Raw genomic sequence first — 57,671 nt, forward strand, 5'->3', positions numbered from 1 at the left:
CGAGGCCGAGCTGGTAGCGATCGATGGCATCTACAAAATGGCAGACGACATGACCCCCGACCTTCGAGGGCAAGCCGTCCAGCTATGGCTCGAAGACGACGCGATCATGGCAGAGAAACTTATCTAGGCCGCAAGCCGGCTAGGGCATAGGAGAGCAAGATGGGGAAAGTCATCGTAGTCACGTCAGGCAAGGGCGGCGTCGGGAAGACGACCTCGACTGCCGCACTTGGGGCAGCCCTGGCGCAGCGAAACGAAAAGGTCGTCGTCGTCGACTTTGACGTCGGCCTGCGTAATCTCGACCTGGTAATGGGTGCCGAGCGAAGGGTTGTCTACGACCTGATCAACGTCATACAGGGAGACGCGAAGCTTGCCCAGGCACTTATCCGCGATAAGCGGCTGGAAACGCTCTTCCTGCTGCCGGCCTCGCAAACGCGGGACAAGGACAATTTGACGGCAGAAGGCGTCGAGCGGGTCATAGCCGATTTGAAGCGACATTTCGACTGGATCATCTGCGATAGCCCGGCAGGTATCGAGCGCGGTGCCACCCTGGCAATGCGGCACGCCGATATTGCTGTTGTCGTGACCAACCCCGAGGTATCGTCGGTTCGCGATTCAGACCGTATCATCGGCCTGCTGGATGCAAAGACAGCAAAGGCGGAACGTGGCGAGCGTATGGAAAAGCACCTGTTGCTGACGCGCTATGACGCGAACCGCGCCGAGCGTGGCGATATGCTCAAGGTCGACGACGTTCTCGATATCCTGTCCATTCCGCTTCTCGGCATTATTCCGGAAAGCATGGATGTCTTGCGTGCATCCAATATCGGCGCGCCCGTCACGTTGGCCGATAGCCGCAGCGCTCCTGCAATGGCTTATTTCGATGCGGCTCGTAGGCTAGCCGGCGAGACGTTGCCAATCACAATTCCTGGAGAAAAGCGGGGCATTTTCGGCAAGATATTCGGACGGAGGGCCGCATGAACATTTTCCAGTTTTTTAGCAAACAGAGAACCGCTCCGGCGGCACGCGAGCGTCTGCAGGTGCTCCTGGCTCATGAACGCTCGTCGGCAGGCTCGGATCTTATCTCCATTTTGCGCGAGGAAATCCTTGCGGTGATCGCCAGGCATGTGCAGGTCGATAGTGACAGAGTCCACGTGAAGATGGATCGGGACGAGCACATGTCGATCCTGGAAATTGATGTCGAGATACCGCTTAATGCGGCCGTTCGAGCAGCCTAAGTCGGGGATCGTGCCAGGTTCCGAAGCTGATGGCTATGTCGCCCTTGGTCAGCCGGATCAGGCTCGCCCCTCAGAGGATGCTCCATCGTGAGACAAATATGGCGGTTCCCGCGATAGTCAGTATCGGGGAACCTTCGCCTTGCGGAGTAGCCACTGCAGGACGGTGCCGGGCTGTAATCGCGGCGGCCCGGGTTGCCGCCGCCGCGACCTTGAGCGTGAACCACATCTGCTTCCGGATCGTCTTCTCCGCAAAGTCATCAGCTCTGCCATGTACTTCGAGCAGATCGCCACCGGACCAGCTGTCCTCGAAAAGCTTGGCTTGAACGACCACGCTGCGCGAGGGACAGTTGTCTACCATACCGAAGCGCTTTGATCGACAAGGCACAGTCCTCGCTCGACGAAGTACTGGATACTAAGCGGTTCAGGAGATGAGGTCCGTGCTTTCAGTGCGCCCCTGCGCTACCGCCGGCATCCGACTTCCTGGTCAGGAGAAGAGCTAGCGCGGCAATGGCAAGCACAACGCCGATAACCGCAAAGGTATCGCTGAAGGCCATGATCAATGCCTGGCGTTTTACCACCCGACCTAATGCGACGACGGCCTGGCTGGCAGCCTTCGCGTGATCCGAAACGCCGTGAGCCATGAAGTATCCAGTTAGCTGGTTGAGGCGTTCGCTGACCTCGTCGCGGCTCGCGGTTACCGACTGACCGATGATGTTTGAGTGGAATTGCTCACGTTTTGTCAGAACGGTCCCGAGCGTTGCCGTTCCGACTGCGCCTCCGAGGTTGCGGAGCATGTTCGTGAGGCCGGAGGCCGCAGCGGCGTCGGAGGGAGCGATGCCACCGGTCGTGATGGCAGTGATCGGGGTGAGAACCAGTGCCTGACCGATGGCACGGATGATATTCGGAATCCAGAACTGGTCGCCCGCATTGTCGGCGGAAAGCATGACGTTCATGAAGCAGCTGATGGCAAAGATACTGATGCCGAGGAACCCGATGTAGCGGGCGTCGAACCGCTTCATCATCATTGGAACTAGAGGGATCAGCAGAAGCTGCGGCAGACCGGTCCATGCCAGCACGTTGCCGATCTGCTCGGCATTATAGCGCTGCACCTGGCCGAGATACTGCGGCAGGATATAAACGGTTCCGAAAAGCGCGACGCCGACGAGGACGTTGACCAGGACGCCGATGCCGAAATTGCGCTGGGTGAGAAGACGGAGCTTGACGAGGGGCTTGGCGACCTTGAGTTCGATCCAGATGAATGCGCCAAGGAAAAGGACCGCGACAATACTCAGCTTGACGATGAACGGCGACGAGAACCAGTCGTCCTTGTTTCCTTCTTCCAGCACGGTCTGGAGCGCCGAAAGACCGATGGCCATCGTGAAGATGCCGGCCCAGTCGCCCTCGCGCAGAAGGCCGAGCCGCATGGGCTGCTTGTCGAGCGTCGCGGCAAGCGCTACCGCCATGATGGCGCTCGGGATCGTGTTGATGAAGAAGATCGTCTGCCAGCCGTAGTTTTCCGTCAGGTATCCACCGATCGTGGGGCCGATGGCCGGAGCGAAGGTGACCGACAGTGCGAAGATCGCAAGGCCGATAGGCTGCTGGGATTTGGGCAGCTTCGTCAGCACCATCGTGAAGGCCATCGGGATCAAAATACCGCCAGCGAACCCTTGCAGGCCACGCAACACGATCATCGTGTTGAGATCGTGTGCGAACGCACAGGCCATCGAAAATAGCGGGAAGAGGATCGTGTTGACGATGATGTATTTCCGGAACGAAAAGACGTTGCTGAAGTATGCAGTCAGCGGGATGACGATGATTTCGCCGATCAGGTAGGAGGTCGAGATCCAGGCGCCGTTGTCGACGCCTGTCCCGATACCGCCCTCGATCTCCAGGAGCGAAGCGTTGGTGATCTGGATATTCAAGATTGCCATGAACGCGCCGATCATCCCGGCGAGAACCGCGATCCATTCCTTGGTTCCAGCATTTTGTGAGGAAGCAGCCGGCAGTATCGCTGTCGGTGTCGAAGCAACTGTAGACATGACCTGGCCCTCCTGGCCGTCGCGATCAGAGATCGCGGTCTTCCTTCGAACCCTTGGTATCGATGCTCGGCTGTACGGACATTCCGGGCCTTAGGTCACCGGACGCGGCACTGTGGGCGTCGAGGACGATCCGGACGGGAATCCTCTGCACCACCTTGGTGAAGTTCCCCGTCGCATTGTCCGGAGGAAGCAGCGCGAATTCCTGACCGCTTGCTGGGGCGATGCTTTCGACGCGGCCGTGATAAACCTGGCCAGGGAACGTGTCGACGTCGATGTCGACGGGCTGTCCGGCGTGGACGTCGGTGAGCTGCGTTTCCTTGAAGTTGGCGACGATGTACGCCGCGCTGGTCGGGACGACGGTCATCAACTGCGTTCCGGCCTGAACGTACTGGCCGACGCGCAACGTCCTGTTGCCGACGACGCCGTCGATCGGAGCGACGATTCTTGCGTATGAGAGATTGAGTTCAGCCTGCCGCTGGACAGCAAGATCTCGGGAAAGCATGGCCTTGGCCTGTGCAAGTTCGGCCTTCAGGATGTCGACGTGTCTGATTGCGCCCTCGAGGGCAGCGGTATCGCGGGCGGTCGTGGCACGGTTTGCGGTGATCTGCGCTGCGGCCTGTTGAGCGGATTGTACGGGGGCGTAGCCGCTAACGGCCAGACGCGAATAGCGCTTGTCGTTCTGCTCGGCGAAGGCTTCGTTGGCCTCGTCTATATCGATCGATGCCTGTGCCGCTGCGATCACTGACTTCTGCGTCTCAAGGGCGGCCTGTTTTCCGTCGACTGTGGCCTTCGCGGCCTCGACGTCGGCGCGGGCCTGATCGAGCAGCGTTGCATAGTCCCGGTCATCGATGGTGGCGAGCACCTGCCCTGCCTTCACCGGCTGGTTGTCGCCGACGAGCACCTTTGCCAAGTACCCAGAAACCTTCGGGGCGATGGCGCTGCTGTCGGCCTTGATGTAGGCGTCGTCAGTCGACACCTGGAACCGGCCGACTGTCCAGTAATGATGGCCGTAGTAAACGCCGCCTGCGACGAGCGCTATCGCCGCAGCGGCCATAAGTCCCTTCTTGAAAACCGACGTTCTGCCGGTAGGCACCTGCACTGGCGGTTGGACCGGCGCCGCGATCTCCTTGGGGAGGGTTTCAGCGGGCCTGTGATCTGCCTTCGGCAGGTTGATGATGTTCTCGTCCATGTTTGTTGCTCCGGACATCTCGTCGACGACGGATGCGTTTTAGGAAACGTAACGTTTTCCAAAATACGCTCGTTGTAATCGATGTCAACGACATTTTGGAAAATTCACATGTTCCTATTGTCAACGTATCGAAACATGGGATTGGATTGCGGCGCAAACGGCTGCGGAATGCAGCAGGCCATATTTTGGAAACTTGCTATTTTCCAAAGACTGCTTTAGTTTTGCTGGAAAGAGAAAATGGGGTGTCTGATTTGATGCAGGAGATTTGTGCGGAGAAACGTGGCCGCGGGCGTCCACAGGTTCGGTGCGACGACGATACGAAAGCCATCATCATCCAAGCGGCAAACGACCAGTTCAAAAAGGCCGGATATGCGTCGGCGAGTATCAGCACGATTGCCCAGACTGCGGGCATCTCGACCAAAACACTATATCGCCTCTTCCCGGCCAAGGCAGATCTGTTTTCCGAACTCATATCGGCCAAGATCGGCCAATATTTTCTCGGACTGGACGAGAACAGTTTGAGAGATATGGGCGTGCGCGAGGGACTGGAACGGCTCCTGCTCGCCTATGGTCGCCTCACTTTGTCCACCGACACAATTGCAATCACTCGCTTGGTGCTAAGCGAATCCGACCGGTTTCCCGAGATCGCAAGGGTTTTCTACGAACAGGCCATAACGCGCACGAGCGTGGCTATGGAGAAGTGGCTGTCGCTGCAAACCGAACGCGGTTTGATCACACTGCATGATCCCGCAATGGCAACGGGAATGCTGCGTGGAATGATGGTCATGGAACCTCAGCGTGCCGTCATGCTAGGACAGCTCTCCGGTGTTTCGGACGAGCGAATCTTAGAGCGATCGCAGATCTGCGCCTCGCTCTTTCTGAACGGCTGCATGACCGCACCGATGAACATGGGTGGCTAGAGCTGAGAAAAGTTGCAAGCGCCGACGGAATTGATCTCCGCCGCATGGTTCCTGTAGCTGTTAGTCGGCGGGTTCATCTCAGCCGGAACCATTGTAATTCGGCGCGAGTTTTAAATTCCGGACCCGTCGAGATGCTGGTTGTCGTCGCCTTCCCAGGGTGAGGGCATCGAGGCGCGACTGAGGTTGGCCGCGGGCATTGGCATCCAACACTTTAATTCCGGTTCGGCGTATTCGATGATCTGCCCGGGCGAGGAATCAGACGCGCGCCAGCCTTCTCCCCCAAACTGATCGCCATTCGACCAGTAAGCAAGATCAACTTCTGCCGAGCCCTGTTCGGACGGGCGGATCGTGACCAGGATCCGACTACCGTCTTTCGGCGCGTTTGCCATATGGCGCCAACGGTCTGGTTCTTCCATCGCTTTTCCTCCTGCTTTGCTACAGGTGCGAATGTCGCCTCGCCATCGAAGGCGGTCAACTCAAACTTTGCACATGACGCATTCCGGGATCGGTACAGGTCATGCTCCCGGCGGTCTACGGACTGGCCAAGGGATGGCGATTGCCAGCCGCGTCGGAAGGCGAAGCTGGTGAAAACGACAAGCAACCGCGCGGAGTGCAGGCAGCCGAATAGTTCAGGAGGACGGGCCTGCAAAAAGCCCGTTCTCCAAATCGGAAGAAGGAGAAAACAGATGAACAGGCAAGCTTTTCCAAGCGGCGCAGTCACATGGGCCGCAGTCATAGTGAGCGGGACGGCGAAAGCGGCTGGCGGGATCGCCGTCTACAAGGATCCGAATTGCGGATGCTGCCATGCCTGGGCCGATGTCCTAGCAAAGGCCGGCTTCTCAGTCGTCTTCGAGGACGTCACCGATCTCCCCGCGATCAAGGTGAGGTATAACGTGCCGGACGCCATGGTGAGCTCTCATACCGGCGTCGTTGAGGGGAAATACCTCGAAGCACATGTTCCGCTGGAGGCGCTGTAACGGATGCTCCGCGAGAAACCCGATATCGACGGCTTGGCGGTACCCGGCATGCCCTCCGGATCGCTCGGCACGGGCGATCATCCGGGAGCATCGTATGACGTGTTCGCAATTCCGAGGCGTGCCGGAACAACCCTTCGTCTATCAGTCGGTCCGCCCGATGAAGACGTAGCGGATTTTTCCTCCGGGCGAATCTCTGGCGCAGCACGCATTTTTGTGCTGCCGGCTTCGGTGCTGACGCATTTCTGCGGTGGCAGGTCGCCGACGATGCTGCGCCTTTGCTATTCACTTTGACGAAAGTTGCGGATCCTGTCGAACAGGACGGCGAGCACGATAGCGCCGCCGATGAATGTGCCTTGCCAGAAGGCATTGATGCCCAGCAGGCCGAGGCTGTTGCGGATCACCTCGATCAATGCCGCTCCGATTAACGCGCCGAAGGCCGTGCCGACCCCGCCGGCCAGATTGGCACCGCCGATGACGGCAGCAGCGATGACCTGAAGCTCCATTCCGGCCCCGATGTTGGTGGTCACGGCGCCAAGCCAGCCGGTCTGAATGATCCCGGCAATCCCCGCCGACAGGGCGGAAATCATGTAAACTGCGACTTTGATCCTTCGTACCGGGACGCCAGTGAGCGTCGCAGCGTGTTCATTGCCGCCGATGGCAAAGACATAGCGACCGAATCTGGTCCAGCGCAGCACGAAGCCGGTGACAATCGCCAGGGCGATCATGTAGAGCACCGGGTTCGCAATGCCGAAAAACCAGGCGCCACCGCCCAGCGCCAGCAATTTGTCGTGATCCGGCCCGAACTGGAAGACGACCGTGTTGTTGGAGGCCACCATCGCCAGGCTGCGAGCGATCGAGAGCATGCCGAGCGTGACGACAAAGGGTGGAAAACCCAGATATGCGATCAACACCCCGTTGAACGCCCCGATCACCAGAGCAGTGCTCACCGAGGCGACGATGCCGACTTCTATGCTGTAGCCGGCATGCATGACGACCGCGAGCACCATGCTGCACAGGCAAAGCACCGAGCCGACCGACAGGTCGATCCCCCCGGTGATGATGACGAGCGTCATCCCGAGCGCAATGATTGCGACGAAAGTAACGTTTCGGGTGATGTTGTAGAGGTTTTTCGCCGTCGCGAAGGAGTCGGTGGCAAAAGAGAGGAAAATGCAGGCCAGGATGACGGAGCACAGGACCCAGAACGTTTGACTGCCAAGGATTGCGGCAAACCAGCGTTGCTGCTTCTGCCTGATCGTCTGGTCAAGGGTAATCGTCATTGTCGACCTTCTCTTACATTCGATATCGGCCCTGCAATCATACCTGTTCGATCGCGCCGGTAATGAGCCCCGTCACTTCTTCGGGCGAACTCGACGCTATTGGCTTGTCCGCGACTTTTCTGCCTCGCCGCATCACAATGACCCGGTCTGCAACAGAAAACACATCTGGCATCCGGTGGCTGATGAGCACGACTGCAATGCCGCGATCGCGCAAGTGACAGATGAGGTTGAGAACTTCCGCTACCTGCCGCACCGATATGGCTGCTGTCGGCTCGTCCATCAGCACGATCTTTGCCTCAGACAGCATGGTTCGGGCGATCGCCACCGCCTGCCGCTGGCCGCCCGACATCTGCTTGACCAGACCCCGAGGACGGGTCTCTGATTTCAGTTCCTTGAAGATCTCCCCCGCGCGCCGGTACATCGCCCCGTAGTCTAGCACCTGCAGAGGGCCGAAGCCGCGGCGTAATTCGCGACCGAGAAATACGTTCGCAGCTGCTGTGAGATTGTCGCAAAGCGCAAGATCCTGGTGAACGATCTCGATACCGTGCTGACGGGCTTCAATAGGACGGTGAAGGACAAGTTCAGCACCGTTCATGCGCATGGTGCCGTGGCTCGGCCGAAAGTTGCCAGCGATTATCTTGACCAAGGTCGACTTGCCGGCGCCGTTGTCGCCCATCAGTCCGACCACCTGCCCCGCCTCGAGGGCAAACGAAACGTCATTGACCGCCTGGATGGCGCCGAAATGTTTGAAGATGTTGGTGAGTTCGAGAACTGACACCAGCCTTCTGACCTCCCAAGATCGCTCTTTCTCCCGACTTCCTCCGACGGAGAGCGATACGTCGCATTTATGCAAAGCTACGTGACAGCGTCAATCAATTGTACGAGCAACCTGATGTCAACTACTCATAAATATCCGTTGACGCGCCGAGCGCGCGGATATTAGCTGTTTGCTGGGAGGAGAGCATGCTTACCCTTGTCACCGGTGCTACGGGCAAGGTCGGGCGGCACTTCATTGCTGGGCTGCTTGACGATCCGCGATTTTCGAATGCGCGCATACGTGCCCTTTGTCATAACCGGCTGTTCGATGAGACAGACCGGGTCGAAGTGGTGCGGGGTTCGCTCGCCGATCGCGCCGTCGCGACCGCAGCCCTCGTCGATGTTACCCATGTTGTACACCTTGCCACGTGCAAGGAAACGCCCGCCGACGTCATGGACGTAACAGTCAAAGGACTGTTCTGGCTGCTGGAGGCGTTCCGGGCAAGCACGACCGGGCAACAGTTCATCCTCATTGGCGGCGATGCCGGGGTCGGTCATTTCTTCTATCGCCATGCGGGGCCGATCACCGAGCATACGCCGCACTCCGCCTATCCTGGAAGCTACGCTCTGTCCAAGGTGCTGGAAGAGGTGATGCTGGAGCAGTTCGGCATACAGTACGACATCAACACGTGCTGCCTGCGTGCACCCTGGATCATGGAAAAAGACGACTTCAAGCATACGCTGTCTTTCGGTGACGATGTGTTCGGTGGTCCCGATTGGAAAACGCTCGTCCCCCAAGCCGACGCGAAGGCCTATGCCAGAGACGGCACCGTACCGCTGCTGCGCGACGCCGACGGGCGCCCGCTGAAGCGCAATTTCGTGCACATCGATGATCTGGTCAGCGCCATCCTGGCGGCGATCGACAATCCGCGCGCGAAGCGGGAACTCTTCAACATTTGCATGGATAGGCCGGTCGACTATGGCGAAGTCGCCGGCTATCTCGCGCGAACCCGCGGCCTCGATTCAGTCGACATACCGAGCCGGTTCCATTCGAACTGGATGGACAACAGCAAGGCCAAGTACCTGCTGGATTGGCGACCCGACTACGATCTGGAATTGCTTATCGACTCGGCCTGGACCTACGAGCGTTCACAAGATGATCCTCGTATCGTCTGGTACCCGGGTTGATGTGTGGCGGACACGCCCGTGTCCGTCCGTTTCAAGGGAGGAAGCAATGAAGAAGATACTACTGGTGGGCGTGGCGCTTTTGGCTCTTACTGCTGGACAGGCTCTGGCAAAAAAACAGCTCGTCATCGTCGTGAAGGGCCTCGACAATCCATTCTTCGAAGCGATCAACCAGGGTTGCCAGAAATGGAACAAGGAAAATCCGGACTCGGAGTATGAATGCTTCTACACCGGTCCTGCATCGACCTCCGATGAGGCCGGTGAAGCGCAGATCGTACAGGACATGCTGGGCAAGGCCGACACCGCGGCGATCGCGATTTCGCCCTCAAACGCCAAGCTGATCGCCCAGACCCTGAAGACGGCCAATCCCACAGTTCCGGTGATGACACTGGATGCGGATCTTGCGGCCGAGGACGCGGCGCTGCGCAAGACTTATCTCGGCACTGACAACTACCTCATGGGAGCGCGCATCGGCGAGTATATCAAAAAAGCTATGCCGAAGGGCGGCAAGATCTGTACAATCGAAGGCAATCCTGGGGCTGACAACATTCTGCGCCGCGCTCAAGGGATGCGCGACACTCTTACCGGCCAGAAGGGCATTGCCGAGCTGAAGGGCGAGGGCGGATGGACGGAAGTCGCCGGATGCCCGGTGTTCACCAATGACGACGGTGCCAAGGGCGTGCAGGCGATGACAGACATCCTTGCGGCCAATCCTGACCTGGCTGCGTTCGGCATCATGGGCGGTTGGCCGCTGTTCGGTGCACCGCAGCCTTACCGCGACCTGTTCAAGCCGATGGCAGACAAGATAGCCAACAACACCTTCGTCATCGGCGCCGCCGACACGATCGGTGACGAAGTGGCGATTGCGCGCGAGGGTCTGGTCACAGCGCTTGTGGGCCAGAGGCCCTTCGAGATGGGCTACAAGGCGCCATCTGTTATGATGGATCTGATCGCCGGAAAGCCGGTAGAGGATCCGGTCTTCACAGGTCTCGATGAATGCACAAAGGACACCGTTGATACCTGCATTCAGAAGTAGTCACGCACATAAGAGCACGGTTGTTGTAACCGTCATAACGAAGCACGAAGCGAGCACTGCTGTCTTTCTAGTCTAGGGCAGCGGGCCGGTTATGGAGTGCTCGGCAAAGGTTGGGGTCGGGATGCAGATCATGCCGACCCTGTTTTCTTCTCATCTGTGAACCATTTCGCGCTGGCCAGACAGTCATGCCAGCGCCGCAGCCTTGTTTTTCGCAGTGCGGCAATTATCATATTTAATAGGAAGCTAAATATATATAAAAAGCAGTTGCTTGGACCGATTTTCGAGGCTATTTTCGGTCGAGATGAATTTGAGGTCGACGTCATCGGTTGTCCCAATTTGATCAGCCAGAGGGAACGGTCGCAAGGTTTGTCCAACTTCTTTCTTCCGCGAACGATGACGAAACTTCGAGCTGCGATTCGTAGGATCGTGAACCTAGCGCGTCGCAAATCGTTCATTCCAATTTGCTAATTATGATCCTGCATATGTGCGGGCGGAGTTTGTTATGCAAAGACAGGCTATTGTATTCAATGGGCAAGAGGTTGGAATTGTCGTTCCCGAAGAGAACCGCCTCAGGTTTATCGCTGTCCGGTTCCACGTTATTGACCTCGACAACAGGGTATTCGACACATTGACTGACATCCGCAGGGCAATTAGCGAACATCTTGCTGGTGGGGACCGACACATGCTCCTAACGCACTAGCACGAAGCTGGTCACCTTGAAGGATCGCACATCATCCGCTCAACGAACTTCGCCATGTGTGACCACACTGCGGTCCCGGCAGACGTTCGTCCGTCAGCCTTCTGTGTGGTCTTCAGCGCTGTCCAATCGAATGAGCCCGCACCAATCTATCGTAGGCCGATATTTCACATAGTTTGTTTCACCATATAGCCTAAAATTGGAAACCCCTGCCTCCCATGGATTGAAATCTATCGATTTGATAGACAACAGGCAATTCGGGAGCAGACACATGACGCGGACGATCAAACTTGGCGCATTTCTTCCTGGCGGAGGGCAGCATATCGCTGCCTGGCGACATCCCGGTTCTCCAGCGGATGGAGCAACGAACTTCGAGTTTCACAAACAGCTGGCGCTAACCGCCGAACGTGGGCTGTTTGATGCCTTCTTTCTCGCCGACAACTTGTCGGTCGGGTTGGGAGGACGGGAAGGCGGCAACGCAAAGATCGCGGGCTTCGAACCTGTCACGCTTTTCTCTGCTCTTGCACCGCTGACACAAAATATCGGCTTCATTGCAACGTCGTCGACCACCTACGAGGAGCCATACACCGTCGCTCGCAAGTTCGCGTCTCTCGACCTGTTGTCGAACGGCCGCGCCGGATGGAACGTCGTAACCTCAGCCGGCGACGAAACTGCCCGCAATTTCAATCTGGATGTGCAACCAGCTCATGCCGATCGGTACAGCCGAGCCCAGGAACACGTCGATGTCGTCAAGGCCTTGTGGGACAGCTGGGAGGACGACGCGTTTCTCAGGGACAAGGAAACCGGCAGATTTTACGATCCTTCGAAGCTCCACGATGCTGATTATCGCGGCAAGCATTTCAGCGTGAAGGGACCTTTGAATGCGCCCCGTTCGCTTCAGGGGCATCCCGTCATCGTCCAGGCTGGACAGTCCGAGGATGGACGAAAGCTCGCCACGACCTCGGCTGAAGTCATCTTTACGGCGCATCAGACCCTTGCGTCGGCGCAGGAATTCTACCGGGATATCAAGTCTCGCGTCAGGGCGGCAGGACGGTTGCCGGAACATGTCCTCATTATGCCGGGGGTCGCGCCCTTCGTGGGGCGCACGGAACAGGAAGCTCGAGAGAAGTACGATTACCTCAACAGCCTTATCCTCCCCGAGGACGGCGTCGCGTTGTTGAATGGCCTGACAGGAGGCACATTGGATCTCAGCGGCTATCCGCTCGACGGACCGTTGCCTCACAGTGACGAAACAGAGGGGCTGAAGAGCCGACAGACACTTATCCGCCAGATCGCCGACGAGCATGGATTTACAATTCGCCAACTCTATCAGTGGGTCGCGACAGCTCGCGGACACTATACAATCGTTGGCAGCGCCGAACAGATCGCCGATCAGCTTCAATCCTGGTTCGAAAACGAGGCCGCCGACGGATTTAACATCCTTCCGCCTTGGCTTCCCGGCGCTCTGGACGACTTCGTCGACCTTGTGATCCCGGAACTGCAAAAGCGCGGTCTGTTCAGAACGCGGTATGAGGGGCGAACCCTGAGAGAAAACCTGGGTTTGCCGCGTCCGGTCAACACCTGGACGACCCGGGCGCGCGTCATCGCCGACGCAGCCGAGTAGCCAATCAACCGGGAGACAACTCACATGACTCTTCAGGATGTCGAACGTCCGGCTGCAATCGAGCACCAAACAACTGCCGAAACCCGCTGGGCGAGTCCCCGTTTGCTGATCCGCGCGATATGTAGTTCCGCGTCAAGGCTCGTCGCCCAGTACGGGGCACTGGTTGTCTTTCTGGCCCTCTGGCAGATCTCCAGCCGCGCGGGCTGGATCAGCGCATCCCTGCTGCCGTCGCTGGACATGATCGCAGTGGCACTCTGGAAAGGTATAGCGGGTGGTGCGCTCATCGACGACATTGCCATAAGCCTTCAGCGCGCCGGCCTCGCCTTCGTGGCTTCCGTGGTCGTCGCGATACCGCTGGGGCTCGTCATGGGGCAGGTTCGCCCCATCGAGCGCGCACTTGATCCTATTCTTCAACTCTTCCGACAGACTTCGGCACTGGCCCTCTATCCCGTCTTCATCCTGTTTCTCGGACTCGGCGAGGCCTCCAAGGTATTCGTGATTTTCTGGGCGACACTCTTTCCTCTCCTGCTGAACACGATCAGCGGCGTGAAGGAAGTCGATCCGAAGCTGATCGAGATGGCGCGGGTCTATGGAGCCAAGGGCCCCACGATCTTTAAGCGCGTCATCCTGCCGGGCGCGGTCCCGTCGATCTTTGTAGGCCTTCGCCTCAGCGCTACCACCGCACTCCTTTTGCTCATTGCCGCGGAGATGATCGGAGCCAACAAGGGCGTGGGATTCCAGGTGCTCAATGCGCAGTACAACTTCCAGATTCCGCTGATGTTTGCCGCGATAACTATCCTGGCACTGCTTGGCCTCTCAACCAACTACGCCCTGGTGTTTCTGCAGCGCCGGCTTTGCCGCTGGAATGAGAAATTCCTCTGACTGCCTTCCAACGACCCATTGCAAAGGAACCATCCCATGGCATCTTCTTTCCACCTTCGCGCAGCCGCAGCGTTGCTTATCGGGGCCTCCTTGACTGCAGTTGCAGGTCCTGCACTTGCCCAAGAACCTGTGACACTGCGCTACCTTGCAAGCCGAGGCAGCATCAGCCCACACGAGCTTGCCGACGAACTCGGCTATTACAAGGATTTCGGTATCAAGCTCGAAGATGTCGGCTACGCAGCCGGGGGACCAGAATCCCTCTTCGCTTTGGCGTCCGGAAGCGTCGATATCGGATCTGCCGCAACCGCTGCTGTCATCAATTCAATTGCCGGCGGCAATGACTTCGTGGCCGCCTACCCATCAAATGGCATCAACGACGAGGTCAAGAGCACGTTCTATGTCCTTGACGGCAGCCCCATTCACTCTGTTGCCGATATTCAAGGCAAGACGATCGCCGTCAACACCCTCGGCGCGCACCTTGACTACGCGATCCGTGAGGCCTTGCATAAGGCCGGCCTCCCTCAGAATGCTGCCAACCTGGTGGTCGTACCCGGCCCGCAACTGGAGCCGACATTGCGATCGGGGCAGGTCGATATCGCGGCTCTGGGCTATTGGCAGGCCACCTTCGAAGGCATGCTGGTCAAAAACGGCGGCGTCAAGCCGGTCTTCAACGACACGGACGTGCTGGGCGATATCGCCGGCGGCTATACGGTCGTTCGACGAGATTTCGTCAACAGCCACCCCGATGCCGCCGCCAACTTCGTGAAGCAGGCAGCGCGAGCGGCTGACTGGTCACGCGAACATCCCGATGACGCGCGCAAGGTTCTTGCAGGCATCCTTGAGAAACGCGGCGAGAACCCAGAACTCGCCCAATTCTGGAAAGGCTTCGGCTTGCGCCCTGGCGCCGTATCCAATGAAAACGACCTGGGATTCTGGATCGGCGTGCTCGAGCGGGAAGGAAGTCTTCCGAAAGACAAACTGAAGCCGGCCGATATCCTTTTCCAAGCCTCAGCCAAAGTGAATTGAGCATGACAATGAGTGAGACGAACACCATCGGTGCGCAAGGCGGGGTATCGATCCGCGATCTCTCTAAGTCCTTCAGTATCAACGGTCGATCCGTCGATGTCCTGCGGGGCGTCAATTTCGACGTCCGCTCAGGCGAATGCCTGGCGATCGTTGGGGCTAGCGGTTCGGGGAAGACGACCCTCCTTCGGGTTCTCGCCGGCCTGGAGGCGGCGGACCGCGGGAGCGTCTTGGTCGACGGTCGCCCAATCGCCGGTGTGGGGCCGGAGAGGGCGGTCATCTTTCAGGAGCCACGGCTTCTCCCCTGGCTGAGTGTTCTGGAAAATGTCGCCTTCGGACTGGAGGTTCGCGGTATCGCGCGCAAAAAGGCCCAGGAGAGAGCCGCGCGATACGTTGCGCTCGTTGGTCTCAAGGACTTTACCGACGCCTATCCGAAGCAACTCTCCGGGGGGATGGCTCAGCGGGTCGGAATTGCCCGGGCGCTGACAATCCAACCGGAGATCCTGCTGCTGGACGAACCGTTTGGTGCGCTCGATGCCATGACCAAAATCACCATGCAGGAGGAGCTGACCCGTATCTGGCACGAGGAGAACGTGACGATGGTTGTCGTTACGCATGACCTCGAGGAAGCGATCTATCTTGCCGATCGGGTATTGATATTGCCGGTGAGCCGGACGGACAGGATGCGCACGATCGACATCGACCTTCCTCGGCCTCGCGACAGAAGCGAAGAACGCTTCGTGCGGTATCGGCAAGAGCTGCTTCGTGAGTTTGGGCTCCACTGAGAGCGGTTCCCGCTCTTCTTGGCTCACATCAGTATTCATCCGCTTCGCGACCGCTGTTCTCCTGGCTTTAAATTGGCGCTCCCTTCTCAATCCGGGCTCTTTCAAATAACGTGACAGCACCGTATAGTGACTTCGCTGCAGTTATTCTTTCTTGCTCGCAAGGAGAGGCGACAATGGCAAAATCCAACTATGACTTGCTCAAAGACGCGCAGATATTCGATGACGGCGCAGGGCTGACGGACGAGCAAAAGAAACAAGTCGAAGACCTGACCAAGGAAGAGGTTCAGGCCCTGATCGATATCAAGAAAAAGCTCACGAAATTCACCTGGCCTATTCAAACAGTCATCCTTCCGCGGATGTTATAGGCGGCACGTCGGCCGCAACCAACAGCATGATCGAAGAAAATGGGAGCTCTGCCTCGCAGATTTGACCATTCCGCGCCCCAGTGGGCCACCCTTATGTTCACGGACATAGAGGGGTCGACCTTGCTTGTGCAAAATCATACGGATGTATTCTTCGCGGTTGTGGACCGTCACTTTGAGATTCTCCGGCAAGAAACGCTGGCCAACGGAGGAGCCGTGGTCGTCGCGCATTCCGACGCACTCTTCGCCTCCTTCGACAAAGCCGGAGACGCCTTTCGCGCCGCTGTTGCCGTTCAGCGGTCGCTCGCCCAGGAAAAATGGCCGGATGACATCGTCCTGAAGGTCAGGATTGGCCTGCATACGGGCGAGGTGTATCCGGTTGCCGATGCAGGCATCGGATATGTTGGCATAGACGTGCATCGCGCTGCCCGCATCTCGGAAGCCGCCAATGGAGGCCAGATCCTGATCTCCAGCGCAACGATGGCAGAGCTGGACAAGGACAAAGTTGACGCCGGCACGAACTTTCGTTTCCTGGGCAGTCATCGGCTGAAGGATCTTTCGTTTCCGGAGCACCTCTACGAAGTCCGCGTGTCAGGTCTCGATCGAGATTTTCCACCGATAAAATCGATAGACAACCACCCCACCAATCTGCCGAAGGCGACCAACGCCTTCGTGGGCCGACAGAGTGACTTGTCCGCGATCTCGGAACTGTTGATGCGCGATAATAAACGGCTGGTAACGCTGGCAGGGCCTGGCGGCGCCGGCAAGACGCGGCTGGCAATCGAGGCGGCGCGAGCGCTGGTTCCCTTCTACGGTGACGGTGTCTTCCTCGTGGCCCTCGGCGCGGTTGCCAAACCAAATCTCGTCCTTCCGGTAATCGCGCAGACACTCGGCGTGCCGGAATACAGGGGACGTACGGTTCTGGAAGGACTGACGCATTTCATGGCCACGCGGCAGCTTCTGCTTGTCGTCGACAACTTCGAGCACCTCATCGAGGCGGCGCTCGATGTACAGATGTTGCAGGAGCGCTGTCCCAAACTGGCTCTGCTGGTCACCACGCGCGAGCCGCTTCGACTACCCGAAGAGGTTGTCTACTCCGTTGGGCCCCTTGATCTGCCAGAATCGCCACTGGAGGCTGTCCAGTGTGATTCCGTGCGATTGTTCGCGGACAGAGCGAGAATAGTTACCCGCGATTTTGTTCTCGACGAACGAACGACCGCCCTGGTCACCAACATCTGCAGGCGGCTGGACGGGCTGCCTCTGGCAATTGAACTGGCTGCTTCCAGGCTGCGAATACTGAGCCTGCCGGAGCTGTCAGATCGGCTCGAGGAGAGCCTGTCGATGATTGGAAAGGCCCGCTACGGCACTGACCTCAGATATTCCACATTGGATGAAGCTATCTCCTGGAGCTATCGGCTGCTGAATTCAGAAGAGCAGGATTGCCTCGCGAGAATGTCGGTCTTCAGGGGTGGTTTCAATCTGTCGGCAATCGAATGCCTGTGTGGCGCGCGGATGCCGTCTGGGGTGCCGTTGGTCGAAATTCTGATGTCGCTCTGCGAGAAGAGCCTGCTCATGACAAATACCGCAGGCGGAAGCTCCAGATTTACGATGCTTGAGACAATCCGTCAGTTCAGCATGGCCAAGCTTGAGGCTTCCGGAGATGCCCATGCATGCAAGGCCCTCCATGCCGACTACTATTTGCAGTTGGTGGAGAACCTGTCTCCGGGATTGGTGGGATCCGGTCAGCGGCGGCAGGTCAGTGAACTGCAGACCGAAATGGATAACGTCAGGGCGGCGCTAGGCTGGAGCATGGAGCAAGCGGACTTCGACCGCATCAGTCGCTATTTGCAAGCGTTGCTATGGTACCTGATCCCCAGGGCGCAATTCACCGAGGGGCTGCTGTGGACGGACCGAGCATTGACGATCGCCTCGGAGGTCAAGGCAACCCGAGAGGTCGCCGTGCTGAACGACGTCACTGGATGGCTGAAACTGATTTCCGGCGACTACGCCGGGGGACTGCCGCATTTCAAGGCTGCGCACGACATTTTCAAGGCATTGGGTTGCGGCCGGGAGGTGGCGGCGACGATGATTACCTTGGGTGCGACAACCGCAGCGACGATAGAAGGGGACGAAGGACCGAACCTGGTCATCACAGCCCTGGAGTTGTGCCGCGAGCAGAACGACCCGCATTCTGCCGGTATTGCTTTGATCGCCCTGGGTGAGGGCGCTCGCGGTGGCGGCGATATGGAGGCGGCAGCGCAATGCTATAGGGAGGCGCTGGTTCTGATGCGGCAATGCGACGACCAGTATTGGATGGGCGCATTGCTTCTGAACATGTGCCACGTTTCGCTTCGCAGCGACGACCTTGAAACCGCGCAGACATACCTGCGGGAGGCAATCCGGTTGGCGAACGAATATGACTACACGATGATGATCAACCTCTATGTTGCGCTCGCAGGCGAACTGGCGTTGAAAAAGTCGAACGCTGAAGATGCGGCAAGATTGTTCGGAGCCGCGACATCGATGCTGCGCGAAGTCGGTGTTTCCTTCGAGCCGGCGGATCAGGCAGAATTCGACAATGCGATTGCGTCGGCAAGATCGCAGCTCGGCGGCGCGCGGTATGGGGAGCTTGCCGCAGAGGGGATGTCCTGGGACAAAAACAGGGTTTTGGCCTTTGTGGCCGATGCGGCAGGATAAGGCTGACGCGCCCTGTACGCCTCTGAGGCGTCGCCTGCCCCTGCCATGGCGACCGCCGGCGTAGGCCAATTTTCCTGTTTAAATCCACAAATTAGATAAGGATTGTCTCCTGTTTTGTGGGCGCTCTGCTAGATTCCCGTCGTTGATGAGGAAATCAAACGCATGCTCGACAAGACTTCGCAGGTCGCCTTGACCGTTGTGCCGGCACGCCCGACAGAATGGCCAACCGTTATTCTTGCCCTGGTCATCCATGGCGGATTCCTGGCTCTTACCTGGTGGTGGCAATCATTGCCACTGTTCGTCCTTTGCATTCTGGGCGGGTGGCTGATCGCGTGGCATGGATCTCTCCAGCACGAAGTGATGCACAATCACCCGACCGGCAATCGGCGCATCAACGACGCCTTCGGATCCATTCCGCTGTCGCTCTGGTTGCCCTATCAGATCTACAAGACAAGCCATCTTGAACATCATCGTGACGAATTCCTCACGGATCCGATCGAGGATCCGGAATCCTCGTACTTCACCAAGGCTGCCTGGGAACGGCTCGGCGGTTTCGGTCGCCTTCTGGCGCGATGGAATTCGACGCTGCTTGGCCGCCTCATCATCGGTCCCGCGGTGATGATTTTCAGCTTTCTGGCGCAGGAGCGCCGAATGCTCGCGTCGAACGAGCCGCGGCGGCGGCGGATATGGGCCTTGCACGGCGCCTGCGTTCTGGCCGTTCTTGCTTGGGTCACGATCATCTGCGGTATGCCGCTCTGGCTCTACCTCTTCGGTTTTGTCTATGTCGGTGCGGCAATGACGCGCTTACGGTCCTTTGCCGAACATAGATACGCCGAGAGCCATGAGGAACGCACGGCGATCGTTGAAAACAGCCCGCTCTTCGGCCTGCTTTTTCTCTACAACAACCTGCACGTCCTCCATCATCGCAAGCCCGGCATATCCTGGTATCGCCTGCCATCGGTCTACCGCCAACAACGCGAGACGCTGGTGCGTTCGAATGGGGGATTGGTCTATGATGGGTATTGGGACATTGCCCGCCGCTTCCTGTTGAAGCCGCACGACAATCCAACCCATCCCCACCACTGAGGATCCGCCGGCGTCGCTGCACTCGCCCGTTGTTGTCGCTGTAGCCCCTGTTCTGCCACATGAAAGAGTCTTAGATGCGTCTCGCGAGCCTTGCCATGTACGTCAGTCCGCCCCCGCTCGCGGCTGCGACGATCTCGCTTTGGGACTTCTTGCGCGACGTCTTGCGGGAAGAGGGGCTTGTCGACGTTCCAGAAGCTTTGGACGAAGACCTGCGCTACGACGCTGCCTGGACGGATCCGGATCTTCTGCTCGCCCAGACCTGCGGCTATCCCTATGTGAAGCATCTGCGAACCAAGGTTCGGCTGGTTGCAACGCCTGTCTATTCGCACCCAGGCTGCGACGGGCCGGACAAATGCAGCTTCATCATCGTGCGCAAGGTGTCGCAAGCCCGATCGTTGGATGATTTGCGCGGGGTGAAGGCAGCCATCAACGAGCCGGGCAGCAACTCCGGGGCCAACCTTTTCCGCGCGAAGATTGCACCAATTGCCGGAGGCGCCCGCTTCTTTTCCTCGGTGGTCGAAACCGGCGGTCACGGAGGCAGCATCGATGCGGTGTCGACCGGCGTGGCCGATGTTGCAGCGATCGACTGCGTCACCTATGGCAACACGCTGCGCTTCGACCCCGCGCGGCTCTCGGGCGTTCGCGTGCTTGCCGAAACCGCGAAAGGCCCCGGACTGCCTTTCATCACACGGGGAAGCGCGTCTGACGACGAGGTCGCCGCGCTGCGGCGGGCGCTTGACAAGGCGATTGCCGAGCCGCGACTTGAGGCGGTGCGTGACACCTTGTCCCTCCGGGGTTTTGCGGCGCTCACTGACGCCGACTACGAGCCTCTGGCAGAGCTGGAGCGGGAGGCGCATCGCCTACACTATCCTGTCGTCGCCTGAGAGTTCGCCAGCAGTGGTCATATCGTCATTCTGAAGGCTCCGGGACTTCCTTCTCCAAATGAGTTTTTCTGCCCGGCGAGATCAGTCGACCTTTGTGGCTCGTCCCTGCATCAAGAGGGGTATCTGCCCCGCCGGCACAGGTCTGCTGAACAGGTATCCCTGGACTGCGAAACAGCCGGCGACCGACAGGAAATGCGCCTGTTCCTCCGTCTCGACGCCCTCTGCGATCACATCGAGTTCCAGCGTGCGTGCCAGGGAAATGATCGCCGAGGTGATTGCCATGTCGTCGGCATCGCCTGGAATATCCGTGATAAAGGAACGGTCGATCTTCAGTCGCGACAGCGGAAAGCTCTTGAGCGTGCTCAGGTTCGAGTAGCCCGTTCCGAAATCGTCGATGGCAAGGCTCACGCCGAGATCGTTCAGCTCGTTCATTTTCGCGACTGCGCCATGGACGTCCCGCATCAGAAGGCTTTCGGTGACTTCGATCTCAAGCCACCTGGGTTCGAGCCCGCTTTCGGCGAGAGCGGCGGCTACCTGCCGCGTCATGCCCGATTCCTGGAACTGCCGCGCCGACATGTTGACGCCGATCGTCACAGCAGGAAGGCCCATCGCCTGCCATTCCTCCGCCTGTTGGCACGCCTTTCGCAAGACAGCGTCGCCGATCGGAACGATGAGACCCGACTCTTCTGCGAGCGGGATGAAGTCTGCGGGGAACAGCAGCCCGTCCGTGGGATGGTTCCAGCGCACCAGCGCCTCCAAACCGATAACCTCGCCCGTTTGCATGTCCTTCTGGGGCTGGAAGTGCAGGACGAACTCGTCCAGCTCCACCGCCCTTCGCAGCTCCTCGGTTCTGCCAAGCTTCAGCCGGGCGTTCTCGGCCATGGCGGGCTCGAAAGTCCTGATTCCGTTGCGTCCGCTCTCCTTGACGCAGTACATCGCCATATCCGCATTAACGAACAATTCGGCGGCGGTTTTCCCGTGTGCGAGGAAGCGCGCCATGCCCATGCTGCAGGTAAGCTGCATCGCCATTCCGGCCAGTGTGAGCGGTTGCCCGATGGCGTTGCGGATGCGCGTCAGTCGTGGAAGGAAATCCTCGTCGGTCTGCTGCAAGGCGATGATGAATTCATCGCCGCCGACGCGGGAAACAAGACCGCCCTGTCCGACCGCCTCGGAGATCCGGTTGGCGACGACCTGGAGGAGCGTGTCGCCGACCGCGTGTCCCAAGCTGTCGTTGACGAGCTTGAAGTTATCGAGGTCCAGGAAGACGACCGCAACCTCGCTTGCAGATTCGATCGCGAGCTCCAGGATGCCGGCAAGCTTCCGGTCAAGCAGCGTTCGGTTCGGCAGCCCGGTCAGCGCATCGTGCTCGGCCAGGAAGGCGATCCGTTCGGCGTCGTGGTGGCGGTCGATTGCGATGCCAATCGTCTGTGCCACTCCCACAAGGAATTCGGAAAGACTTGCGTCCTGACCGAGCGATCCGTGGATCGCCAACAACCCGTGCTGCTCACCTTCGCCGGATGGAATTGCGAAGCAGCGCCACAATGCGGGGATGCCGACGATGTCCGATGGCAAAACGGACGCTGCGCGTGTGGTGGGCGATGCTGCCGCGAGATGTAGCGCCTCGCCGCCCCGGCGGTGCAGCAGGATGGCGGCGGCGGCGCCCTGGATGACCTCTTCGAGGAGGTCGGCAACCTCCTTCAGAAATGGGCTGAGATTTGCGCCCCGCGCCAGCGTTTGCAGGAGCCGCGCCTGCGCCTTCATCAGGAGTTCTGCCCGCTTTCGTGCGGAGATATCCCGCGATGCGCCCACCACGCCCATGACCTTGCCCGTCTTGTCCTTGAGCGGAACGCGCGACATCATGAGCCAGCGATTGCCTTTCAGACTGAGCTCCTCGACGCCAAGGTCCGGTTCGCCGCTATCCATAACGCGGCGTTCGATGGCAGCTATCTCCTCGGCCGCCTTGGACGGATGGAGGTCGAAGTCGGTCAGGCCGATGAGTTCCTGAACGCTGTCCAGTCCGTTGTTCGAGACAACCGCAGCGTTGGCGAACAGAAACCGACCGTCGAGATCCTTTGCGTAGATGTAATCCGGCACATGGTTGATCATGGCCTCCAGCCAATCGTAGCGATCGGCGAGGCCCGGCTCATGGGACCGCAGGAGGTCCCCCGCCCGACGCAGTCGCGAAGTCAGGTCGTCTGCCTCCGGAAGTGCCGGTGCTTTGTCGTCCGCTTCAACTGCTGCCTGCTGCATAGGTCCCTCGCCGTCCCGCGGTGCCAAGGTGTGACCAAACCCTTATGTATCTGTGAACAAGGGCACCTTCGAATCCGTCGCGAGCGATCTCTCTCCAACTACAGTAAACCGCTGGTTACGGAACGGTGGGAGGTGTCAAACTTGCGAGTCGATCGGCAGGAGTTTCACGAGGTCGGCGACAAGCCGCCGGCGGAATCCCGTTTCGGGCTCATCCCCGTAGCTGACGATCTCGCCGTCCCGCACCGTTTTCCAGACGATCCCGCCATTCGGATCGAGGAAGACGCGGTAGCTGTTGGCGGGCGCGACGCCGGTCGCCATATAGGCCGTTAGCCTCGAGGCAAGCTCCGGGCTCTCGATGTACAGGCCGGCTTCCGTGTTGATTACGGCTGATCGCGGGTCGAGGTTGAAGCTGCCGATAAACACGGCCTTGCTGTCGAAGACCATGGCCTTGGTGTGCAAGGCTGCCCGCGACCGCGCGGAACCGAGCGACCAACCTGTCCGGAAGGCGTCGGTGTCCGAGCGCAGCTCGTAGAGCTCCAGGCCGTTCTCGAGCAGGCGCCTGCGGGTTTTGGCATAGACAGAATGCGCGGCGAGCTGGTTGTTAGAAGCGAGCGAATTGGTTAGCACCCGTACGCGAACATGACGTTCGTGCAGCGCCTTGACGATCGCCTGCGCCCCGGCGGGCAGCACGAAATAAGGCGCCTCGGCGAGCAGCTCCTCCTTCAACTCGGAGACCCGTCCGCGAATGAAGGCGACCACGTCGTCGGCAGCCTTACCGCGGGCGATTGCTTCCGGGTCGTCTGCGATGATCCGGCCTGGCGCCCACACCAGACTGTCGCGCAGCTCGGCGCTCCGGGCCGCCAGCTCGTCGAGATCCTGGTTGATCGGATAGGGGTAGTCGGCTGCGGCAATCTCTTGGCGCAAGCGGGTCAGGATGGCATCGAGATCGGTGGCGTCGTAGGTGCGCCCCACGATTGTTGCGATTGGAACAGTCGAGGCGCTGTTCCAGTATCGGTCGAAAACCCCGGACAGATCGCCCACAACGGGTCCGACCGCCAGTACATCCAGGTCGCGAAAATTGGCGACGGTGTTCACCCCATAGTAATCGTCGCCGATATTGCGGCCCCCGACGATCGCCGCCGAATTGTCTGCGACCATCAGCTTGTTGTGCATGCGGCGATTGACCCGTCGGAAGTCAGTAAGGAAGTCCAGCCTGGACCACCTCCGACTTTTGGTCGGGTTGAACAGACGAATTTCGACATTGGAGTGGGCGTCGAGGGCAGCTTTGACCTGATCACTGGCCTTGTAATAGGGATCGTCGACGAGGAGCCGCACCCGGACCCCACGATCAGCCGCCCTCATCACGTGGTCGACAATGATCCGGCCAGTCGTGTCGCCGTCCCACACATAGTACTGCAAGTCGAGATATCGCTCGGCAAGGTCGGCCAGCGCCAAGCGCGTGATGAAGGCCTCTCGCGCTTCGCTTAAAAGGCTGAAGCCGGAGAGGCCAGGATGTGCGGCGGCGGCCGGGCTGAAGAACGTGTCCAACCGGGTTAGCGCGGTATGCTCGAACCCCGTCATGGCTTTTGTCTCGGGTTAGCGGCGGTGGCGCCTGGTCACTTCGAAAACTTCATGATCTCGGCCTACATCGTCGCGTCTTGGAGGCGAGAACTGGTTGATTTAGGCGGCTTTTGCGCAGATCCGATTTGACCAGTGCACGGCGCCAAACTGACCGATCTGGGGATCGTCCTGAGCGCACCCAAATTGGCGCCGGGGAAAAGGCACCAACGGACAGCGCTCCGGATGTTCCCTCTCTGTTGGGATAAAACGATAACACGGTTCACATGCAATGTCGTCACCGTTCAATCCGGACGGTGCGATGCCGTGGTCACTGCCCAGTGTCACTCGCAGGAATTGTCCGAGTGAAGGAAAATATGGTGGCAAAAATCGAGAGCGGCTATAGTATATGTCGTCAAAGTGGTGAATCGTTACCAAGAAATCTACTTATCGAGCAAAGCAATATGCTATTTTGATGATTTTATATTTACGATCGTGCCGATATGATTTATGAGCTTTCCAAATAAAACCAATGATCATATCGTGCGAGGCAGCGGAGACGGTTCTATTCGAATTCTTCGGGTCTAAAGACGATGAGTATTGAGCCGATAGGAATATTTACGGTATTGTTGGGGCTGTATAGTCTGGCGTCAGGCTATGCCTCGACGGCCACCGTCTTCGTGGTGATGACATTGTTCGGGTCGGCGGCGGCAATTCTCGCTGGCGCCGCGAATGTGCAGCCAGCCCATCTCTTTCTCCTCTTTCTTGCGATTGCCACTTTCGGCAACGGGACGCGCTGGCCGGTAGCGCTGAAGATGCTGCATTTCGGGCAGGCGGGTTTCTGGCTTGCCCTTCTCGCAGTCTATGGAGCGGCATCGGCCTATTTCCTGCCTCGGTTCTTTGCCGGCGAGAGCATGATCATCCCGTTGGGCGTATCTGAGTATCCTTCGAGTGGCGGAACCGTCCCCCTGGGGCCCGTTTCAAGCAATCTGACACAGACGATCTATATCGCCGCCGATGTCGTCTGCTTCCTGACGATCCTGGCCTTGGGCTCAACGCGAACCGGCTTCATGGCTGTTGTGAACGGTCTCATCGCGTATGCGGGCTTCAATGTCTTCTTCGCGATGCTTGACCTGGCGACAAGTGCGACAGGCACACAGGACCTCCTCCAGTTTATGCGAAACGCCTCGTACGCATTTCATGAAAACGAGACCGTCTACGGGATGAAGCGTATAGTCGGTTCCTGGCCGGAGACCTCAGCCTTTGCAGGCACGACACTCGGCGCTCTCGGATTCACCGGCACGATGTGGCTTTGCGCACGCAAGAGCGGATGGACGGGCCCGCTTGCCCTGGCCTCGCTGCTTCTGATCGTTCTGTCGACGTCGTCGACGGGGCTGGTGGCGGCACCCGTTTGCCTTGCCATCTTGTACATGACAGCATTGGTGCGGAGCGGTGTCACGCGAGGCAGCCGCCACAGCGCTGCCGTGGCGCTGCTCGCTCCGCCGTTTGTCGTCGTCTGCGTGCTTGTCGTGATCATCCAACAAAGTCTCTACAATCTGGTCCACGAGTATGTCGATCTACTCGTCCTGAGCAAAGCGACGTCGGATTCAGGATTGGAGAGGGGGTCCTGGAACACGTACGGCCTGCAGAATTTCTGGGATTCATGGGGTCTTGGCGTCGGATTGGGAACGGCGCGTACGTCGAGTTTTCCGGTGGCCGTCTTGTCGAATGTCGGGGTTCCCGGCGCGATCTTTTTCTCGCTGTTTGCCCTGTCGGCGTTGTGGCCTTCACACGACGCACGGCGGACCTTCGAGTCCGATGTCCGTCTAGCTGCCCGCAACGGCTGTTTGTGTCTTCTCGTCGGGGCAGTCGCGTCGGGAGCGACGATCGACCTCGGGTTGCTGTTTTTCATCCTTGCAGGCCTTGCGAGCAGCAAGCCATCACTGGACGAGGTGCCCACGTCGCCTTTATCAGCTGCAGGGAACATGGGACCGCGCCCGATCACGGAGGCGCTCGGCTCCCCCGACGGCGACATCAGCCGTGGACCCTCGGGCCGCTACTGATAGACCTGAAAATAATCGACGCGCATCTGCGTGAGCAATTCGTCCGGGTTTCGCTTCTGGGGAACGTCATTGTGTAGTGCAAGCGTCAACAGCGGCCAGAACACGTCGGCGTCCAGATCGAGGTCGGCAGAACGATTGATCGGCCAATTCGCCGGCAAGCCGGTCCGCGTGTCGATCACGGGTTTTCTTTCGAAATATGGCACGCACCGCGTTTCATCGACGAGGATGCCATAGCGGCAATAGCCCTGCGTCATGTCGAGCGTCGTGGACACACCGGTCCCCTCATGGTGCTCCCCAGGCTGACCCCACTCATGCAGATAGGCGCCATAGACGGTCGGTTCCCAGCCCTTGTGTTCAACGACGTCGAGTTCTATGCTGGTACTCGGGTTAAGAATGCTGCGGCCATTCAACATCCAGAATGCCGGCCAGCTGAGCGGGTGCTTGGGAAAAAGCATGCGTGCTTCGAAGTATCCCTGCCGCCAACCCTTGGTAACGATGCCGTCCCTTCTGGCCGTTTGAAGGCTGCCCGAGATCCACTGGTAGTCGCTGTGCGTATTTCCATAATAGTTGGGAACCGCCATCGTCCTGCCAATGTACTTGGCGGAGATCTGCAGCGACTTGCCGTTGGTCGTTCGATCATCGTCGACGATATCGTATGGATTGAACCCCTCTTCGCCTGTGCGTCGGGCGAATGCCGATGCTCCATAGAAGCCGGGTTCCGCTGACGTCGGCTTCGGACCAGCGTTCCAAATGGACCACTCAATCCTATCGAAATCGTCTTCAAAGACGAGCTTGCGACCGACGGTCGGATCGTCTGTCGACGCGTACGCGGAAGGTTCAGGTATCAGCGCGAAGCCAAGCCCGAGAACGCCGGCGGACGCCTCGATGAAGCACCGTCGTGAAAGGACTGCCTTGTTCATCGAAGTCTCCTGTCAGTGCGAAAAGACTTATCCCGCGGCGACGCGCAAGGCGTCGGCATGAATGTCGACGACGTTCTCGGCGCTATATCGATCGATAAAGTCTTTCCGAAAGCGCGCATTGAGCCTCTCGGCCGGGAGATTGTCACAATAGTAAATCATCGCGTCGACGAGGGTCTGGCCGCCATCGGCGGCCACCAGGCGTCCCAGCTGCCGGTCGACCAGAATATCGCTCGGGCCAAATTCGCAATCCGTCGCGATAACAGGAAGCCCGAACCGCAATGCCTCACATATGGCGAGCGACCACCCTTCCCAACGCGAGGTCGAAACATAGACATCGCTGGCCGAGAGTGCCGGTTGCGGATTGTCGGGATAGTGCTCGATCGTGACACTCGCCCCAAGGCCGAGACGGCTAATCTCACTTCGAAGCTTCGCCTCGCCATTGCCATGGCCGACAATTTTCAGCCGGACGTTCCTGCGAAGCTTCGAAAGATTGGAAAAGGCCTGAAGCAGGATGTCCTGACCTTTTTGGTATGAAAAGCGGCCAACGTTGACAAACGTTACGCACTCATCCTCCTCGCCGCCTTTTTGGATGTCTATGCCATCAAATCGTCTGACCGGATTTGGAACCCAATACTGCGGCGTGTAGCTGCCGAACATCGTCTTGAAGGACTCGAGCTGCCTCGGAGATGTTCCGAATACGCAGGAAGCGCGCCTCAGGAAATAAGCTTTCATCAGAAAGAACAGAATCCTTGCCTTCAGATGGCTCTGCTCACGCCACGGGTTGCCGTGCAGATGCACCACAAAGTTTCTCCGGATGCCGATGCATGAAGCCATAGCGATCACAGCCGGTTCGATCTGGGGAACGACGACGAGGTCATAGTCCTTGCTGCTGATGACCTCCCGAAAGGTCCGCATCAGCTCGATACGGCTGCGCGGACGCCGGTCGATCGAGCGATAGTTCTGCGCGGAAGGCCTGTTGCTGTGGGTCGTGGTGTAGAGAACGTCGATTTCGAAATCGGCTGAATATTTCTCCGTGAGTTTGCTGCAGATCGTGTCGACGACGTGCTCGATTCCCGCAAAGGAATGGGTCCCGGGTTGGACGTAAAGGATTTTGCGACGGTGTACCGCTGCATCCTTCTGTCCTGGTGGGCCCGACTTTACTTCCATTTTTCTACGTCCTCTTGAACGGAGAGATTTGCGTAGTATGGTATAGAAAACAAATTGCAGAAAATTCGTAGGAAACTCCCTTGCTCGATCCGGTGTCATTCGACTTTCGGTGCGAAGAAATATTGTTGCCCCGCCGGAATACTTATTCATGGCGGTGCGAAATGCAACAATAAAGGTGCGAATGCGATGACGATAATCGATTTACAGTCGGCCTCTGGCGAAACTGTACTTCCTTTGCTGCGGTGTGACTTATGTATCGTGGGCTCGGGGCCGGCGGGCAGCACGATTGCACAAGAGCTGTCAAACACCGGCCTGCAGGTGGTCCTGCTTGAAAGCGGCGGTTGGGCAAGAAATGCAGAGGTTGATACGCTCAATGAAATCGAGAACGTAGGTCGGCCGCGGGTTGAGGACCAATGGTCGGTTCGCAATCGGATATTGGGAGGCAGTTCTCACACCTGGGGCGGGCGATGCGCGGGGTTTGACGAAATCGATTTCGAGGAGAGGCACTGGGTTCCCTATTCCGGTTGGCCGATTGCCATGGAAGATATGATCCCGTATCTGGATCGAAGCGCCGTTCATCTGGGTTTGGCAGTCGGCAGCGGCTTCAGCGACCAGCGTTTCTGGGATATCGCCCGACGATCAGCTCCCCATGCGGAGGTGGATCCGTCCCTCCTGCTGCCATTCTTCTGGCAATTCAGCAGGGATAAGACCGAAACTTACCCCTTCGAGTACATGCGTTTTGGGCGGCATCTTCCCGGCCGTCTCGGCTCGAACCTCACGCTGGTGACAGGGGCGACCGTTGTGCGGGTGCTGACGGTTGACTCCCAAGCCGGCGTTCGAGGCCTTGAATTTGCAACACTCGACGGCCGCCGGCACACGCTTGCCGCGTCGACCGTCGTGCTTTGCGCGGGAGGAATCGAGAATGCGCGCATTCTCCTGAATTCTGGCACCGGCACTCACCCCGGCCTCGGCAACGATCGCGACCAGGCCGGCCGCTACCTGATGGACCATCTTCGGGGCCCGGCCGCCTTCTTCGACCTCGCCGGATCGGAGGTCCTGCAACGCCGGTTTGGTCGCTACAACGTCAGAAGCCATTTCTTCCGGGCGGGCCTGCGCCTAAGCCCGGACGTTCAGCGACGCGAAGAGCTGCTCAATTGCTCTGCTTGGCTGGGCGAGGTTCTCGCGCCCGATGATCCATGGGATGCATTGAGACGATTTGCCGCCCGCAAGCCGGCATTGCCACAGGATGCGATCAGCCTCGTGAAGAACAGCCCGCTCCTATTGCGCGGCGCCAGAGACTATTTTGGAGCCCGCAACGGCCTCCCGCGCAAACTGCGTGAGCTGACGCTGGACACCATGTGCGAGCAGGTTCCGGACGCCGACAGCCGCATCACGTTGTCGCAGCATCGCGATCGCCTGGGTCTGAGATTGCCGAAGGTCGATTGGCGCAGCCATCCCGATGAGGCGCGCACGATGCATCGGATGGCGGAACTGGTTTCTGACGAATTGCAAAGGATAGGTCTGCCAAAGCCGATCCTTGCCGACTGGGTGCGCGACAAGGCGGAGGTCCCGGCGAGCTTTGTCGATGTGGCGCATCCGACCGGAACGACACGCATGTCGAGCGATCGCGGCAAAGGGGTGGTCGATGCCGATTGCGAGGTTCACGGCGTCGAGGGTCTGTTCGTTTCGGGCAGTTCGGTGTTCCCGACGGCCGGCCATTGCAATCCGACCCAGATGATTGTTGCGATGGCTGTCCGGCTCGCCGATCATTTGAAAGTCCGACCTGTGAGGCAAACTCCAGTCAAGGTGATGACAAATGTCGAGTAAGACGGTTCTTGTTACCGGCGCGACCGGGCGGATCGGGCAGGTGGTCGTCGCCGACCTGCTGGAGCGCGGGTATCGGGTGCGAGCAACGACGTCGAGGCCGCGTGCCGGCATCCACGCCGATCGTGATGTCGTAGACTGGCGAATGGTCGATTTTTTGCGGGAAAACGACTTCGACGATCTGGTTTCCGGCTGCGACGGCATCCTCCATCTGGCCGCCGAACTCGGAAAAAAGGACCGGATGGTGCGCGTCAACGTCGAAGCGACGCGGGAACTCGCAAAGGCTGCCGAACGTGCGGGTGTTTCGGTCTTCTGCTATACGAGTTCGGTTTCGGTTTACGGCAGCGGCCGTTCGACGAACATCGCCGAGGATTCCGATGTTCTAACGCATGATCGTGACGTGCCGTCGGAATACTGGGCGCTCGATTACGTCCGGGAGTATGGCCGAACCAAGCTTGCCGGTGAGCTTCAGCTTCGAGAGGTTGCAGCAAGGGTGCGCTATGTCGTCTTCCGACCAGCCGTTGTCGTCGATATTTCGCAAATCATCGGCGTCCGCGACTGGCCCCTCGTGAAGCGAATGCTGGCGGCCCACCGACATGCGCATCATATCTACGTACAGGATGTCTCGGACGCACTGATTTGGTTCATGCAGCGCGGCCTGACAGGTCAAGGAGATCCCGGGAGCGTGAGCGTCTACAATCTTTCGGAGGACGACAGGCCCAATCCGCGCCATGCTGATTTCATGCGTAAGGCATTCGCCGCAAGCGGCGACCGGCGCTATCGCACGGTCGCGGTGCCTGGGATCGCTGATTGGCTTCACGACGCCCTGCGGTTTCGATCGCTTCCTTTCAGAAACCCGCTCTGGTGCATGAGGTTTTCAAACGAGCGGCTGCAGGCGTCGGGATACCGTTTCCGGTTTGGAATGGCAAAGGCCGAAGAGCTTGCGTTGGAGACGCTGCGGCAGGAAGTGCCGCAAAATCAACAGAACGGAGAAAAACTTGCTGAGACGCAGGCCTAATCCGCGGAATACTTGGATTGAATCTTCTGCCACACGCGTCGGCGGCCGCCTGCGGTGCGCCGCGAGTAGAGGCAATACAGGATGCCGTGGCCGAAAAGATAGCCGGCCTCGAGCACGACCGCAAATGCCACACTCCATGCAACTGACTGAAGAAGAGTGCTTCCGATCGAGTAGCTCGCGATTGCATAGGCAATCATCACGATGAGAACAGTAATTGTGAAAACAAGAACCGGCATGCGCAGTGCACAAGCCACGCCGATCAGGAAAGAAACAGCAGCTGCCCACTCCATTAGGTTGATTCGACCTCCTGTCCGGCACGACCCGTAGGTGTCTATCATCGGTCATCTGCAGGATGTAGGCAAGTCCAAATTAAATCGTCCACAGGACAGCCCGGGACGAGCGGCTGCCTGCTGCGTGTTCAACGCTACCCTATTTCCGGGTTTAATTGCTCGTGCGACTAGCGGGAGGAGGTATTTGCTCGCGCCGTTCGACGCGAATGACATCGCCGGGAGAGACCGGATCATTGTCGCTGACTATCACGCTCTCCACGCTGCCGCCAACGACCCGGTTGATCGTCGTTGAAAAGCTGTAGGTTTCCTTGTCCTCTTCCAACGCGGTGACTGCCATCGGCGCACGGATCTGCAAATTTCTCAAGAGATCCTTTGCCGTTTCGGTCTTCTCGGCGTTTGACGCAAATCGGTCGCGCAGTTCGGCGGCTTCTGTCAGCGCGTTGATGCGGTAGCGGTTGCGTACGTCGCCAATATCCTGGTCCACCTTCGCGACATCCTGCTGCGTCTTCAGGATGGCAAGTGACACATCGAGATTGCGGCTTTCCAGTTCGGCGACATTCTGGTTTGCACCGAGCTGCCGCGCTGAAACAGTCAATCCCTGGGTCACCAGCTTGTTGACGGAGCTGAGATCCTTGTTGGCGAGTTCAATCTGTTTCACGAGCGACGCGGCCTTGGCCTTGAGTGCCTCGATCTGATTTGTCGCCAGCACCCTGGCCTGGTTGAGAGCTTCGATTTCCGTATTCATGGAGCTCTCGCGAGTCTCGAAAAGCGCCTGCTCGTCCTGCATCATCCGGGTTACCCGAGGCTCGCTCGAATGCTCCAGGATATCGGGTGGAAACCGAATTTCCGTAGCATTGTTCAAAATTGCGTCGACACGCGCCTGTCGTGCGACGAGTTCAAGCCGCTCAGCCTCCAGCCCGCGCAGGTCACCGCGGCTGGACAGGGCGTCACGCTGCAGGCCGATCAGGTTCGGATCGACTGGCCCGATGCCTCCGGCCATGCTGAGCGCCTGGACGACGGTCAATCCGGGGCTGAAGCTGTATTTTCCGGGGTTGGTCACCATACCGGCCACAAAAATCGGGCGATAGGAGGCAATCTCCACCGATGCGTTGGGACGCTTCTGCATGCCCACCTGGTTCTGGAGCCGCTCACCGATGGAATCGGAAACCTGCTCCAGGGTCTTGCCTGCGGCCGGTATGATTCCGATGATGGGCAGGGACAGGTTGCCTGCGGCCGAAATGACAAAGTCGCCGGTCAATGGAACCCATTCGAACGCCGTCCCGGTGCTCGGCCGCCACTCGAAGACCCGAATCTTCAGGGTGTCCTGGGGTCCAAGGATATAATCCTGCGCAATCGCCTGGCACGGACCTGTCATCAGGGCCACGGCCGCCATAGCAACCCCGAGCGCTGCTTTCATATGTTGCCAGAGGCAAGCCATGGAATGCCCCATAGCAAAGGTGCGCCGACGCAAGACAAGGGATCGCATGCTGTTTCTCCCATCACACGGATTGCAGTGCGCCATCCGACGATTTTCCAGTTGGTTACGCGGGCAAGGCTAGCGCCGTCCCGGTTACCTGCTCGACGTGAGTGCGGAACCGGTCGACAAAGACGTCACGGCGAAACTCAGCGGCTCGCGAAACCGCATCGGCAGGATTAAAGTCCAGACGCTCCATGCGGTCAACGGCGTCTATTAATTCCTCCGTGGTCTGCGTCTGAAAGAACACGCCGGTCTTGTTGGCAACGACGGTCTCGGTTGCTCCGCCGCGCCCGAAGGCGATGACCGGTCGGCCGCTCGCCATTGCCTCGACAGGAACAATCCCGAAGTCTTCCTCGCCCGGAAAAACCAGTGCCTTGCAGTGTGCGTAGTGATGCTTGAGAACGTCGAATGGCTGCGAGCCCATGATCGTCACGGTGGGGCCGGCGATCTTCCTGAGTTGATTGAGCATCTCGCCGCCGCCGATCACGACCAGCTTGGCGTTAAGTCGATTGAACGCTTCTACTGCAAGGTCCGGCCTCTTGTAGCTGACGAGTTCGCCGGCCATCAGATAGTAGTCGCCGATCTCGGACGCCGGGACCGGGCGAAAGGAGGCTGTATCGACGGGCGGATGGATAACCGCTGCATCTCGCCGATAGTAGCTCTTTATGCGATGTGCGACCGTCGTCGAGTTTGCGACGAAATCGTCCACTCGGTTGGCCGTCGCCACATCCCAGGTTCGCAGATAGTGTGCCATCGGGGGCATCATCAGTCGTGTGACGAGCCGGGAACTGTCATAGTACCTGTTATACATGTTCCAGATGTAGCGCATCGGTGAGTGGCAATAGCAGATGTGCAAGGCCGGCGATGTTGGTATCACGCCCTTGGCCGGTCCGGATTCACTGCTGATGACAAGGTCGTAGGCGCCAAGGTCGATCTGTTCGAGCGCCATCGGCATGAGAGGCAGATACCTCTTGTACATCCTGCGGGCATAGGGCAGCGTCTGGATGAACGTCGTGCGGATCGTATGGGCCTTGATGGTCTCGGAAATGGCCGCAGGATCGCAGACATGCGTGTAGATATCCGCCGTCGGAAAAATATCACACAGGGCTTCCAGAACCTTCTCGCCCCCGCGCATGCCGACCAGCCAGTAATGTATGATTGCTACTCGCACACAATGCTCCAGGATCGGACATAATCGATATTACTGTAGCGGGTATGGCAGCAAAAATCACATAAGTTTCCATGATTTAATAGAAACGCGAGATATTTTTTTTCGCCAAGTTGAGATAATAGCTGCGTTTTACAGTGATGTCTCTCTCATACGTCGCATTGATGTAGTGTGCAGCGCAATAAACGCATTGTCAAACCGTTTAATACTTGTTAGCTTCCTTGTGCATGCCTGTTCGGCATTTCTCTGTACGTGTAGCAAACCTATCTATTATGTGGGGAGTACGCAGATGAGGGAAATTGATCTCGGTCTTGATTTCGACAGGTTCAATGAGACGCGGCTGCACGCTCGCCTTGCAGCTTCCCGGAACAGTGAAGCGATGAGCAAGACTTGGTCCTCCGCCGCCTCGGCGTCTCTTAAGTATGCGATTGATGCGGTACTGGCGGTCGTCGCCCTGCTCGTTCTGTCACCGATGATACTGATGCTCACAGCGATGCTGCTGGTATTGCAGGGCCGTCCCATTTTCGTTGCGCATCGGCGCATCGGCAAGAACGGTGCGACGTTCCCCTGTCTGAAGTTCCGGACGATGGTTCCGAATGCAGACGAGGTACTGGCCAGACATCTCGACGCCAATCCGCGCCAGAAGGAAGAATGGATGGCGACCCGCAAGCTCAAGGATGACCCGCGCGTCACGCCATTCGGAGCTTTGCTGCGAAAGAGCAGCATCGATGAAATCCCGCAGCTTGTGAACGTCTTGCGGGGGCAGATGAGCCTGGTCGGTCCTCGCCCCATTGTGGGCAGCGAGGCCGAACTCTACGGCGCCCATTTTGCCGACTACATCAGGGTTCGTCCGGGCCTTACGGGATTGTGGCAGGTAAGCGGGCGCAGCGACACGACCTATAGTGAGCGCGTGCAACTCGACGTCCTCTACGTGAGAGAACGCAGCTTTTTTGGCGATCTGGCGATCATGGTGAAGACGATCCCCGCGGTTCTGCGCTCGCGAGGCAGTTGTTGACGATCGCTTGTGCCCATGGTTGCGGCCGCCCATGCCTGAGGCTCCTCCCGGCAACGCGATCCGATTGCTCGATCGCGATGCGTCAGGTCGTGTTTGTGTCTGCCTTTCCTTGCGGCCTCCTTCGCGGGGTTTGCGAGAGGGTCTGGTAGGAGTTGGCGGTGCAGGACGCTTGTGAACGTCATCGATGTGTGGACTTGCGTTTGGCAGGCAAACGCTGCTCCATCGGAGACATGCCATGAGCGCTCTGTTGGCGATCAACGGTCGTTTCCTGACGCAGCCTGTCACCGGCGTGCAGCGCTACGCTCACAAAGTGGTCTCCGCGCTCGATGGACTTGCATCAGCCGAGGGGACGACCGTGTTCTCGCCGAAGACCGCGGAAGATGTCGAATTCGCGCGGCTGCACTTCGCCAAGGGCGGATATGCGACGGGTCATGCCTGGGAGCAATTCGAGCTTCCCCGCCTGAGCCGGGGTCGCCGGCTGCTCAACTTGTGCAACACGGCTCCCGCTTTGGTGCAGGACCAGATCGTGTGCATTCACGATGCCAACATTTTTGCCGCGCCCGGCAGCTACAGCTACGCTTTCCGGTTCCTTTATCACAGCCTGCAGCCGGTCCTTGCTCGGCGCTCGGCGCGCATAGCGACGGTCTCTCACGCCGCTGCGCGCCAGATCGCCCGTCATTTGCCGGTGTCGCTAAAAGATATCACCGTCTTGCCGAACGGGCATGAGCATGCCCTCGGTTGGAACCCTTGCCTGGCGAAGGCGGCGCCGGATCTGCTGGCGTCACGCAACGCGCAACGCCCCTTCGTGCTGGCTCTCGGCTCGCGCGCCCGCCACAAGAATATCTCCCTGGTGATCGATATCGCCCCCACTCTTCACGAACAGGGCATTGACGTCATCGTCGCCGGCGGCGGCGACGGGATCTTCACCGCGGAAGCGTTGAATGGCCAGCCCAATGTGCACTTCTGCGGCCGCGTGTCCGACGATGATCTCGCCTATTTGCTGGACCGTGCCCTCTGCCTGGTGTTTCCCTCGCTAACGGAGGGATTTGGACTTCCGATCGTCGAGGCGATGGCGCGAGGCTGCCCAGTCATTGCGTCAAATTGCGCCAGCATGCCGGAGGTCTGTGGCGACGCGGCTCTGCTGGCGTCGCCATTTGACCGGGCAGAATGGCTGCGTCACATCGACGCTCTTCGTCGCTCGGCGTCGTTACGCAATGATTTGATCGGCCGGGGACGGGAGCAGGTCCGTCAATTTTCCTGGCACAGCACGGCGGCAGGGTATCTCGATCTGCTCGGGCGACCTGGCGCAGATGTCGCGACCTATAGGCCGCCGGCGCCGGCGACGACGCGCATTGCGGTCATATTTGCCACCCGCGGAAGGCCGCCTGTGGTTGCGACCACAGTCAGGCACTTTCTTGCGACCCAGACCCTGAAGCCCTCCGCCGTCATCGTATCCTGCGTCGATGAAGCCGATGCCGGCGACCTCGTTTCGCATCCCGACGTGACGGTGGTAACCGGTCCTGCCGGGCTTGCAGCGCAGCGAAATACAGGTTTGGACCAACTTGATCGCGGAACGGAGATCGTGGTTTTCTTCGACGACGATTTTGTGGCCGACAGGAACTGGCTGGCTTCGGCTCAGCGGGTTTTCCGCGACGAGAGCCAGGTTGTCGGGTTTACGGGTCGCGTTGTTGCCGACGGGATCAAAGGACCGGGGATCGCTTTTGATGAGGCCGTGCGTCTCGTCCAGACGGCCGAGATCCCGCAACGGCCCGAATGGACCGAGCCCTACAGTCCGTATGGCTGCAACATGGCCTTCCGCCTGTCAGCCATCGGCGGCGCGAGATTTGACGAACGGCTCGTTCTCTATGGCTGGCTGGAGGATCGGGACTTCGCGTCTGGGCTTTCAAAGCGTGGTGGCCGGCTGGTGAAGTGGTCGTCCGCCTATGGCGTCCACATGGGCGTGAAAAGTGGCCGGGTGAGTGGTGAGCGCCTCGGATATTCGCAGATCGTCAATCCGCTCTACATGATGGGTAAAGGGACAATGCCGTTGGCGAAGGTTGTCGATCATATCTTCGGCAACGCGGCGAGCAATTTTGGCAGGGCCGTCTGGCCCGAACCCTTCATCGACAGGAAGGGGCGCGCAAAGGGAAATCTGATTGCAATTGCAGATGTCTTGCGGGGGCGCCTTGAGCCGGAGCGGGCAGCCGGGATTGCGATACGAAACACAGCGAAGAAAGCGGACGGCGGCAGGAGCCACAATGATGTTTAACAGACCACGTCCCCTCGATGTCACATCACGCCTCTGGCGACTGGACGAGGTGCAGACCGAGGGTGACGGACCGCTGGCGCTGCTTCGTTCCCTGATAGCACTTGGTTTTCGACACAAGAACAGCCTCGTCGCCTGCACGCTTGCAGGCCTGGTGATTGCCGGCCTTTACGCGCATTCATTGCCACCGATCTACGGTTCGACCGCAACGCTTTTGCTGGAGCCGCGCCAGTCCGCTGCCTCCGGCCAGGAATTTGGCTTCCAACAGAGCCTTGACCTCTATCGCGCTGACAGCGAGTTGCAGACCATCAAGTCGGAGCAGCTGCTCTCGGCGGTCTTCGAAAGTCTGAACCTCAAGGACAACCCGGAACTCGCTCCGCAACGGCCGGGTTGGGTTGCCAGGATGAAGACGGGCATTCGTTCATTCTTCTCGCTATTTGTCGGATCGGCGGAATCCAACACGGTCGCCCGCCTGCCTGACAATGCGCCGGGCAACCTTGCCAACGACACGACACGCGCCGCGTTCCTCAATTTTGCCAGGCGCCTCAATGCACGCCGCGTGGGCCAGTCATTTGTCATCGAAGTCGAGTATTCATCCTCGGACCCTTCGCTGCCTGCCCGCGTCGCCAATGCCGCTGTATCCGGCTACATTTTCCAGGCGGTGGCCTTCAAGGAGCAGACTGCCAGGGCAGGGACCGAGGCGTTGCAGGGACGCCTGGATTCGCTGGCCACGCAAGTGGAAGCCGCTCGTGCTGCCATGCACAATGGAACGCTGCCGGCTATTCCGACGCCGGACGCAGATGCTCGTGTCATCGGCGCCGCACTACCCCCTCTTGGCCCGTCGGCGCCGCGCACATCCCTGATAACTGCGCTGGGCGGCATACTGGGGCTAATCGGCGGCTTTGGACTTATCGTGTTCAATCTCGCGCTCGACCGAAGAATTCGCAATGCCAGGGAACTTGCACGCGATACCGGCATTGTCTGCCTTGGCTCCATTCCTGACTCGCCGGGTGTCGACGCGGTGCCGCTGCACGTCAACAGCATGCAGGAAAAGAGGTTCGTCGCTGCCATCCACGATCTTCGCACATCCGTGGAAATTGCCTGCACCGGCCTGCGCAGCGAACGAAGCATTGCCATCGCCATCGTTTCCTGGTCGCCGAACACGGGCGTTACTACACTCTGCTCGGCGCTTTCTCAGCTGATTATCAGGGGTGGCGGATATGTGACCCTGTTCCAGACATCGGAAGGGCGCAACCCGGCTGCCACGGAGAGCCGCCCGACCGCGCTGTCGCAATCACTGGCTGACGCGGCATTTACCGGCCTGCCACTCGAACAGATCTCCTTCGATCATGTGAACGGTGTCGCCGTCCTTCCCATCCACTCCCGCGACGCAAACGCAAACCTCTTTGCCGATTTCCGCAATCCGCGTGTCCGGCGAATCCTCGATGCAGCCCGCCTCAAAGGGGACGTACTCCTCGACCTCCCGCCTCTTCATGGTTCGATGGACGCCCTGGCGCTGGCGGCGTTCGCCGATGCAGTCATCATCGTGGTCCGCGCAGAGGAGACGACAATCGAGGAAGTGGTCGATTCCGCCCAGCTTCTGCGCCGAGCCGGCGCCAATGTCGTTGGCGCGGTCATCAACAGGGTTGCGTGATGACCTCACCGAAGCTCCCGCCAGGTCGAGGCGGACCTGTTACAGAACCACGTTTGACAATCATCATCCCCTGCTGGAACTACGCCGACTACGTGGCATCGGCCATACGAAGTGTGACAGCGCAGGGGCGCCGTGATTGCGAGCTTATTGTTATCGACGACGGCTCGACCGACTCATCTTGGGAGGTCATCCAGCGCGAGGGAGTGACTGCTTATCGAATAGTCAATTGCGGCCAGCGGGCGGCCTGTCTCTACGGGCTTGGCAAGGCACGGGCACCGTTTATCCTGTTCCTCGATGCAGATGACGAGCTGGAGCCGGGGTCGCTGGCGACTATCTTGAAGGAGCTCGACGACCGTGTCGCCAAGCTGCAGTTTCCACTGAGCCGCATCGATTGCAACGGAGAAGTCATCGGTGCGCCGGTTCCCCGACTGGACGCGTTTCGCGAGCACGGCACACTCGCCCGCCAAGTGCTGGAGACGGGTGTATACATGACGCCGCCTACCTCCGGTAACGTCTTCCGCCGCGATGTCTGCCAGCTCCTCGAGGAGGCCGAATACGACAAGGCGGTCGACGGCGTTATCCTTTTTGCGGCGCCTTTCTTCGGCGATGTCGTCAGCATGTCGCAAGCGCTCGGCCGTTACCGCGTCCACGATCGGAATGATTCCGGACTTGGGCGCGCGCCGGATCCCCAGTTACTGCGTCGGGAACTGAGCCGCTTCGTCGCTCGCATCGAACACTTGCGACAAGTGCTGGTCCGTTTCGGTAAATCCGAGCACCTCGTGGCAGCTGAAGAGACGTTCTACTATCTGGAGCGTTCTCTCTATCTCGCCATTGCGGAAGGCCGGCAGGTTCCCGTCGAAACGCTCCTCCGTCTCCTCAGGCGGGTGTGGGCGGGCAACACTTCGGTGGGGACGAGGAGCGCGTTGAGTGGCTTCCTGCTGTTGTCCGCCGTCCTGCCGAACCGACGCGCGCTCAGGGGGCTTGCATATCGACTGGCGCCCGGCGATCGTTCTGTTGTAGGCCTTTTCCGGGCATTGCTCTAAGTCGCAACGCGTCAACGGCGATCGACAAGTTCCAGGCGGCCGCGACCCGCGATCAGCCTGATGCCGAGAACGAGCAGCGTTCCCGTATAGGTGGCGGCGCCGGTCATCGTTACGAATACGAGTTCCAGAATATGGTTCAGATCCTTGGCGGCAAGCGCGTCGCGCAGGAACCACACCGATGTTGCCATCACGCCGCTCGCCACAGCAATTTTCCATAGGTTGCTGCACTGCTCACGAATCCCGAGATCCAGCAGTCGACGCACCTCAGCCAGATAGAATATGAACATGAGGGATGAAAGTCCGACACGGGCAAGGCTCGTGCCCATCACGGAACCCACGTAGAAGCCGATCGGAATCAGCACGACGCGAAAACACAGTTCGGTTGCATTCAGCCGGAATATGATGCTGGGCTTGTCAAGGGCGAGACTCACCGAGTAGAGGGTCTGGAAATAGGCGACGGGCGCCACGGAAAGGGCGAGAACACTCAGCAGCGGCGCGGCGCCTGCCCACTTCGGTCCGAGCAGAAAGTCGGTGACCAAGTCTGCGCTCAGCGATATCCCTATGCAGGCGGGCAGCGAGATGAGCATCGCGAACCGCGCCGCCTTGAGAAATGCAAGCTTCACGCGCTCGCGGTCCGTGTTGATCTGCGAGAAGGCCGCCATGACCGGCTGCAGAGCCGGGCCAATGATGCTCTGGGTCGGGATGACCGCGACATCGTTTGCCACCGCATAGCGACCAAGGGTCGGCCGATCGGCCAATGCGCCGACGAGGAAGCGATCGAATTGCCAGTTAAGCGCGGATACGAGCTGCGCGGAGCTGAACCAGCCTATAAAGCGTGCAAAGTCCGACATTCTCGCCAGTGAAAGCGCCGGTCGATAGGGTGCAAGCACGTAGGATACCGTGGTGGCACCGACCGAAGCGATTGCGTAGTTGACCGCGATTGCCCAGTAGGCGCCGCCGGACAGCACGACGATGGTGGCAACGATGCTGGCGCACAGTTTTCCCGAGACTTCCAGGATGAACGTCTGCTTGAAGCCAAGCTCGCGTGCGAAGTAGACCATTCCCGGGCTGGCGAAACCTCTGGCGATGGGGCCGAGCACAAGGACGGCAGTGAGGGGTACGAGCACCGGCTCACGATAGAACAGGGAATACGGCCAGGCGGCCGCCAGGACAATGATCGCCAGCAGACTGCCGCGTATGAGACCCAGCGTAAAGCCGGTGTCCAGATGACTCTTGTCAACGGAGGGAAGGCGTATAAGCGCCTGCGTCACCGGCACTTCGAGCACAGTGTCGAGGACCGCGACGAGCGAGGTGGCGAGTGCGGCAAGGCCAAAATCTGCGGGTGTCAGGATTCTGGCGAGAACCAGAAGAGTGCCGAAATCGATGAGACGCCCGACAACACGCGAGAATACGAGCCACCCGGCCCCTTGCACAGCCTTAAAAGCCAGCATTCCGTACTCCGACTCCTGCGCGCGTTGGCGGCGTGGTGGATCAGGCGCGACATGCACCAGGCTCTGCGACAACCTCCTCGTATGATTCCGGCCTTGCGACCGCATGACGCCTGGTGCTCGACGAATGCCAATGTGGCGGACTGGTGAGCAACCGAAGGCACTTTAACAGCACCAACTGACCTATATCAAGACCTAAGCGGGTACTGTTCTTCAATCAATAAGCTTAGGTCGTAAAGATAATCGTTAAATCGTTCGCAGGGCCGCCGGTTTATTTAAGATATCGACTTCTAGTGGAAGAAAATATACTATCGTCTCCTTCTGGGCGGGGAAGCTAGGGGCGTACTTCTATGGATGATGCGGGCCATCAAACCTACCAGCTGTCCACAGCCCAGACGTTTGACGTCATTATTCTCGGCGCAGGGATCTCCGGTCTGGTCGCCGCCTCAATTCTGGCGGGCCGGGGCAACAGCGTACTGATCATCGATGAATATGCTCACGTTGGCGGCAATCACATGGACTGGACGTCCAGCGAGGGGTACACCTTCGATGTCGGAAGCTTGATTTTCCAGGACGACTCCCCGCTGCTGAAACACTTTCCGGAGCTCTTGGCGCACTACGTGCCGATCGTTCCCACCTGGGGACGGCTCAATCCGCAGGGACAGATAACCGCTTATCCCATTTCAGTCCGTGACGACATTCTGGCTGCGGGTCCCATCGGGCTCTCGCGGATCTTCGCATCCGTCCTCTATGCCCGGTTCTTCCAGCGCCGAATGAGCAATGCGAAGGATTTTGCCCGCTATTGGATCGGCGCCTACCTGCTGCACCGCTCCGGTCTCGAAACCTACATGAAGCGGTTTTACGGGATCGCCGCGGAGGAAATCGACCTCGACCTGGCCAACAAACGTATGCGCTGGATCAGCGAGTACGCGTCATTGATCAGTCTGGGGCGACGTGCGCTGACACGCAAGCGAACCGCCGGACCGGTCAACCGTCAGATGGCGCGCCCGAAAGAGGGTTTTTCCGTCTTATACGGAGCGGCGGTCGACCGGCTTGTGCGAGAGGGCGTCACGTTCAAGCTCTCAGCCGGAACGCGCAGGATTGAAAAGACAGCGGACGGTTTCGAAGTGTCTTTGTCCGATGGGGTGCTATCGAGCGGGCGCGTCATTTCAACCATCCCGGTTGCAACGGCAGCGAGACTGTGCGGAACGACGCCGGTATGCGGGCTCGATACCATTACCCTCATAACGCTCTACTTCAGCTTCTCGGGAGCGCGCGGTTTCGAACAGTCGATAATTTACAACTTCTCGCACTTGGGCGCCTGGAAGCGACTGACCGTCTATTCGGATTTCTATGGACACGTAAATGCGCGGGAGTATTTTGCCGTCGAGGTCGTTGCCGGTCAGGTTCGATCGGTCGAGGAGGCCGAGGACGATTTCCGGCGGCACGCCTCTGCCAACGGCATGTTTGCAGGGGACCTGAAGTTGGAGAACAGCCAGATTCTCGAGAACGCCTATCCGATCTACAGCAAGGGAGCCGCGCAAAGTGCGGCGCAGGCAGTCTCGATGCTGAGTGCTTATGGAATTGAATCTCTTGGACGCCAGGGCGGCTTCAACTACCAACCGACAGCGAGGGTCTCGACCATCGAGATCGAGAATGCGATGCGCACAGAATAGGAGTGCCGTGGGTGCCGATGGATTGTGAAAGCGAATGACGAAAGGTCCCTGATGCGCATCCTGCATATCCTGAACCACACCCAACGCCTCAATGGCCACGTCCATGCCGCAGTTGATCTTGCCTGTGCCCAAGTCGCGCTCGGTCATCAGGTGTGCGTCGCGAGCGGAGGAGGAGATTTCGACGGCCTTCTGCGAGACAACGGCATCGAGACCGTGGTCGTCGATCATAGCCGAAAACTGCCCAGCCTGGCGAAGGCACTCATGGATCTACGACGCCATGTCCGCGAATACGAGCCAGACGTCGTCCACGCGCACATGATGACGAGTGCTGTCCTAGCCTTTCCGATCAGCAAGCTCGCGGGCATACCTTTGATTACGACTGTGCATAATGAATTTGAAAAGAGTGCGATCCTGATGGGGCTCGGCACGCGCGTGATCGCCGTCAGCGATGTTGTCGGCGCATCAATGCGCAAGCGCGGCGTGGCCGCGTCAAGGCTGAACGTCGTTCTCAATGGCACGATCGGATCCAGCAGGTCGCAAGGGCGTCTGACGGAACCGGCAGCATTGCAATCGCCCAGCATTGTGTTTGTCGGAGGGCTCCACCCCCGCAAGGGCCTGCCGGATTTGTTCCAAGCATTCGATACTGTGTACCGGAGCCTTCCCGCTGCACGTCTGTATATCGTTGGCGACGGTCCGTTTAGGCAGGCATACGACGAGATGGTTTCGTCTCTGGGGTGCGCCGATGCCGTCACCTTCGTCGGGGCGGTAAAAGATCCCTATCCATATATGCTGGCCGCAGACATCTTCGTGCTCCCATCCCACGCCGACCCGGCGCCGTTGGTCCTGTCGGAAGCGCGGGAGGCACGATGCGCCGTGATCGGTACTGCGGTGGACGGCATTCCTCAATTGCTTGAATATGGTGAAGCGGGAATTCTCGTGCCCCCGCGCGACCCGGCAGCACTTGCCGAAACGCTGTCTCACCTGTTGGAATCCCCCGAGCGGATCGCAACTTGGAAGGCAAACAGCCAGGTGCGGATCGACCATCTGACAATCGACCGTGTGGCGCGAGAGACGATGCAGGTGTACCTGGCAGCCACACCGAAAAGCAAAAAGCTGGTCGCGATCGCATAGCCGTGAGAAGGTTACGCTATCTCGGAGATCGCAAGGCCGGATTGCCTCGGCAGCCGACCGTTCAGCTCACGGGCCGGTCAACCGACGTCTTGTCTTCGCGGCAATTGCGGATCTGGGACGGGGGCATGCCGAAGCGCTTGCGAAACGTCCTGTTGAAATACGAAAGGTCGCCGAAGCCGACCTCGTAGGCGATTGTGCTGATCGCGCGACTATCATGGCGGTCCGTCAGCCGCTTCTTTGCCGTGAGGAGCCGTCGCTCCAGCAGATAGCGGGAAAAAGTCGTACCCTCCTGTTGAAACAGCTTCTGAACGTACCGCGGCGTCACCTCGATGACGCCGGCAACGGCACCGACGTCGAGTTCGCTGTTGCCAAGATTGTCTTCAATATAGGTCTTGACCGGCGAGAGGCGGCGTTGCGCCTCGCCTGCGGCCTTCGGCTCCTCCAGATAGGCGACGACGAGCGGCAGTATTGCGTTGAAATGCACGTTGGCCATTTCGGCCTCTTTCGACGAATGAGGTCCGCGCATCAGGAGATATGCGCCGTAGGTAACAAGCAGCTGTAGCGGCGGAAACGTTTTTGGAATTGGCCGCAGCATCAGGCCCGCAAGCCGTGTCATCGGCAGGCCGAAGGAATCGGCCTGCAGGCTGCCACAATCAAGTCTGCCGCCCTCGGGAAGCGCCCATTGGAACGGCCGCTCACCGGAAACGAACAGGAAATCGCCGGATGTCGCCTCCACACGCTGGCCATCCTGAACAACCACCAGGGGACCTTCCATGCTGCGCAGCATCAGGATGCGCGACGACGAAGGTTCGCCACAGCCCGCGATGCCAAGTGGCACGGCGGGAAAGAAGCAGGTCATGACTTTGAGACCGGGAAGCCGGCACAGGACGCCGCGCAGGCCGCGTAGCGTGTGTGCTACGTCGCCAATTCGGACGTCTCCGACAATGCTGGACAAAAGCTCGGCGCACAAACCGCTCCTGTCGGTGTCGTCGTCGAAGCCCTCGGTATCGAAGTGAAGCGGTTCTACCGCGCCAGGGACCGTGGCTTCGTTCCTGTGATATAATTGCAACTTTTCCAACTGTCCCTGCAGAAGTTCGTTTTCAGCAGTGCCGGCTTCGCTTCAATCCAAGCCCGCATCAGCTGCCAAACAGTAAACATGACTAAGAAAGACATGTTTAGACTTTTTGGGCGTCGGGAACCAGAGCTTTCGTAAATCAGCGAAGGCCTTGTTGGCGTCTGGGGGTATCAGGAGAATCCATGCGTCACGTTCTGCGTGCAGGCACCAGCCTTGCTTTGCTTCCACTGCTTTCATTCCCGCTCGCGGCATTCGCACAGGACGCGCAGACTGAGGATGAGCCAACCGCGCTCAAAACGCTGGTCATTACGGCGACACGAACCGATCGGCCGGTGTCAAGCATTCCGGGTTCGGTGATCGTCATCGATCAGACCGAAATTTCAGAGCAGCTGAAGATCACAAGCGACGCGGCAACCGTGGTGTCGAAGTTTGTGCCCGGATTCTCGATCTCCAACCAGACACTGTCCGGCGCATCGGAAACGTTCCGAGGGCGAAGCGTTCTCGTTCTCGTCGACGGAGTTCCGCGCAACACACCCCTTCGCGACGTCTCCAGAACCATGTCGTTGATCGATCTTTCCAGAGTGGAGCGGATCGAGGTCGTCAACGGCGCGAGCAGCCTCTACGGTTCAGGTGCCACGGGTGGCACGATCAATTTCATTACGAAGAAAGATGCCACGGAAAAGCCGGCGATCACGGTCGAAACCAGAGCCAAAGCCTTCACCCACGACATCGGAAAGTCTGCGGCGCCTGATGTCTCCGTGTCCGCAACCCAGAAGGTCGGCAATTTCGACTACCTGTTTTCTGCCACCGGCCGAAAGACCCGGCTGACTTATGACGGCTCGGGTCGCGAATTGCCGTCGGATGCTATGCTGGGGCAGGGCGGCGGCGATCGCACCGACTACGGAGACCTCTACGCACGCCTTGGATACGAGGTCGATTCGCGCCGCTTCGAGATATCAGGTGAGATCGTTCGTCTGTCTCAGGACCCCGATTGGTACACTGACCTCGCCTCCAATCCGGCATCGCCGAATTACGCTGCGCCCTACATCGGCCAGTCCGTCGAGGAAGACTCCAAGTACTTCAACGCTCGCTATGCGGACGGCGATTTTGCGCTCGGCTCCCTGGAAATCAAATCCTTCTACAATGATATGGCGAAGCGTTTCCCCTTCACGCCCTATCATGCTCTCTACAACAATCAGGTCTACTATTCCGGCAATCCGGCAAGCCCTCAGGCCGACTATTCGCAGACAACGCTCTTCAGCAAGCGAGCGGGCATCAATGCCACCGTCGAGACACCCCTCGATGAGTTTCGAGAGGGGTCGACCCTGACCTGGGGTGTGGATTTCGTTCACGACGATACGAGCCAGACCCTCCGCAACGGCTGGGACGTCATCAGCCCGATGGTTCAGAATTCGATCGCGGGCTTCGCCCAGCTGCAGGTTCCGGTGACCGAGCGATTCCAGCTGCAAGGCGGGCTGCGCTACGAGCGCTATCATCTCGATGTCGCCAATTTCAGGCGTCCATCCATCTTCTACATCAACCGTGTCTACCCGGCGATCAGCGTTCTCGGCGGGTCCTATGACTACGACAACTGGACGTTCAACCTTGGGGGCACGTTCGATCTGACGCCGGATCTGCAGGTTTTCGGCGGCTTCTCGCAAGGGTTTTCCTTGACGGATATCGGCGGCTTCACCCGGCGTGCCGGCGCCAACAGCACGGCCGAGCTTTGCGATGCCTACGGAAGCCTCGCATGCCCCGGTGCCGGGGCTCCCGACTTCACCGTCAGCTATGCCGACATCTCGCCCAATCCACAGATCGTCAACAACTACGAGGTCGGTTTGCGTGGCAATACGGCCGACTACGGCGGCTCCCTTTCTGCCTACGTTTCGACGTCGGATGACGGGGTAAACTACGACGTCGCGTCAAACCGCGTGTCGCAGCAGAAGGAGAAGATCTGGGGCGTCGAGGCGACCGGCTGGTGGCACGCGACCGACAATTTTACGCTCGGCGGCATCCTCGGTTATCGCGAGGGACGCTACGACACCGATCGCGATGGCAAGTTCGACGCCTGGTTGCCCAGCAATCGCATCGCCACTCCGGTTCACGGTACGGTATACGGAACCTACGCCTTCGAGAACGGGCTCAATCTGCGCGGCGAGGTGCAGTTCTTCAACGGCCGCAACAAGATCGTCACCGCGCCCGAAATCAAGGGCACGGCTCTGGTCAACGTCATTGCCAGCCGAAAGGTCGGAGCCGGTGAACTCAGTTTCGGCGTAGAGAACCTCTTCGACACCGACTACATGAACCCGACGGCCAGCGCGACGCGCAACAATGTGGTCAACGGCTTCGGCAGAACGGTCTCGATCGGCTACAAGGTCACGTTCTAGAATGGTCCGTTTCGAAGAAACAGGAGATGGCCTCGTCCATCTCCTCCTCTGTCCCCCGCATGCCGATACGGACGAGGCGGACTATTTCCGTGCACTCGGACTGATTGGCATGCTCGATAAACCCTATGCAATGGTGGTCGATATTGCAGGTCATTCACACCTCTCGCGCGAAGGCGAGATACGTCAGGCTGCATGGGCGAAGGAAACGCGTGCCCAGGTATCGCGTTTCTGCCAGGCGCTGGCCCTTGTTCGGGAGCATCCCAACCCGCGCTCTCAACAATCGTTTGCCCGGCTTTGGTCTATCCCCGTGCATGTGACCTCTGACCGCGATGACGCGATTGCTTTTGCCCTATCCCATCTCCTGAAGGAAAATGCTCGCCCATGAGTGCCACAATGGATACGCCGACGAGACCCAAGCGCTTTGTCGGTGCGCGCCGTTTCCGCCTGTTCGCGGTGCTGGCGGGGCTTTACCTTGCACAGGGGATACCCGGTTATCTCATCGTCGCGGCCATCCCGCCCATCATGCGCGAACTCGGCGTGTCCCGAACCGCGATCGGCATGCTGGCGTTGCTGATGATCCCGCTGACGATAAAGTTCCTTTGGGCTCCGCTCGTCGACCGTATCAAGCTTATGGCAATCGGCCATCGCCGCGGCTGGATCCTGCCGACGCAGATCGGGACGGCCGTCGCCATTGCGGCCCTGGCTCTGGTCGATCCGACAAACGTGCACGCCATTCTCGCGATCGGTTTTGTGGTCGCCATTCTGACCTCGACACAGGATATTGCCACGGACGGATACGCGACACTCGCACTTCGTGAGGGGGACAGGCCGGTTGGAAACGCTATCCAGGGCGCTGCGGTCGCCTTCAGCGTCATCATCGGCGGCACTCTTTCGTTGCTGCTCTACGGCTGGGTCGGCTGGAAACCGATGGTGTTGATCATCGCTGCCGTGTCGGCACTTCCGCTTGTCGCCATCGCCTTCATGCCAGAGGATGCCGACACGGCGAGCTTCATACCGACGCCAAAGCCCTCGTTGAAATCATTCCTGAGGAGACCCGAGGCGGTCACCGTTCTCGCGGTAGCGCTGACGTATCGCGCAAGCGAGGGCCTGGTCAAATCGATGGAGGGTTCATATCTCGTCGATGCGGGTTTGCCGTTGTCATCGATCGGCTACCTCAGCGGGATATCGGCGGCGACGGCCGGCATTGCCGGCTCCTTCATTGCCGCCCTTCTGGTGCGACGTTCGGGGGCGAGCGGCACCCTTTTGCTGCTCGGCATCCTGCGAACGGTATGCTTCTCGCTCTTCAGCCTGCATGCCATCGGGCACCTGACCGGGATATGGGTGCTACTCGGGGCGGCGGGCTTCCAGACCTTGATCCGCTACATGGAAATCGTTGCCCTTTACAGCCTTTTCATGTCCGTCTCATCAAAGGCGCAGCCGGGGACGGACTTTACCATTCTCTCCTGCGCCCAGATCATCGTCTATCTCATCGGTTCAATGGTCGCCGGAGCGATCGCCGACAGTTTGGGCTATCCGTTCCTCTTTGTCGTCGCGACCTCGATCTCGGGCCTGGCTGTCATCCTGACAGGAAAGTTGCTCTCGCGCCTGAAGAAGCAAGCCGCTTGACGCGTTCCCGGCAGACGCGGGAATGCACGGATGTGTGGCGGCCAATGTAACAAAATGCTGACTGGATTCGTAGCAGTTATGGAGACATGCTGATTTCGACTACGGAAGCGGGTGGGTATTGGACCGAGAGCCTGTCGTAGCCGCGCACTTTTGGCTGAGAGGAGATCTCATATGAGCGATCTGAACAAATCACGTCCGGTACACTCTCTTGCGTTGGGCGCGGCCATCATGCTGGCAGCCGTAGCCGCGTTTTCCTTCACCCCGTCCGCGGCAGAGGAGGCCCGCAACATCCCGGCTCCTGCAGCGGATGAGCAACCGGTGTTGGACAAGGAGACCGCCACCTTCGCGGGCGGTTGCTTCTGGGGTGTCCAGGGCGTGTTCCAGCATGTGAACGGCGTCCTCAGTGCAAAGTCAGGCTATTCCGGGGGGCGTGCAAATACGGCGCAGTACGAGATGGTCAGCAACGGCGATACCGGCCACGCGGAAGCGGTACAGGTCATCTTCGACCCGAAGCAAGTGAGCTACGGCCGGCTCCTGCAGATCTATTTCTCGGTCGCACACGATCCGACCGAGCTTGACCGGCAAGGGCCCGACACCGGCAGCCAGTACCGGTCTGCAATCTTTCCGACCAGTGACGAGCAAGCCAAGGTCGCCAAGGCATATATCGGCCAGCTCAATCAGGCTCACGTCTTCGATGCTGCGATCGTCACCAGGATCGAGCCGGGCAAGCCATTCTACGCAGCCGAGAATTATCATCAGGACTTCCTGACAAACAACCCGACCTATCCCTATATAGTGTTCAACGATCTGCCTAAGATCGAAAACCTCAAAAAGATGTTCCCCAGGGATTATCGCGCCAAGCCAGTTCTCGTTGCAAACGCCGGATCGAATTGACCGGAGGCAGAAACGGTTTGGCAAAGGTAGGACACCCGGGGCTTATCCTGGGCTAAATGGAAGGAAGTTCGATGACAAGTGAACGCGCAGTGCTCGCCGGTGGTTGCTTCTGGGGCATGCAGGACCTCATTCGTCGCTACGATGGCGTTATTTCCACTCGCGTCGGCTACACCGGCGGCGAGGTGGCCAACGCTACCTATCGCAACCACGGCAATCATGCCGAGGCCATCGAGATCGTCTTCGATCCCTCGAAAATCAGCTATCGCGATCTACTGGAGTTTTTCTTTCAGATCCACGATCCGACGACCATAGATCGGCAGGGCAACGATCGCGGCGCCAGCTATCGGTCGGCGATCTTCTATACCAGCGGCGAGCAAAAACGGGTGGCCGAAGAAACGATTGCGGACGTCGAAGCTTCAAATCTCTGGCCGGGCAAGGTCGTAACCGAAGTGACACCGGCAAGCGATTTCTGGGAAGCGGAACCAGAGCACCAGGACTATCTCGAGCGTATTCCCAACGGTTACACCTGCCATTTCGTTCGACCCGGCTGGAAACTGCCGAAGCGCACGGAATCGGGAACGGTACGTCAGGCATCGTAAGCTGCTGCAACGGGGAGGACGAGCCTATCGCCCTCCCTTTACTGGTGCTCAAGCAAGCTCAGTTTTCCCGGAAATCGATATCCTCGGCCCGACCTGACGTCGCTGAGCGGTAGGCAGCCTCGATCATCGCGAATGCTCTCAACCCGTCGGCAAGCGTGACGGGCATGTCCCGGCCGTTCTTCAGGGCGTCCACGAATGCCCAGGCGACATGCTCGTGGAACACACCTGTCTTGAAATGCGGGACCGTGGGGGAAGACGACCATCGGCCTTCATTCTCGCCTCTCATAAATATGCGCAGGAAATTCTGTTCAAGCGTCGGGCGGGAAGCGATATCGACCCCGCTCAGCAGGATTGTCCCTTCGGTTCCGTAGATTTCGATCGACGTATCGGCGGCGGCGAAACACCAGCTGGTCGCAACTTCGGCAATCATGCCGCTGTCGTAGCAGAACGTTGCCACGGCCGTATCGTCCACGGGAAGTCCGAGCATCGCGGTGGAAACGGTGGCGCTGACCGAGGCTGGCTCGCCAAACATCCATAGCAGAAAATCTGCCGCGTGGACGCCTTCGTCGAGCAGCGCGCCGCCGCCTGAGCGCGCAGGATCGACGAACCAGGCGGAGCGAAAGGCTTCATTCAGGCCGTGGCTATGACCGTGCCGGACCCGGCAAAGTACGACCCTGCCGATGGCGCTCTCTCGCAGCAGCGCTGCGATCTCGTGGTTTATCGGATCGAACCGTTTGGGAAAGCTCTGCATGAAGGCAACGCCTGACTTGGCGACGATGTCCCTGATGCGCAGGCAGTCCTGACGATTGGCGCCGAGCGGCTTCTCGCACAGTATCGGACGGTTGCGGGCGGCGGCCATTTCCACCAGCCGCGGATGTTCACTGGTTGCCGAGCAGATTGCCACGGCGTCGCTTTGATCGATCAGGGCATCGGGATTATCTGCAACCGCCAAGCCGTACTGGTCAGCGAAGCTTTTCGCGAGATTTCTGTCCGTATCCCAGACGCCCGAGACGGCGGCGTCCGGGCTTTGAACGAAGGCGCGCGCCCAGAAATTCGCGTGGTAGTGCTCGGCACCCAGCATGGCGATCTTCAGCGTCATTGGACCTGCTCCTGCGCGGTTTCCACCACGCTTCTCTTGCCTGAGCGGGCGGCGCGATAAATGGTTTCGGCCACGTCGATCGAGGCGAGCCCGGCATAGGCCGTGTCATCGGCCGGGGAAACGCCACGGACGATCGAAAGCCAATGCCGATGATGTGCCTGCCCGAGCGGCTGTTCGGAAAGAGCGGGCGCGACCCATTGTTGTTGTCTGGTCAGGGACGGCGCGTAAATCGCCGCCGTGCCACGCTCGGTCCGGAGCCATGCGGTCCCCAGTTCACCGTAGACCTCAAGCCGAAACCGATCACAGCCCTGAACCTCGGTATAGCTCATCTCATGGCTGCCCTGGATGCCATTCCGGAACCGATAGGTCGCCAACACATTGTCTTCGAGTTCGGATCGCACCACGCGTCCATCCGCCAGCTCGCGCTGTGGCCGGGCGGTCATCATCTGAGCAGATACCTCGGTGATCGGACCGAAGAGATGCTGGCAAAGATCGATGCCGTGGACGCCCAGTTGCATCACGACCCCCCCGGAAACATTGCCTGGCGTGTAGAACCATTCATTCCAGTTCGCGCCTGCGGTGGCGTTGCGGATCCGGATAGAATGTATGCTGCCGAGCGTGTTCGCCGCGAGCTGGGCGCGGAGCCATTCGACTTCCGCAAAATAGCGATGCATGAAGCTCACCGTGAGGCGGGAGGGGGCATTTTCTGCCGCATCGATAAGGTTTCGGCACTGCATGACATCGAGCGCCATCGGCTTTTGCAGAAGAACGGCCTTTCCGGCATCAAGCGCATCGATGGCGATACGCTCATGTGTGTCGTCGGGTGTGGCGATCACCACGGCGTCGATAGAGCGATCGTCGAGCACCTTGCGGTAGTCCGTCTCGCTGCGCGGTATCGCGAGCTCGCCTGCTCTTTCTGCCGTCGGCCCGGAGCGCCGGCCGACGAGCGCCGCGATATGCGCTCCGCCGGCAGAGCGTAGGCCGTTGACGTGGTATTCTGCGATAAAGCCCGCGCCGATGACGGCGACGGACACCTCGCTCAAAGCTGGAAGGTGCATGATCCAGTTCCCATCGGAAGGTCCCCGCCGGAGCGGGGCGTGGTTGGTGTGTGCTCAGGGTTTCCATTGCCCCTCGACCTCGACCAGCGCCGGGTCGACCGTCTTCAGCGGTTCAGTGTAGGTGTAGCTCAGGACGTCCTTGCGGTCCTGAATGCGATTGGTTTCCGTCAAGAAGTCCGCGATGGCATCCATGTCGTTGACATAGGTAGCGTCGACTGTCGGATCGAAGGTGTAGTTGTCGAGGAGCACTTCGTTCATCGCGATAGGCTGCTTCTGTGCGTCGGAATAGATCTTCAACACTTCGGCCCTGTTGGCGGGATCACGCACGTAAGCCTGTGCCTTGACCAGCACGCCGACGAGAGCCCGCGTCGCGATGGGGTTGCGCCTTACCCAGTCCTGTGATGCGACCCAGACGGTCCGGTTGTTGGAAACCTGGGCATCCGTGTTCTCGGTCCCGGAAAAGAAGCTCTTCGTGCCGGTGTGGACGACCTTGGTGTCCTGCTCGGCGAGCGCCTTGTAAGGCCAGGGTTCCCAGAAGACGATGCCCTGGATCTCGTTGTTGGCGAGAGCTGCCATGGCTTCCGGCGGCCCGAGATTGACGGTCTGGATCTTGTTCAGTTCGAGATGGTATTTCTTGGCAACGTTTCCGAGCAGGGCGCCCGACGTCGAGCTGACGAGCAGGCCCAGTTTGACCTTGTAGAGATCTTCGGGCTTCTCCACGCCTGCATCCTTGCGGACGACGATTTTCTCCAGTCCGTGGCTGACAGCGTTCGTCCCGAGGATGACGACAGGAACGCCGTTGTGAGCCATCGCCACGGGCGGAAGATTGCCAGGGGTCCAAAGCTGGATCTCATCGGCCAACAAGGCTTCGCCGGCGAGATTTCCGGAAGCGAAGCTCTTAAACTCCACGTTCTTGAAGCCAGCCTCGGCGAACCAGCCCTTTTCGCGCGCGACGATATGTACGATGAACGGCAGGTCCACGCCGGTGCTCATGGTCAGCGTGTCGGTTTCCGGCTGCTCTGCCCTGAGGGGTGTGCTCAAGAACGCGGCCGCCAGCAAACTTGCTGCGATCGTCGTCAGGGTTTTTCTGGCTCTCGTAATCATATGCGGATTCCTCCTGGTTGGCGGGGATGGATTTGGCATGAGGCGGTCAACTCCCTTGCCACCGGCCGATCCATCGTTGGATGGCGCTGCCGATCGCTGCGTCCGTGACAAGGTTCATGAAACCGATCAGCAGGATGCCGACAACGATGACGCCGACGGAGCCGCCGGTGTTTCGTTCGTTGATTATGAGGTAGCCGAGGCCGCGGTCGGCGGCGATGAGTTCCGCCGCTACAAGGACGCCGAAGCTCAGTCCCCAACCGATGCGGACACCGGTCGCAAGATCCGGCGAGGCCGCCGGCACCGCGACGCGCAACAGAAGCGGCATGCCCGTCAGTCCGAAGGTCCGGGCCGCGCGCAGAAGGATCGGATCGATATTGCTTATTCCGTGGTAGGCCGCGGTGACCACGGGAAAAAACGCCGCGAGAAAGATGATGAAGAACTTCGAAGGCTCACCCAGGCCGAACCAGATGATGGCCAGCGGGATCCATGCCAACGGCGGGATCGGGCGTAGAAGCTCGATCAGTGGCCGGGCAACGAGGCCGAAAAGCCGATACCATCCAGCAGCAATGCCGACGAACGCCCCCGCTGCAGCGCCGAGAAGAAAGCCCGATAGAACTCGGAGCAGACTCCAGCCCACGTGCTCAAGCACTGTTGCCGCGTCCAGCCGTTCTGCGGTTTCCCTGATAGCGATCGAGGGGCTTGGAAAGACCCGTGGATCGATGACGCCGCTTCGGGCGCTCAATTCCCATATCGCGAGCGCGGCGCATGTCCCCGCCAGTCCGAGCGCCGCATCCTTGGTCATCAGACGCGTCATCGAGACATCTCCTCAGATGTGGTCGCCCACGGCAGCAGGGCACGTTCGAGCCGCGCCAGACCGATGGAAATGGCGAAGCCGATGATGCCGATGATCAGCATGCCGACAATCGTGATCTCGCTGCGATAAAAGCTGCGGGCCTCCATGATCAGTGCACCCAGACCCTCGATGGTGCCGATCATTTCCGCGCCGACGATGACCATGAAGCCGACCCCGAGCGCCATGCGTGCCCCGTTGAAGATCCGGGGCAACGCGGCGGGAAGCACGATCCTCCGGTAGAGCTCCATGTTCCTCACGCCCAGGCTGCGGGCGGCGCGGATAAGCACGGGATCGATGTATTTGACGCCGGCAATGACATTCGAAAGCATGACCCAGAAGCAACCGTAGCCGATGAGGACGATCTTGGTCAGCTCGCCTGCGCCAAACCAGACGATGACGAGCGGCAGCAGGCTGAGGGTGGCGACCGATCGGCAGAAGACCACGATGGGCGCGGTCAGCTTGTCGAGAATGGGCAGGGCGCCGATGAGGAGCCCGAGCGGAATGGCCAACAGAAGTGCTGCCGCATAACCCTGCGCAACTCGGGAAATAGTCGTCAGAGTGTGGGACCAGATCGAAATTCCCGTCGGGAAACCGACTGTGGACGTCTCAACGAACCCGCGCCAGACCTTGCTTGCCGGCGGAAACTGATAGGGTTTCAGGTGTCCATATGCGACGCCAACTTCCAGTATCGCGAGAAGCGCGACGATCACAGCGCAAGCGATGACGATCTGGAGTGCTGCATTTTTCATGTCGCCAGCCCGTTCCAGATTTCCTCGTAGAGGGCGTTGAAGCCTGTCCCTGTTCTGGAGCGCGGACGCGGCAAGTCGACTGCGAACTCCTGCTTGACGCGGCCGGGATGAGGGGCGAGCAGCACGATACGGTCCGACAGGATGAGCGCCTCGTTGATGGAATGGGTGACGAAGACGACGGTCTTCTTGCGGACTTCCCAAATCCGCAGCAACTCCTGCTGAAGCTCAATGCGCGTCAGCTCGTCCAGTGCCCCGAAAGGTTCATCCATCAGCAGGATTTCGGGGTCCAACGCGAGGGCGCGGGCGATCGCCACGCGCTGTTGCATGCCCCCGGACATTTCCCTGGGATACCTGCCTGCCGCCGCTTCCAGCCCGACGAGTTGGAGAAGCTCGACGCTACGATCGCGTCGCTCCGCCTTGGAGAGCTTCTTCTTGCGCAATCCGAATGCGACGTTTTCGAGTGCCGTCAACCAGGGAAAAAGAGCATGTTGTTGAAACACCACGCCCTGACCTTGTCCCGGTCCGGTCACGGGCCTGCCGGAGATGGCGACCTCGCCGCTGCTGGCCGCCTCGAGACCGGCGATAATGTTGAGGAGCGTCGTCTTGCCGCAACCGCTTCGTCCGACCAGCGACACGAACACATTTTCAGGGATGGACAGGTTGATGTCGTTCAGGACTGAAATCGCGCCGCCTGTCCGTGTCGCGAAGGCCTTGTTGACACTACCGATCCGAATGATTGGACGGGCGGTCGCGTCCAGGGGCGACGTTCGCCCCTCGTCGGGGGTGGAAGTGCCGCTCGGCGCGGCGCCATACTTAGCCACCAAAGTCACCTCCACTCCCTCGACGAGGCGTCGTTCGCTTTCGTCCCTGGCGACTATATTGTATTTACTGGTATTGTAAAGTTCAATATAATATAATTTTGCAGATGGTTTGCCTCTGGCCTGATTGGAAATATCGAGGGGCTGCCAACAGAGAAAATGGGGTGGCCGAACGTTTGAGCCGTATTGCATCTCGCAGACCTGAATTGTATCTCGCATTGTCACGCCGCCAAGTTCCCGGCGCCGGAACAGGAAGGAAAGGGAAGTCATTGCGTACAGCATCATCAGATATCGTCTTGAGCGCTCTCTACGATCTTATCGAGCGTCTCGACGAGGGCGCGCGCTTGCCGACGATCCGCGATTTGATGAAGAGCTTTCGCGTGAGCCAGGCTTCGGTCCAGGAGGCGTTCAGCACGCTTCGTGACGAGGGGCTCGTTGCAGCGCAGGTAGGACGCGGAACCTATGTCCTGAAGGGGCGGGGCGTCTCCAGGAAGCCGGAGGTAGTGCATCCCGATCGGGAACGACTCGACAGTGTGCTGATCCTGTCCAATTCGAGCATGAACGAACGCTGCGCACTCGTGCAGAACCACATCGTGGGCGAGATGTCCGGGGCAGGCAGCAAAGTGGTGCAGATATCCTACCACCATACCGGGCACCTGCTCGACATTCTCAATTCGATTCCCAAGTTCGATGCCGCAATCCTGCAGTCCCACTATGAGAGCATCCCCATCAGTCTGCTCCATCTCCTGCAGGACAAGACGCGCGCGCTCGTGGTGGACGGACATTCACTC

Annotated in this window: 51 protein-coding genes and 2 pseudogenes (2 of these 53 running past the window's edge); 32 read left to right on the top strand and 21 right to left on the bottom strand. The window is 59.3% G+C overall.

Annotated features, from left to right (window positions below; all coding sequences use genetic code 11):
• The 3 genes in view from minC to minE are tightly spaced (at most 32 nt apart) and all read left to right on the top strand, a layout consistent with a single transcriptional unit that may run on beyond the window.
• Positions 1-127: the 3' portion of a septum site-determining protein MinC gene (gene minC / locus ASC97_RS28465; protein WP_057471692.1), read on the top strand. Its footprint begins 626 nt before the window's first position; 127 of the gene's 753 nt are visible here — the last part of the coding sequence; the start codon falls outside the window, past its left edge; its stop codon occupies positions 125-127.
• Positions 128-159: 32 nt separating this feature from the next.
• Positions 160-975 (top strand): septum site-determining protein MinD, encoded by an 816-nt coding sequence (minD, locus tag ASC97_RS28470; RefSeq protein ID WP_057471693.1) that lies wholly within the window; start codon positions 160-162, stop codon positions 973-975.
• Positions 972-1,232, top strand: coding sequence for a cell division topological specificity factor MinE (gene minE / locus ASC97_RS28475; protein WP_057471694.1), 261 nt, complete (start codon positions 972-974; stop codon positions 1,230-1,232). The genes minD and minE overlap by 4 nt, the downstream gene beginning before the upstream one ends.
• 70 nt (positions 1,233-1,302) lie before the next feature.
• Here the strand turns inward: minE and ASC97_RS34970 are convergent, their stop codons facing one another.
• The 3 genes from ASC97_RS34970 to ASC97_RS28490 all read right to left on the bottom strand — a co-directional run bounded on the left by ASC97_RS34970 (position 1,303) and on the right by ASC97_RS28490 (position 4,460).
• Positions 1,303-1,590, bottom strand: coding sequence for a hypothetical protein (locus ASC97_RS34970; protein ID WP_057471695.1), 288 nt, complete (start codon positions 1,588-1,590; stop codon positions 1,303-1,305).
• A gap of 85 nt (positions 1,591-1,675) precedes the next feature.
• Positions 1,676-3,271, bottom strand: a complete 1,596-nt coding sequence (locus tag ASC97_RS28485) for a DHA2 family efflux MFS transporter permease subunit (RefSeq protein WP_057471696.1) — start codon at positions 3,269-3,271, stop codon at positions 1,676-1,678.
• A gap of 25 nt (positions 3,272-3,296) precedes the next feature.
• Positions 3,297-4,460, bottom strand: a complete 1,164-nt coding sequence (locus ASC97_RS28490; protein WP_082530207.1) for an HlyD family secretion protein — start codon at positions 4,458-4,460, stop codon at positions 3,297-3,299.
• Between the two features lie 251 nt (positions 4,461-4,711).
• Here ASC97_RS28490 and ASC97_RS28495 point away from each other — a divergent pair, with 251 nt between their 5' ends.
• Positions 4,712-5,380, top strand: coding sequence for a TetR/AcrR family transcriptional regulator (locus ASC97_RS28495; protein ID WP_057471697.1), 669 nt, complete (start codon positions 4,712-4,714; stop codon positions 5,378-5,380).
• A 110-nt stretch (positions 5,381-5,490) separates the two neighbouring features.
• Here ASC97_RS28495 and ASC97_RS28500 read toward each other — a convergent pair whose 3' ends face one another.
• Positions 5,491-5,796 carry a hypothetical protein gene (locus ASC97_RS28500; RefSeq protein WP_057471698.1) on the bottom strand — a complete coding sequence of 102 codons (306 nt, stop codon included), beginning with the start codon at positions 5,794-5,796 and terminating at the stop codon, positions 5,491-5,493.
• A gap of 270 nt (positions 5,797-6,066) precedes the next feature.
• Between ASC97_RS28500 and ASC97_RS28505 the strand changes: the two are divergent.
• A pseudogene (locus ASC97_RS28505) lies at positions 6,067-6,526 on the top strand (DUF411 domain-containing protein).
• A 109-nt stretch (positions 6,527-6,635) separates the two neighbouring features.
• On the opposite strand, the gene ASC97_RS28510 reads toward ASC97_RS28505, so the two are convergent.
• Positions 6,636-7,634, bottom strand: coding sequence for an ABC transporter permease (locus ASC97_RS28510; protein WP_057471699.1), 999 nt, complete (start codon positions 7,632-7,634; stop codon positions 6,636-6,638).
• 37 nt (positions 7,635-7,671) lie between these two features.
• Positions 7,672-8,487, bottom strand: coding sequence for an ATP-binding cassette domain-containing protein (locus ASC97_RS28515; protein WP_082530208.1), 816 nt, complete (start codon positions 8,485-8,487; stop codon positions 7,672-7,674).
• Positions 8,488-8,597: 110 nt separating this feature from the next.
• Here ASC97_RS28515 and ASC97_RS28520 point away from each other — a divergent pair, with 110 nt between their 5' ends.
• The 11 genes from ASC97_RS28520 to ASC97_RS28570 all read left to right on the top strand — a co-directional run bounded on the left by ASC97_RS28520 (position 8,598) and on the right by ASC97_RS28570 (position 20,651).
• The gene (locus tag ASC97_RS28520) at positions 8,598-9,578 is read left to right on the top strand and encodes an NAD-dependent epimerase/dehydratase family protein (RefSeq protein ID WP_057471700.1); all 981 of its coding nucleotides are present in this window, start codon (positions 8,598-8,600) and stop codon (positions 9,576-9,578) included.
• Between the two features lie 46 nt (positions 9,579-9,624).
• Complete coding sequence (locus ASC97_RS28525; RefSeq protein WP_057471701.1) at positions 9,625-10,611, top strand: substrate-binding domain-containing protein; 987 nt, start codon at positions 9,625-9,627, stop codon at positions 10,609-10,611.
• Between the two features lie 502 nt (positions 10,612-11,113).
• Positions 11,114-11,311, top strand: coding sequence for a hypothetical protein (locus tag ASC97_RS35855; RefSeq protein WP_057471702.1), 198 nt, complete (start codon positions 11,114-11,116; stop codon positions 11,309-11,311).
• Between the two features lie 268 nt (positions 11,312-11,579).
• The gene (locus ASC97_RS28535; RefSeq protein WP_057471703.1) at positions 11,580-12,932 is read left to right on the top strand and encodes an LLM class flavin-dependent oxidoreductase; all 1,353 of its coding nucleotides are present in this window, start codon (positions 11,580-11,582) and stop codon (positions 12,930-12,932) included.
• A 24-nt stretch (positions 12,933-12,956) separates the two neighbouring features.
• Positions 12,957-13,814, top strand: coding sequence for an ABC transporter permease (locus ASC97_RS28540; RefSeq protein ID WP_057471704.1), 858 nt, complete (start codon positions 12,957-12,959; stop codon positions 13,812-13,814).
• A gap of 36 nt (positions 13,815-13,850) precedes the next feature.
• Positions 13,851-14,840: an ABC transporter substrate-binding protein gene (locus ASC97_RS28545; RefSeq protein ID WP_082530209.1), complete on the top strand. Its 990-nt coding sequence runs from the start codon at positions 13,851-13,853 to the stop codon at positions 14,838-14,840.
• A gap of 8 nt (positions 14,841-14,848) precedes the next feature.
• On the top strand, positions 14,849-15,622 hold the full coding sequence (locus ASC97_RS28550; RefSeq protein ID WP_057471849.1) for an ABC transporter ATP-binding protein: 774 nt from the start codon (positions 14,849-14,851) through the stop codon (positions 15,620-15,622).
• 173 nt (positions 15,623-15,795) lie between these two features.
• Positions 15,796-15,987: an aroma-sacti cluster domain-containing protein gene (locus ASC97_RS28555; RefSeq protein WP_057471705.1), complete on the top strand. Its 192-nt coding sequence runs from the start codon at positions 15,796-15,798 to the stop codon at positions 15,985-15,987.
• A 93-nt stretch (positions 15,988-16,080) separates the two neighbouring features.
• Positions 16,081-18,681 carry an NB-ARC domain-containing protein gene (locus tag ASC97_RS28560; RefSeq protein WP_057471706.1) on the top strand — a complete coding sequence of 867 codons (2,601 nt, stop codon included), beginning with the start codon at positions 16,081-16,083 and terminating at the stop codon, positions 18,679-18,681.
• A 162-nt stretch (positions 18,682-18,843) separates the two neighbouring features.
• Positions 18,844-19,767 carry a fatty acid desaturase gene (locus ASC97_RS28565; protein ID WP_057471707.1) on the top strand — a complete coding sequence of 308 codons (924 nt, stop codon included), beginning with the start codon at positions 18,844-18,846 and terminating at the stop codon, positions 19,765-19,767.
• A gap of 74 nt (positions 19,768-19,841) precedes the next feature.
• Entirely contained in the window at positions 19,842-20,651 is an 810-nt protein-coding gene (locus ASC97_RS28570) for a phosphate/phosphite/phosphonate ABC transporter substrate-binding protein (RefSeq protein ID WP_057471708.1), read from the top strand.
• 81 nt (positions 20,652-20,732) lie between these two features.
• Here ASC97_RS28570 and ASC97_RS28575 read toward each other — a convergent pair whose 3' ends face one another.
• On the bottom strand, positions 20,733-22,901 hold the full coding sequence (locus tag ASC97_RS28575) for a putative bifunctional diguanylate cyclase/phosphodiesterase (protein ID WP_082530211.1): 2,169 nt from the start codon (positions 22,899-22,901) through the stop codon (positions 20,733-20,735).
• A 135-nt stretch (positions 22,902-23,036) separates the two neighbouring features.
• A complete protein-coding gene (locus ASC97_RS28580; protein WP_057471709.1) occupies positions 23,037-24,482 on the bottom strand; it encodes a phospholipase D family protein in 1,446 nt (481 codons plus the stop codon).
• A 569-nt stretch (positions 24,483-25,051) separates the two neighbouring features.
• Between ASC97_RS28580 and ASC97_RS28585 the strand changes: the two genes are divergently transcribed.
• The gene (locus tag ASC97_RS28585) at positions 25,052-26,521 is read left to right on the top strand and encodes a hypothetical protein (RefSeq protein WP_057471710.1); all 1,470 of its coding nucleotides are present in this window, start codon (positions 25,052-25,054) and stop codon (positions 26,519-26,521) included.
• On the opposite strand, the gene ASC97_RS28590 is transcribed toward ASC97_RS28585, so the two are convergent.
• Together ASC97_RS28590 and ASC97_RS28595 are read right to left on the bottom strand one after the other, a co-directional pair.
• Positions 26,515-27,441, bottom strand: a complete 927-nt coding sequence (locus ASC97_RS28590) for a glycoside hydrolase family 16 protein (RefSeq protein ID WP_057471711.1) — start codon at positions 27,439-27,441, stop codon at positions 26,515-26,517. The genes ASC97_RS28585 and ASC97_RS28590 overlap by 7 nt on opposite strands.
• Before the next feature lie 27 nt (positions 27,442-27,468).
• Positions 27,469-28,608 (bottom strand): glycosyltransferase, encoded by a 1,140-nt coding sequence (locus tag ASC97_RS28595; RefSeq protein WP_057471712.1) that lies wholly within the window; start codon positions 28,606-28,608, stop codon positions 27,469-27,471.
• Between the two features lie 186 nt (positions 28,609-28,794).
• Between ASC97_RS28595 and ASC97_RS35860 the strand changes: the two are divergent.
• The 3 genes and pseudogenes from ASC97_RS35860 to ASC97_RS28605 all read left to right on the top strand — a co-directional run.
• Positions 28,795-28,923: pseudogene (locus ASC97_RS35860) on the top strand (hypothetical protein); the annotation flags it as partial.
• Positions 28,924-29,145: 222 nt separating this feature from the next.
• Entirely contained in the window at positions 29,146-30,435 is a 1,290-nt protein-coding gene (locus ASC97_RS28600; RefSeq protein WP_244481620.1) for a GMC oxidoreductase, read from the top strand.
• Positions 30,425-31,450, top strand: a complete 1,026-nt coding sequence (locus tag ASC97_RS28605) for an NAD-dependent epimerase/dehydratase family protein (protein WP_057471714.1) — start codon at positions 30,425-30,427, stop codon at positions 31,448-31,450. The genes ASC97_RS28600 and ASC97_RS28605 overlap by 11 nt, the downstream gene beginning before the upstream one ends.
• Here the strand turns inward: ASC97_RS28605 and ASC97_RS28610 are convergent.
• From ASC97_RS28610 to ASC97_RS28620, 3 genes are all read right to left on the bottom strand, one after another.
• Positions 31,447-31,788 (bottom strand): hypothetical protein, encoded by a 342-nt coding sequence (locus ASC97_RS28610; RefSeq protein WP_244481615.1) that lies wholly within the window; start codon positions 31,786-31,788, stop codon positions 31,447-31,449. The two genes, ASC97_RS28605 and ASC97_RS28610, sit on opposite strands and share 4 nt — an antisense overlap.
• Before the next feature lie 103 nt (positions 31,789-31,891).
• Entirely contained in the window at positions 31,892-33,190 is a 1,299-nt protein-coding gene (locus tag ASC97_RS28615) for a polysaccharide biosynthesis/export family protein (RefSeq protein ID WP_443216792.1), read from the bottom strand.
• 91 nt (positions 33,191-33,281) lie between these two features.
• Complete coding sequence (locus ASC97_RS28620; RefSeq protein WP_057471851.1) at positions 33,282-34,352, bottom strand: glycosyltransferase; 1,071 nt, start codon at positions 34,350-34,352, stop codon at positions 33,282-33,284.
• A gap of 322 nt (positions 34,353-34,674) precedes the next feature.
• On the opposite strand from ASC97_RS28620, the gene ASC97_RS28625 reads away from it, so the two are divergent.
• The 4 genes from ASC97_RS28625 to ASC97_RS28640 all read left to right on the top strand — a co-directional run bounded on the left by ASC97_RS28625 (position 34,675) and on the right by ASC97_RS28640 (position 40,363).
• Entirely contained in the window at positions 34,675-35,400 is a 726-nt protein-coding gene (locus tag ASC97_RS28625; RefSeq protein WP_082530212.1) for a sugar transferase, read from the top strand.
• A gap of 235 nt (positions 35,401-35,635) precedes the next feature.
• Positions 35,636-37,669: a glycosyltransferase gene (locus tag ASC97_RS28630; protein ID WP_057471717.1), complete on the top strand. Its 2,034-nt coding sequence runs from the start codon at positions 35,636-35,638 to the stop codon at positions 37,667-37,669.
• A complete protein-coding gene (locus ASC97_RS28635; protein WP_057471718.1) occupies positions 37,659-39,320 on the top strand; it encodes a Wzz/FepE/Etk N-terminal domain-containing protein in 1,662 nt (553 codons plus the stop codon). The genes ASC97_RS28630 and ASC97_RS28635 overlap by 11 nt, the downstream gene beginning before the upstream one ends.
• Positions 39,321-39,373: 53 nt before the next feature.
• Positions 39,374-40,363 carry a glycosyltransferase family 2 protein gene (locus ASC97_RS28640; RefSeq protein ID WP_338012549.1) on the top strand — a complete coding sequence of 330 codons (990 nt, stop codon included), beginning with the start codon at positions 39,374-39,376 and terminating at the stop codon, positions 40,361-40,363.
• Positions 40,364-40,374: 11 nt separating this feature from the next.
• Here the strand turns inward: ASC97_RS28640 and ASC97_RS28645 are convergent, their stop codons facing one another.
• Positions 40,375-41,814, bottom strand: a complete 1,440-nt coding sequence (locus tag ASC97_RS28645) for a lipopolysaccharide biosynthesis protein (RefSeq protein ID WP_057471720.1) — start codon at positions 41,812-41,814, stop codon at positions 40,375-40,377.
• A gap of 347 nt (positions 41,815-42,161) precedes the next feature.
• Here ASC97_RS28645 and ASC97_RS28650 point away from each other — a divergent pair, with 347 nt between their 5' ends.
• Together ASC97_RS28650 and ASC97_RS28655 are read left to right on the top strand one after the other, a co-directional pair.
• Positions 42,162-43,487 carry an NAD(P)-binding protein gene (locus tag ASC97_RS28650; RefSeq protein WP_057471721.1) on the top strand — a complete coding sequence of 442 codons (1,326 nt, stop codon included), beginning with the start codon at positions 42,162-42,164 and terminating at the stop codon, positions 43,485-43,487.
• Positions 43,488-43,538: 51 nt separating this feature from the next.
• The gene (locus ASC97_RS28655; RefSeq protein ID WP_057471722.1) at positions 43,539-44,618 is read left to right on the top strand and encodes a glycosyltransferase family 4 protein; all 1,080 of its coding nucleotides are present in this window, start codon (positions 43,539-43,541) and stop codon (positions 44,616-44,618) included.
• A gap of 61 nt (positions 44,619-44,679) precedes the next feature.
• Here ASC97_RS28655 and ASC97_RS28660 read toward each other — a convergent pair whose 3' ends face one another.
• The gene (locus tag ASC97_RS28660) at positions 44,680-45,696 is read right to left on the bottom strand and encodes an AraC family transcriptional regulator (RefSeq protein ID WP_057471723.1); all 1,017 of its coding nucleotides are present in this window, start codon (positions 45,694-45,696) and stop codon (positions 44,680-44,682) included.
• 179 nt (positions 45,697-45,875) lie between these two features.
• Between ASC97_RS28660 and ASC97_RS28665 the strand changes: the two genes are divergently transcribed.
• The 5 genes from ASC97_RS28665 (at position 45,876) to msrA (ASC97_RS28685) (ending at position 51,199) form a co-directional block, all read left to right on the top strand.
• Positions 45,876-48,080, top strand: coding sequence for a TonB-dependent receptor (locus ASC97_RS28665; RefSeq protein ID WP_082530213.1), 2,205 nt, complete (start codon positions 45,876-45,878; stop codon positions 48,078-48,080).
• Between the two features lies 1 nt (position 48,081).
• Positions 48,082-48,465: a hypothetical protein gene (locus ASC97_RS28670; protein WP_057471724.1), complete on the top strand. Its 384-nt coding sequence runs from the start codon at positions 48,082-48,084 to the stop codon at positions 48,463-48,465.
• Positions 48,462-49,706: an MFS transporter gene (locus ASC97_RS28675; protein WP_082530214.1), complete on the top strand. Its 1,245-nt coding sequence runs from the start codon at positions 48,462-48,464 to the stop codon at positions 49,704-49,706. The genes ASC97_RS28670 and ASC97_RS28675 overlap by 4 nt, the downstream gene beginning before the upstream one ends.
• Before the next feature lie 171 nt (positions 49,707-49,877).
• A complete protein-coding gene (msrA, locus tag ASC97_RS28680; RefSeq protein ID WP_057471725.1) occupies positions 49,878-50,600 on the top strand; it encodes a peptide-methionine (S)-S-oxide reductase MsrA in 723 nt (240 codons plus the stop codon).
• Positions 50,601-50,671: 71 nt separating this feature from the next.
• Complete coding sequence (gene msrA, locus ASC97_RS28685; RefSeq protein WP_057471726.1) at positions 50,672-51,199, top strand: peptide-methionine (S)-S-oxide reductase MsrA; 528 nt, start codon at positions 50,672-50,674, stop codon at positions 51,197-51,199.
• Between the two features lie 58 nt (positions 51,200-51,257).
• Here msrA (ASC97_RS28685) and ASC97_RS28690 read toward each other — a convergent pair whose 3' ends face one another.
• Genes ASC97_RS28690 through ASC97_RS28715 form a run of 6 tightly spaced genes read right to left on the bottom strand, consistent with a single transcriptional unit; the run spans position 51,258 to position 56,883 of the window.
• Entirely contained in the window at positions 51,258-52,298 is a 1,041-nt protein-coding gene (locus ASC97_RS28690; RefSeq protein WP_057471727.1) for a Gfo/Idh/MocA family protein, read from the bottom strand.
• Complete coding sequence (locus ASC97_RS28695; protein WP_057471728.1) at positions 52,295-53,356, bottom strand: Gfo/Idh/MocA family protein; 1,062 nt, start codon at positions 53,354-53,356, stop codon at positions 52,295-52,297. Before ASC97_RS28695 ends, ASC97_RS28690 begins: the two co-directional genes overlap by 4 nt.
• A gap of 54 nt (positions 53,357-53,410) precedes the next feature.
• Entirely contained in the window at positions 53,411-54,460 is a 1,050-nt protein-coding gene (locus ASC97_RS28700) for an ABC transporter substrate-binding protein (RefSeq protein WP_057471729.1), read from the bottom strand.
• 46 nt (positions 54,461-54,506) lie between these two features.
• Positions 54,507-55,274 carry an ABC transporter permease gene (locus ASC97_RS28705; protein WP_057471730.1) on the bottom strand — a complete coding sequence of 256 codons (768 nt, stop codon included), beginning with the start codon at positions 55,272-55,274 and terminating at the stop codon, positions 54,507-54,509.
• Entirely contained in the window at positions 55,271-56,062 is a 792-nt protein-coding gene (locus ASC97_RS28710; RefSeq protein WP_057471731.1) for an ABC transporter permease, read from the bottom strand. The genes ASC97_RS28705 and ASC97_RS28710 overlap by 4 nt, the downstream gene beginning before the upstream one ends.
• Complete coding sequence (locus ASC97_RS28715) at positions 56,059-56,883, bottom strand: ABC transporter ATP-binding protein (RefSeq protein WP_200959559.1); 825 nt, start codon at positions 56,881-56,883, stop codon at positions 56,059-56,061. The genes ASC97_RS28710 and ASC97_RS28715 overlap by 4 nt, the downstream gene beginning before the upstream one ends.
• 266 nt (positions 56,884-57,149) lie before the next feature.
• On the opposite strand from ASC97_RS28715, the gene ASC97_RS28720 reads away from it, so the two are divergent.
• A protein-coding gene (locus tag ASC97_RS28720) for a GntR family transcriptional regulator (protein ID WP_162246729.1) crosses the window boundary here: on the top strand, positions 57,150-57,671 show its beginning. The gene runs 603 nt beyond the window's last position; the window shows 522 of its 1,125 coding nt (coding positions 1-522); its start codon is at positions 57,150-57,152; the stop codon falls past the right edge of the window.

The sequence above is a fragment of the Rhizobium sp. Root1203 genome (genome assembly GCF_001424945.1).
GTDB lineage: Bacteria > Pseudomonadota > Alphaproteobacteria > Rhizobiales > Rhizobiaceae > Rhizobium.

Coding starts and splice junctions, on each gene's coding strand:
- ASC97_RS28710 (WP_057471731.1), bottom strand. CDS start 56,062: ATGAAAAATGCAGCACTCCAGATCGTCATCGCTTGCGCTGTGATCGTC.
- minE (WP_057471694.1), top strand. CDS start 972: ATGAACATTTTCCAGTTTTTTAGCAAACAGAGAACCGCTCCGGCGGCA.
- ASC97_RS28665 (WP_082530213.1), top strand. CDS start 45,876: ATGCGTCACGTTCTGCGTGCAGGCACCAGCCTTGCTTTGCTTCCACTG.
- ASC97_RS28705 (WP_057471730.1), bottom strand. CDS start 55,274: ATGACGCGTCTGATGACCAAGGATGCGGCGCTCGGACTGGCGGGGACA.
- minD (WP_057471693.1), top strand. CDS start 160: ATGGGGAAAGTCATCGTAGTCACGTCAGGCAAGGGCGGCGTCGGGAAG.
- ASC97_RS28550 (WP_057471849.1), top strand. CDS start 14,849: ATGAGTGAGACGAACACCATCGGTGCGCAAGGCGGGGTATCGATCCGC.
- ASC97_RS35855 (WP_057471702.1), top strand. CDS start 11,114: ATGCAAAGACAGGCTATTGTATTCAATGGGCAAGAGGTTGGAATTGTC.
- ASC97_RS28585 (WP_057471710.1), top strand. CDS start 25,052: ATGAGTATTGAGCCGATAGGAATATTTACGGTATTGTTGGGGCTGTAT.
- msrA (WP_057471725.1), top strand. CDS start 49,878: ATGAGCGATCTGAACAAATCACGTCCGGTACACTCTCTTGCGTTGGGC.
- ASC97_RS28545 (WP_082530209.1), top strand. CDS start 13,851: ATGGCATCTTCTTTCCACCTTCGCGCAGCCGCAGCGTTGCTTATCGGG.
- ASC97_RS28625 (WP_082530212.1), top strand. CDS start 34,675: ATGAGGGAAATTGATCTCGGTCTTGATTTCGACAGGTTCAATGAGACG.
- ASC97_RS28520 (WP_057471700.1), top strand. CDS start 8,598: ATGCTTACCCTTGTCACCGGTGCTACGGGCAAGGTCGGGCGGCACTTC.
- ASC97_RS28555 (WP_057471705.1), top strand. CDS start 15,796: ATGGCAAAATCCAACTATGACTTGCTCAAAGACGCGCAGATATTCGAT.
- ASC97_RS28580 (WP_057471709.1), bottom strand. CDS start 24,482: ATGACGGGGTTCGAGCATACCGCGCTAACCCGGTTGGACACGTTCTTC.
- ASC97_RS28610 (WP_244481615.1), bottom strand. CDS start 31,788: ATGATAGACACCTACGGGTCGTGCCGGACAGGAGGTCGAATCAACCTA.
- ASC97_RS28695 (WP_057471728.1), bottom strand. CDS start 53,356: ATGCACCTTCCAGCTTTGAGCGAGGTGTCCGTCGCCGTCATCGGCGCG.
- ASC97_RS28575 (WP_082530211.1), bottom strand. CDS start 22,901: ATGCAGCAGGCAGCAGTTGAAGCGGACGACAAAGCACCGGCACTTCCG.
- ASC97_RS28590 (WP_057471711.1), bottom strand. CDS start 27,441: ATGAACAAGGCAGTCCTTTCACGACGGTGCTTCATCGAGGCGTCCGCC.
- ASC97_RS28560 (WP_057471706.1), top strand. CDS start 16,081: ATGTTCACGGACATAGAGGGGTCGACCTTGCTTGTGCAAAATCATACG.
- ASC97_RS28500 (WP_057471698.1), bottom strand. CDS start 5,796: ATGGAAGAACCAGACCGTTGGCGCCATATGGCAAACGCGCCGAAAGAC.
- ASC97_RS28670 (WP_057471724.1), top strand. CDS start 48,082: ATGGTCCGTTTCGAAGAAACAGGAGATGGCCTCGTCCATCTCCTCCTC.
- ASC97_RS34970 (WP_057471695.1), bottom strand. CDS start 1,590: ATGGTAGACAACTGTCCCTCGCGCAGCGTGGTCGTTCAAGCCAAGCTT.
- ASC97_RS28635 (WP_057471718.1), top strand. CDS start 37,659: ATGATGTTTAACAGACCACGTCCCCTCGATGTCACATCACGCCTCTGG.
- ASC97_RS28630 (WP_057471717.1), top strand. CDS start 35,636: ATGAGCGCTCTGTTGGCGATCAACGGTCGTTTCCTGACGCAGCCTGTC.
- ASC97_RS28510 (WP_057471699.1), bottom strand. CDS start 7,634: ATGACGATTACCCTTGACCAGACGATCAGGCAGAAGCAGCAACGCTGG.
- ASC97_RS28525 (WP_057471701.1), top strand. CDS start 9,625: ATGAAGAAGATACTACTGGTGGGCGTGGCGCTTTTGGCTCTTACTGCT.
- msrA (WP_057471726.1), top strand. CDS start 50,672: ATGACAAGTGAACGCGCAGTGCTCGCCGGTGGTTGCTTCTGGGGCATG.
- ASC97_RS28485 (WP_057471696.1), bottom strand. CDS start 3,271: ATGTCTACAGTTGCTTCGACACCGACAGCGATACTGCCGGCTGCTTCC.
- ASC97_RS28615 (WP_443216792.1), bottom strand. CDS start 33,190: ATGGGGCATTCCATGGCTTGCCTCTGGCAACATATGAAAGCAGCGCTC.
- ASC97_RS28570 (WP_057471708.1), top strand. CDS start 19,842: ATGCGTCTCGCGAGCCTTGCCATGTACGTCAGTCCGCCCCCGCTCGCG.
- ASC97_RS28595 (WP_057471712.1), bottom strand. CDS start 28,608: ATGGAAGTAAAGTCGGGCCCACCAGGACAGAAGGATGCAGCGGTACAC.
- ASC97_RS28535 (WP_057471703.1), top strand. CDS start 11,580: ATGACGCGGACGATCAAACTTGGCGCATTTCTTCCTGGCGGAGGGCAG.
- ASC97_RS28700 (WP_057471729.1), bottom strand. CDS start 54,460: ATGATTACGAGAGCCAGAAAAACCCTGACGACGATCGCAGCAAGTTTG.
- ASC97_RS28565 (WP_057471707.1), top strand. CDS start 18,844: ATGCTCGACAAGACTTCGCAGGTCGCCTTGACCGTTGTGCCGGCACGC.
- ASC97_RS28650 (WP_057471721.1), top strand. CDS start 42,162: ATGGATGATGCGGGCCATCAAACCTACCAGCTGTCCACAGCCCAGACG.
- ASC97_RS28690 (WP_057471727.1), bottom strand. CDS start 52,298: ATGACGCTGAAGATCGCCATGCTGGGTGCCGAGCACTACCACGCGAAT.
- ASC97_RS28675 (WP_082530214.1), top strand. CDS start 48,462: ATGAGTGCCACAATGGATACGCCGACGAGACCCAAGCGCTTTGTCGGT.
- ASC97_RS28600 (WP_244481620.1), top strand. CDS start 29,146: ATGGAAGATATGATCCCGTATCTGGATCGAAGCGCCGTTCATCTGGGT.
- ASC97_RS28620 (WP_057471851.1), bottom strand. CDS start 34,352: ATGCGCGGGGGCGAGAAGGTTCTGGAAGCCCTGTGTGATATTTTTCCG.
- ASC97_RS28645 (WP_057471720.1), bottom strand. CDS start 41,814: ATGCTGGCTTTTAAGGCTGTGCAAGGGGCCGGGTGGCTCGTATTCTCG.
- ASC97_RS28540 (WP_057471704.1), top strand. CDS start 12,957: ATGACTCTTCAGGATGTCGAACGTCCGGCTGCAATCGAGCACCAAACA.
- ASC97_RS28655 (WP_057471722.1), top strand. CDS start 43,539: ATGCGCATCCTGCATATCCTGAACCACACCCAACGCCTCAATGGCCAC.
- ASC97_RS28605 (WP_057471714.1), top strand. CDS start 30,425: ATGTCGAGTAAGACGGTTCTTGTTACCGGCGCGACCGGGCGGATCGGG.
- ASC97_RS28490 (WP_082530207.1), bottom strand. CDS start 4,460: ATGGACGAGAACATCATCAACCTGCCGAAGGCAGATCACAGGCCCGCT.